The organism is Neorhizobium galegae, assembly GCF_017877055.1.
GTDB lineage: Bacteria > Pseudomonadota > Alphaproteobacteria > Rhizobiales > Rhizobiaceae > Neorhizobium > Neorhizobium galegae_D.
This window is the reverse complement of sequence record NZ_JAGIPG010000001.1, coordinates 1-57,671: the sequence shown is the minus strand read 5'-3', so window position 1 is coordinate 57,671 and position 57,671 is coordinate 1. Positions and strand designations below refer to the sequence as shown.

Below are 57,671 nucleotides of genomic sequence, written 5' to 3'. Positions count from 1 at the left end.
GGCACGGTCATCGTCGATTCGAAACGAAAGACCATCAGCCATTTCGAAGGCGGCGTGATGAGCCGACTGCTCGTTCAGGAGGGCGACAAGGTTGCCGCCGGCCAGCCCCTGATCGAGTTGGAGGATACACGGGCCCGTTCCGGCCTGCAGTCGCTCCAAATCCGGCGCATTGGCCTGATCGCAAAATTGGCCAGATTAAAAGCCGAGCAGGCTGACCTGCCTCAAATCAGCTTTCCACGCGATTTCGGCGACGACCAGGACGCTACAATCGACGATGCCGTCAGAGCGGAGACAATATTTTTCGAAAAGCGGCGCGAGACCAAGGTTGGACGCGTCGAGGTCCAGCAAAAGACCATCGAGGAGCATCTCGAACATGCATCGTCACTCGGCATCCAGATCCAGGCAGCCGACCAGCAAATCGGTTTCATCAAGGAACACCGCGCGGCAACGGAAACGTTGGTGAAAAAGGGCGCGATACCCCGCACGCAACTCATCGAGATCGATTCCAGGCTAAGCGAGCTTGCGCGGGAACGGGGGGAACTCGTCGGCAACAAGGCTCAGGCCGAAAAAGCCGCAGCGGGCGCGCAGCTTGGGTTGACCGGGATCGAAAGCGATTTTCAATCGACGATTGCCGGCGAAATCACCACGGCACGCGTCGATCTCGCGGATGTCGAAGAGCAGATCACCGCGTCGAAGGACGTGCTGCGGCGCCTTGAGATTCGCTCACCGCAGGATGGCATCATCAGCAACATCTTGCTGCGCACCCCTGGCAGCGCGGTCACCCCTGGCCAGCCGCTGCTGGAGATCATTCCGGAAAATGAGCCCCTGCTGGTCGAGATGCGCGTCAATCCTCGCGACATCGACAGCATCGCCGTGGGCTCGCATACGCAAGTCCGGTTGACGGCCTATAATCAACGCTCCCGCCTGCCGATGGAAGGCGCCATTACATACGTCGCCGCGGACCAGTCGGTAGATGAAAAGTCAAACAGTGCGTTTTTTGTCGCGCGTGCCAAACTCGACCCGTCGTCCCTCAAGGCAAACCCCGATGTCCGCCTCTATCCCGGCATGCCCGCCGAAGTGCTGATCATCCACGAGTCACGCCGTGCGATCGACTACCTTACTGCCCCTGCCCTCGAGAGCTTCAATCGCGCGTTCAGGGAAGACTAGTTTCCAGATGAAATAATGCTGCACAGCAGAAATTGTTTCAAATTTTGAAGTTATTTCCAAGTAAAATGCATGAATATTACTTTATGATCCCGGAAAATATCGAAACAACGTGCCAATAAGACTCAATTTGGGAAATATATTTCTCAATAAATGACGTTTTAGCTTCTCGACATGCTTGCACTTGGTTTTTTTGCAGTGCACAGTCCACGTGCGAAATCGTCGCACCCTGCGCCGAGACGCATGAATATCAATCCGAAGAGGAGAGGCAGATGGCCACATTGGAAGGCGGAGCATATGACGATGCCCTGTTCGGCTCCCGCTTTAACGACTTCATTCGCGCCCATGCGGGCGATGATTTCGTGAGCGGCGGCAACGGGCACGACGTCGTGTTCGGTGGTGAGGGCGACGACCTGCTGTTCGGCGGAAAGGGACATGATTCCCTGTTCGGCGGCGAGGGCAGCGACTTGCTGGACGGCGAAGACGGGAATGACAACCTCGTCGGCGGCTGGGGTGATGACCTTATGTACGGCGGCAAGGGCAGCGACACACTGCTCGGCGGACACGGAAGCGATCTTCTGTCCGGCGGCAAGGGCGCCGACATCCTTTATGGCGGCGATGGTGCCGACATCATCGATGGCGGTGCTGGCAACGACGTCCTGGTAGGCGGCGCCGGCCATGACGTCTTCGTCTTCGACGGCGGCGGCGGGAACGACGTCATCCTCGACTTCAACGCGGGCGAGGATCTGCTGCAGATCTCCAAGGGCATCAATGGCCTCGACGTGTCTTCGCCCGAAGACCTGGCCTCGCGTGTCACGCAGGTCGGCAGCAATGTCATCGTGGATCTCGGCCACGGCGATACGCTCACATTGGTCAATGTCGACGCCGACGACATCCATGCCAATCCCGAGAACTACTTCACTGTTCACTGAACATGAACTCTGCGCGCCCTGCCTCCTCCCGTGGGGCGCGCAACTCCGATCCAGAGGGGTAGCGCGTGACGTTCGACGAATCGACAGACGCCACTGGCGTTTTCAGAAACGCAAAGATCTTTCGGCTCGGCGCGGACCTGGCCGTCCTTATCTGGGACCTTCCCCCGTCCCTTCCCGCCACCACGAAGTGCCTGTTGTCCATGGACCGGTCGCCGGTACCGCTTGTCAGCATGATGCTGCCGCTTGGCGATGGAAGACACCGTATGTTCTGGGCGATGAGACCGGAAAAACAGCCGGTGAGTGTGGGCATTTGCACGGAACACGGCAGCACCGCCGAGACCATCGTGATGCAGCCGGCGCGCATGCTCGCGCCCCTCGATGTGGAGGCACTGTTCGCGGATCTCGCGCCGGATGCCCGCATCAAGTTCGTCAACAACCTGCTGACCGTGTGGCGAAGCGCCTTCCGCATCGCCAGCGACCATCTTTTCAACATGGTGGTCGAAGACGCCCTTCACGCGCTCGTGCCCGAACCGCAGTCCGCCAGCATCGTCTGCCAGATTGCGCAAGGACGCCATCTGATCGAGACGGCTATCAATCCGGATCTCGGCGACATCACAGCGATCTATGCGATCGGAACAGCCTCGATTACACGCATGGCCGTAAGGCTTGTGCTCGGACGCAACGCGAAAAACAGCCTGCAATCCTGCCATTTCATCGCGGAGGCGCCTTCCCCTTCCCCTCCGTTTCTGATCGTCCTGCTGAGCAAAAACGGCGTCGCCATTCGTCAGCTTGCTGAGGGTGGGCCTCGCTATCCCAGCCTTCAGAGCTGGTGGGGCAAAAACCCCGAGGCGGTGGAACTGCGCGAAATGATCGTCCGGCAGCTCGCCGCACTGCCGGAAAGCGGCGCCGCCACGGCGATCGACCTTCAAGTTCGCGCACCGCTGGCGACAAGCCGGATCGCCAAGTCGTCGATGCATCCATCCGGCGAGGTCGATCTCGCGCTCGCGCTCGACGGCGGCCTGCTGGCGGGCGGCTGGTTCCATGCGCCGTCATCCGCGTTCGCCGGTATCGACTACGTCAAGGAGGACGGCACGGCCGTGCCGCTCGACGGCAACAGCTACGAATTTCCGGCATGGGCGCAGGGCAAGGATGAGAAGAGCAAGACCGATGTGACCGGTTTCGTTGCCTGGGTGCCGCTGTCGGAGTCCCCCGGGCCGCTTCTACAGCCGCGATTTCAGATGCGCCTTGCCTCGGGAGCGGTCAGGCCGCTGATACCCTCGCCGCAGCCTTTCGATCCCGCGACACAACGAAACCATCTTTTGCGCGCCGTGCCGCCACAGCATGCGGTCGATGGTGCCTTCCGCACGATCCTCGCCCCTGCCCTGCAGGACATAGAACGACGATTGGGCAGGACCATAGAGGTGGACAGCACGAAGGATTACAGCCTCCCCAAAAGCGCACCCCTCGTCTCCATCGTCGTGCCTCTCTACAAGGTTCTCGATTTCCTGCGCTTCCAACTGTCGGGGATGGCCACCGATCCGTGGCTCGCAGCCAACGCGGAGGTCATCTATGTCCTCGATTCACCGGAAATCCAGGACGAGACGGAACACATGCTGGGCGGCCTGCACCTTCTGCACGGGCTGCCGATGAAACTGGTCGTCATGAACCGCAACGGCGGTTATGCGCGTGCCTGCAATGCCGGCGCACGTTTTGCACGCGGCGCCATACTGGTCATGCTCAATTCGGATGTCGTGCCTTGCGCGCCGGGCTGGCTGCAGGTGTTGTCGCGGGAGCTGCTGGAAAACGGCAAGCTGGGTGCCGTCGGCCCGAAACTGATCTTCGAAGACGGATCGCTGCAGCATGCCGGGCTGTATTTCGGCCGCGACCAGCGCGGGATCTGGCTGAACCACCATTTTCACAAGGGCATGCCCGGCGACTATGCGCCTGCGCAACATGCCCGCGACGTCCCCGGCGTTACCGGCGCTTGTCTCGTGGCTCGCAGGGACACCTACGAGCGCGTTGGCGGCTTCACCGAGGACTACGTGATCGGCGACTACGAGGACAGCGACCTGTGCCTCAAGATCCGTCGCCTCGGTCTCCGGATAGCATACGAGCCGGCAGCGTGCCTCTATCATTTCGAGCGCCGCTCGATCCGCCGCAGCCAGGACTACATGCGCGGCGTTGCAAGCCAATACAATTCATGGCTGCACACCCAGCGCTGGGAGGACGACATCACCGAACTGATGGCGAACCAATTCGGTAAAGATCGCGGCCGCCCCGTCGCCAAAGGTGTGAGAACCCGGGAAAGGAACGCAGCGTGACCCAAGCAGCACTCCTGCAGCCCACCAGGCCGGCCCGGCTGATCGACGAAGACCGTGTTCGCTGGCTCGTCGAATCCGTTCGGGAAAATCGTTTCCTGCCGCAACCGGAATCTACCAACGTCTTCGTGGGAGACGGCGATTTCCGCGCGATAGGAGCGGAATTTCTCGGTTACTTCATTCGCATCGGCGGCCTGCGCGAAGACAGCCGCGTGCTCGACATCGGCTGCGGTATCGGCCGGATGGCGGTGCCGCTCACTCAATATCTCGATCCGCAGACGAGCCGCTACGATGGCATCGATCCGGTCGAGGGCGGTATCGGCTGGTGCCAGAGAACGATTACGCCCGCCTACCCCAATTTCGCCTTCCAGCGGCTGGACATCGCGCACGAACTCTACAATCCGGACGGCAAGGTCAGCGGGAAGACCTTGAGGCTCCCCTTCCCGGATCGTCATTTCGACTTCGTCATCATGACGTCCGTGGTCACTCATCTGCCGCCCGCGGAGATTCTTGTCTACCTCGCCGAGGTCCGCAGGGTCCTGTCGCCGGGCGGGCGCTTGTTCATGACCGCCTTCGTGGTCGACCGGATCGCGGCGGCAAACGAACACGGGCGGCGCGACCCGCGTCTCGCCTTCCGCCGCTACGGCGAAAGCCCATGCTGGTTCGTACCCAACCAGCCGCCGCTTGCCGCGGTCGGTTTCGAAGACGGCTTTCTGGACAAGGCGCTCGAACGGGCCGGCCTCTCCGTCGCTCTGAGATCGCTGGGCCATTGGCGCGGCACCAATGCTGGTCACCATCAGGACTTCATCGTGGCGAAGCGCCGGGGAAATGGTTGATGAGCAAGCGCATCCTGGTGGCAGCCCACAACCATCCGTCCCTTCACCCGGGCGGGACGGAGATATTCGCTCACGACTTGTTTCGCGCCTACCAGCGCGAGGGGCACGAAGCCCTGTTTCTCGGCGCCACCAACCAGATCCATCGCGAGGCAAGGCCAGGCACGAGCTTCCAGAGCATCGGTTCGGCGGGAGATGAGATCCTGTTATGGTCCGGACATTTCGACCGCTTCTTCATGAGCCAGATCGATCTTTACGGTGTCGTGCCGGATATAACGGAGTTGCTGCGCGATTTCCGGCCGGATGTGGTTCACCTCCATCACCTGCTGCTGCTTGGGGCCGAGTTCCCTCACATCGTCCGCCGCACCTTGCCCGACTGCCAGATCGTCATGACGCTGCATGACTACTACCCCATCTGCCACCATGACGGCCTGATGGTGCGCACCGGCAGCAAGGAGCTTTGCCACCAGGCCAGCCCCGACCGCTGCCATGCCTGTTTCAAGGACATCCCGCTCGACCGCTTTACCCTGCGCGAACGCCACCTGAAGGCCCTCTTGAGTACGGTTGACCACTTCGTCTCGCCGAGCGCTTTTTTACGCGATCGCTTCGTGCGGTGGGGACTGGACGAAGATACGATCAGCGTCATTCCCAATGGCATTCCCACCCGAAATGCCGGCGCGCGACGGGAGCTGCTGCAGGGCGGGAAGCCGGTCTTCGGATATTTCGGAAATCTCAACCCCTGGAAGGGGGTGACCGTGTTGCTCGACGCCGCGCGCCAGCTTCTGGCCGATGGCCTTGATTTCGAACTCCGCGTCCATGGCGGAGCGCCCTTCCAGAGCGAGGCCTTCGTCGACGAGATCAATCGGCGCTTTGCCGAGACGTCAGACTGCGTGCAGGCCCGAGGACCCTATCGACGCGAAGATATTGCCGATCTCGTGGCCGCGGTCGATTGCACCATCGTTCCTTCCGTCTGGTGGGAGAACGCGCCGCTTGTCATTCAGGAAGCCCAGGCTCAAGGCCGTCCGGTCATCGCCAGCAATATCGGGGGAATGGCGGAAATGGTCGAGCATGGCGTCAACGGCCTCACCGTTCCACCCAACGATGCCAGAGCGCTCGCTGCAGTGATGCGGACCATAGTGGAAGAACCGAACCTGCTGCGCCGGCTTTCCGAAAACGCCCGCAAACCCGACGACATCGACACGACCGCCCGCCGCTACCTCAAGTGGATGGAGACGGCACAGGTTCAGGCATTGGAGAGCGTATGACCAGTCCCGCTGAACGACCGGATGCCGCATCCGAACAGGACAACGCCAAGCCGATGAATGGCCGGGTGGATGCCGTCGACATGGGCAGGATCTTCGGCTGGGCATTCGACCCGATGGCGCCGGATCAACGGCTGACCATTCGTGTCCTCCTCGATGGCAAGGTGATCGCCGAGGCTGTGGCCGACCGCAATCGTCCCGACCTGCGGCGCAACGGTATCGGCGACGGCAAACATGCATTTGAAATCGCACTGCCCGATCCCCTCCACTCTCGGGCGAACGATGTTGTCGTCATGGCGCGAAACGGAGCCGGTTCCGAGCAGGCCCTGCGCGTTCCCCAGCCGAACGAGCAGGCGGCCGAGGCTCTTATCGCTGCGCCGCTGGCGAAAGTGCTCGACAAGCTCGATGTGTTGATGGCGGCGCAGCGGCAATTGCAGGTCTCGCAGCGCTCGTTGCAGCGCGCCCCGGAAATCGATGCCGACAAGGCCGAGACCGCCGGCCTGACCGATATCAGCAATGCCGTCGAAAGCCTCAAGGTGGATATCAGCCAACGGCTGAATGATCTCGATGTCCACCTGATGCGGATGGATGGGGTTGTGGCAGGAATGGAGAAGAACCTGAACACGTTGCGCAAGCGTGCGAACGGCGAAATAAAGCCCCTGCTGCTGCTGCTGTTCGTTCTCGTGGGATTTGCCGCGGGCGCCAGCCTTGTGCTGGTTGCCAGAATCTGAGCCAGGAGGGCAAGGCGTGCTGGTTACGGAACAATCCCCCGCTGTCACTGGCCCCTCGGCGGGCAGGCATGCCGTGAGCAGGGCAATACGCTCCGGAAGGGTTATCGGCTGCCGGATCGACGAGGCAACCTTGCTGATCATCGGCCTGGGCCGTGTCACGGCCGGTGACGTGGTGGTCGGCGTCGGCGAGGATCAGGCCGTCACGCGAAGCTCGTTTGTCTCGGAATGGCGATTGGCCGCACCCTCACCGCGAGCCAGGCACGGCTTCGCAGCGCTCCTTCCGGCCGTGGACACGGATCCGGCGATGACCACGATCCGCTTCGGAGAGGAGGAGACGGGCGCACACTACATCTTTGCGCCCCGGCTTGCCACCACGGAGGAAGCAGTCGCGCTTGTGGTCGAGTCCGCGGGACCTCAGTCAGCCGCCGTCCTCAACCGGCTCGTGGACGCTCTGATGGCCGGCAATGTAAGCCGCCGCCGACTTTTGACGATAACCACGCTTTTGCAGTCAGCCCACGCCAGCGACGGTTTCATCGAGTTGATTGGTGAGAGCCATGATGGTGCGACGCTCCTGCAGGGGTGGAGCCGCGGCATGGCGCCAGGTCCGTGCCGGGTCTCCCCGGTCGGCAATCTGACACCGGCGGTCGCGGAGTGCGGTATCGCCATCTTTCCCCGCCCGGACGCTCCCGACGGCGCCTCCGGTTTTGTCGGCCTTATCGAGGCCAGCCAGGCTGCCCGCGCTCTCGACATCGAGGGGCTGGTCTTTCGGGGACGCGCCGGTTGGCGGTATATTGCGGTTCACCCCCGAAAGCGCATAGCCGGCCCGCTGGAAACGCCGGAACACATCCGGTCGATTTTGCTGCGGACCCAAAGCACCCCGGACGTGTTCCTGTCCCTGCGAACAGCCGCCAACAGCTTCGAGGGCAAGGAAACCGTCTCCAGCCTGCCCTATCCCGTCCGAATGGGAATAGACAGCGCATTTGAGGCGGGTGGAGGAAACCTCCTCGTCTGCGGCTGGCTTTATGATCCCGACGGCCACGTCGCAACGGTAAGACTACGCCGACGCGATGCTGCGGCTCGCCTCGACGAGTGCTGGACGCGCTTCGATCGCCCCGATGTCACCGACAGTTTCAACGACCAGCAGCACTTCACGCCGAGCCTTCGGAGCGAACAGCGCGCGCACGGCTTCATCGCCCACGCCCGGTTGCCGAATGGCGATCCCGATGCGCCCCTCTACTTCGAACTCACGCTGCGCGATGAGCGCCGGGCGTTCCTGCCGTTGAAACCAACGCGGGTTTCGGCGCGCTCGGCGGTATTGCGCCAGATCGGCTCCATCGATCCCGCGAACTATGCGCTGCCGGCGATCGTCGATTCACAGATTGTCCCGTTCCTCGGACAATCCGGAAGGTCGACACCGGTCATGGAGACAATCCTGGATGCCGGCTCCTTCGATGAGGAAAGCAGCCCGCCGATCGTCATCGGCGCCGGAGAGAGCGAGGAGGACATTTCCCCGCTGCTGGCCTTGCTTGCGCTCGATCCCGAAACCCGGCGCGTGCCGATCGTGATCGCCATGCCGGCGGAGCGCTTTCGCAGGCAGGGTGCCCGCCTAAGGGAGCTCGTGCGGTTCTATGGCCTTTCGGCCAGACTGGTGTCGGCGAAGGGAACAGGCGACGTCTACGACATGCTGGAAGCCGGCACGCAAGCACTCTCCTGCGAAACGGTCGTGTCGCTCTCCGCCTCGCTGATCCCGCGCGGGGCAGGCTGGTACGGCAAGCTCCTGGCCACGGCCGCGACGCTCAAAGGATGCGTCGTCTCGCCCGTCCTGGCTTACGAGGACCATTCCATTCGCTGGGCGGGAAGCTGGATCGATGACGGCAACGGCGACGAACCCATCGTTGGCCGCTATGCCGGATATCCGCTCAAGGCGGTTACCGACATGAAGCTGACGCGTATCGCCGCGGCCTCGCTCGAGTGCTGCGTCATGCCTCGCCACGCCCTGTTGCGTGCGGGCGGCTTTTCCGGCGCCTATCTGGGCGGGCAGGAAAAGGGTCTGGATCTCGGCCTCCGTCTCAGCCGCTCCGGGTTTGACTGCTACGTGCTGCCGTCGGTGCAGATGTGGGGCTGCGACGACGCACGCAGCGGTGATAGTCCGGCGATGGCGGCCCTGGTGGAAGAGATCGATCGAAAGATCTTCAAGAGTCAATGGTTGCCTATCCTCACCGTTGAAAAGCACCTGGAAAAGAGGCCCGCATGAACGAGCAGCTTCGCGTCCTTGTCGTCTCGCATGCGCACCCGACGGTTTCGCTCGGTGGGGCGGAGATCGCATCTCACAACCTGCATCGCGGCCTGAACGCATTGCCGAACGTGCAATCGGTTTATCTCGCCCGGGTCGGTCATCCGGTCCCGCGGCATGCCTCGTCCGCGCTGATGAGCCTCCGCCTTGCCGAGGATGAACTGCTGTTCCACGCGGACGATTACGACCACTTCTTTCTATCCAACGGCGATACCCAGGCGATCAGCCGGGACCTCTTGCGTTTCGCGCGCGACCTGAGGCCGCATGTCATCCATTTCCATCATGTTCTCGGGATTGGCCTTGAAGCCCTCTACGCCCTGAGAGAAGCATTTCCGCACGCGGCCATTCTCGTCACGTTCCACGAATACCTGTCGATCTGCCACAATCACGGGCAGATGGTGAAACGGCCTTCCGGTCAGCTCTGCGAAACGGCATCCCCCGTCGCCTGCCACGGCTGCTTTCCCGACATACCCGTCTCACGCTTCCTGAAGCGGGAATTGTTTGCGCGCGGAATGCTTGGCCTTGCCGATGCCTTCGTCTCCCCCAGCCGGTTTCTGGCGGAACGCTATGCCGCATGGGGCATCGAAAAGGACAAGCTCAGCGTCATCGAAAATGGCATCTCCGTCGAAACGGCCGCGCCCGCGCGAGAAACGCAGGGTCCCAACCCGCGCCGCAACCGCTTCGCCTATTTCGGACAAATGACGCCGTTCAAGGGAGCCGACCTCCTGATCGATGCCGTTTCGCGCATCCCGAAGGAGATATGGGGCGAAGATTCCTGCCTGATGATCTTCGGCGGCAATCTCGAGCGACAGCCGATCGAATTCCAGGAACGGATGAAGGAGCTCATCGCAGACGCCGGCCAACGTGTCCGCTTCTACGGCGCTTACCAGAACGCGGACGTGCCGCGTCTCATGCGTTCGGTCGACTGGGTGGTTCTGCCGTCCGTCTGGTGGGAAAACTCGCCCGTCGTGATCCAGGAGGCCCTGCTCCATCGCAGGCCGATGATCGCGTCCGACATCGGCGGGATGGCCGAGAAGGTGCGTGACGGAAAGGACGGCCTGCACTTTCGCGCCGGCAGCAGCCAGGACCTCGCAGACCGCCTCGTCGAGGTCTTGGGTGATAGCCAAATCTGGAAGCGGCTGCGAGGCTCCATGCGACAACCCGCCGACCGCCTCGCCTGCGCGCAAGAACACGTCAAACTCTATCGCACCCTGCTACGGCGCAAGCTCGATGCCGCGGTGACCGAGAGCCCCACGCTTCTGGCGCACTCGCTTTGACGACGTTCGCCTTGTTAAGCGCTGAAAGCGTTTCGACCGGGAGAGGATAATCAGGCAAGCCCTTGAGAAGCCGGTCGCAAGGTCGCCTGAAGGCCGCCTGCATGCGGGCGAAAGTCCGCAAGGCCATCCTCCGCCGCCGGTTTGGAACAAGGATACTACCGGCAATCAGGAGCGCTGGGCCTGAGATGGGCTGTCACTCTTCAGCAAGACCGTCTTGCCGAACAGGCTCGGCGACATTCGGATCACGAATGCGCGGCGCCATCCGCCCCTGGACGGCGCGCGATACGGCTGTCCAGTTCCGCCATCCGGCGGGCGAAGCCAGCATTTTCCGGCTGGCATGTCATGGCGTCCACAAGCATGGTCCGCGCCGCCGCAAGCTCGCCGTCGCGGATGTGGCGGTTGGCCCGATGATAGAGGAAGTTTGCTCGCTCGACCGGAGAGAAAGCCGAGCCGAAATGTGCATGAAACCGGTCGGCCCAGGCCCGATGCCGGGCGATTGCCGTCATCGCGATCTGATAAGGCCGCATCGGCGCCCTGACCCGGGCCGCGCGGGCCAGAGCCCGAAGAGCCGGAAGATCGTCCTCGCGGCAGGCCTCGATCAGCGACAGAGCGCGTGCCGTTCCGGTGAACGCGCGAACGGTGCCATGACCCGTCATATGGACCGGCACGAGACGCGTCCCCTCCTGCAGCGCCGCGATCCGAACCGCGTGCTGGCGATCGACGGCGTGGAACGGATCGAAGAAGAGATAGGCCCGGCCAGCTGCGTGATCAGGCGCGATCCCCATATTGGCGTGGAAATCGGGCGAGAAATGGCGTGCAAACCTGCCGTCGAAAGGAACGGCTTTCGGATCGATCGAGACCTGGGGGCAAAAGGCGATGGCAACGGCCGCGTTGAAGCGCCTTCGGTACCGCAAGGCCGCGTAGCCGCCCTGCGAATGCCCGTAAAGGATCCGCTCCGGTGCTGCGGCAAGGATGGGCGCGGCAGCCTCGACAGCCTTCACGACGCTCGCCGCGGGAAACCAGTTGGGCCGTCGGCTGATGAAACCAAGCGCCGAAATGTCGGCTTTCTCGCAGAACCGCTGCCCCCAGAAGCGACTGCCGTTGGCCTTCATTTCCATCTCGTTGAAGGTAACGAGAAGATAGGAAGATGATCCCGGACGATGTATCACCTCCAAATTTTCATCTGAAAATACCAGCATGCAGCGCCTTACCGGGAAATCATGGGGAACATACTTCAAAATTTGAAATATACCTTATATACTGATAATATATGGAAAAACATACTTGAGTTCAACTTCGAATCCATACTTGCGCCTTGACGATATATTTTTTCGTCGCTTACCCCGGTTTTGGTGTGCGGAATATTTGCCCAATTCAGGCAATCCAGAAATTTTGCATGGCGGTCCACGTCGTCCAAGGCGCTTCGATCGCGCCTTTGACATGAAGACGGTCAATACTCAGTTGCCTCCCATCGCAGGTAGTTAAGATGACGACATGTGGCAATCTTTCGATGCCCCGTTCTTCATCCGGCGTATAAGCTGGGCAGTATCCGGCGGCCGATTACACGGATTCACGCTCGACGAGGGCGCATTCGACCTTCAGCTGGTCATGGCTGCTTTTCAGGCCGCCGGCGATGTCGTGGATCATTTCCACGGCCATGGCGCCCATCTCGAACAGCGGCAGGTGCAGGGTTGTCAGCGGCGGACGGATGAACTGGGCGATGTCGCGATTGTCGAACCCGATCACGGAGACGTCCTTCGGGATGGACTTTCCCCGCTCCTTGAGCGCCTCGACGCACCCCAGCGCCATCAGATCGTTGGCGCAGAAGATGGCGTCGGGGGGATTGGGCAGGTCCATCAGGAAATGGGTTTCGCTATAGCCTGATGACGGCTCCCAATTTCCGTAGCGCACCAGTTGCGGGTCGAAGGTGAAGTCGTTGCTGGCCAGCGCCTGCTTGTAGCCGCGCAAACGGTCACGCGGATTGTCGAGACCCTCCTGGCCGTTGATCAAGGCGACCCGGCTGCGGCCAGCGCGGATCAGCCGCTCCGTGGCGGCGCGGCCACCGGCGACGTCTCCAGGCACGATGGAGGGCAGTCGTCTGTCCTGGTCGTAGCAATTGACCAGCACTGAAGGCACGGTGAACAGGGCCGCCGGCGGGTCAATCTTGCGGGTCAGGATGGTGCCGAAGATATAGCCCAGCAGGGGTTGTTGCTGGCACAGCGAAAACACGTCCTCCTCGGGGTCCTCGCCCGCGCGAAAAATGCCGAGCGTGACGATAATGCCGAATTCGAGCGCCTTTTCCCGCGCTCCCTCGAAGGCGAGCGCCATCCAGGGATCGGTTGTCAGCTCGTCCGTGATAAAGCAGATGACCCTGCTGTCCGATAGGTCTCCAGACGGCGACCTGTTCGGGAGCCTGTATCCAAGCTCCTGAACCGCATCCATTACCTTTTTGCGCGTGGCTTCGCTGAAGCGGGCGCCGGAACTGCCGTTGAGGATCAGGGAAACGGTTGCCTGTGACACACTTGCTCGGGCCGCGACATCCATCATGGTTGGTTTCAAGGAGTTCTCCATGTCGCTTGCCACAACACCGCGAGGTTTTCCACCTATCTCCGCATATTCCGGAATCGGTCGAATGCCACAGCAACGATTATGAACGTACCTATGAACATTCCTTGCCAGAAAGTCGAGATGCCCAACAGGATCAGGGAGTTGCGAATCACCTCTATCAACAATGCGCCAACCACCGCGCCAAGCGCATTGCCCTCCCCGCCCGCCAGGTTGGCGCCGCCGATCACGGCGGCGGCAATCACGGTCAGTTCCATTCCCTGTCCGAGATTGGTTGTGACGCTTCCCAGCCAGCCGGCCATCAGGATGCCGGCCAGCCCGGCGGTCATGGCCGAGAACATATAGATGCTGACTTTCAGGCGCCGCACCGGAATGCCAGCCAGCACAGCCGCATTCTCGTTGCCGCCGATGGCGAAAAGATGCTGGCCCCACCTCGTCCAGCGAAACACCAGCGACATGACCACGGCCAGCACGCACAGCACATATAATGGGTGGGGAAGCCCGAGTGTCGAACCGCCGCCGATCCACAGCAGCAGGCCGTGATCGGGACCGAACTCCCATATCATCTTGTTGTCCGAAAGCACCATCGCCAGGGACCGGGCGGCCGACAGGCTCCCGAGCGTCACGACAAAGGCCGGCATGCCGGCATAGGCGATCAGGATGCCGTTGAGCAGGCCGACCAGCAGGGCGGCCCCCAACGCAAGACCGGCAGACAGCCAGAAACCCATGCCGCCGGCCATGGCCACACTGATCACCATGGCGCTCAGCACCACGCTCGAGCCAACGGACAGGTCGATGCCGCCAGATGCAATCACGGCCGTCATGCCGATGGCAATGACCGCCACGAAGGCGAAATTTCGGGCGACGTTGAAGAGATTGCGGTCGCTGGTGAACGCATCAGTCATCAGCGACAGGGCCAGGCATGCCAGCACGGCCGCTATGAAGACCCAGAAGACCTGCAGGTTCTTCAGCCGGGCAAACCAGCTATCGTGCTGGGAATTGTTGATGATGTCGTCGAGTGTCGTCATGGCGATTTTTCTCCTAAGCGGCATCGATGGCGCCGGTGATCAGCCCGGTCACTTCCTCGGGCGATGAGGCGCCCACCGGCTTGCGGCAGACCAAGCGCCCGCGGCGCAGGACGGCGATCTTGTCGGACACGCTGAAGATGTCCGGCATCCGGTGGCTGATCAGGATCACGCTGATGCCGCGGTCGCGCAGGCGGCGGATCAGGTCGAGCACTTCAGCCACCTGGCGTACCGAAATGGCCGCGGTCGGTTCGTCCATCATCACGATCTTCGGTTCCGACAGCAGCGTGCGGGCAATCGCGACCGCCTGGCGCTGCCCCCCGGACATGCGCCGCACGAGCTGTCGCGGGCGCGTTTCGGACTTGAGCTGCTTGAACAGGTCGGCTGAGACTGTGTTCATCCGCTTGTAATCGATATATCGGATCGGCCCGAACCGGCGCAGCGGCTCCCTGCCCAAGAAGACATTTGAGGCTGCCGAAAGATTGTCGGCAAGCGCGAGGTCCTGGTAGACCATCTCCACCCCCTCGCGCTGCGCATCGATCGGCTTGTGAAAGACGACAGATTTTCCATCGATGCTGATATCGCCGGTAGACGGGCGGAAATTACCGGCGATGATTTTGGCCAGCGTGGACTTGCCCGCGCCGTTGTCGCCCATCAGCCCCAGCACTTCTCCCGGCTCGATGGACAGCGACACGTCGCTGAGTGCCTGGATGGCTCCGAAGTTTTTCGAAATTCCTGAAAAGACAAGTCGCGACACGTGGTTCTCCTCCCCCGCAATGGTCTCCTGGCGCGCCCGCAGGCCTCTCTCCTTCCCGCCGGCGCCCCCGTTCTGCGCATTTAATAACTAATTACTTGACTTAATATTATTAGTAAACAAAATCCATCACACAAGAATGTTGCAGGGGGAGTGCGACATGAAACTGCTGGTTACAGGCGCCACAGGGAAGGTAGGGCAGGCTTTCCTGCCGGCGTTCCGGTCTGATCTCCGTTTCACGAATTGGGAGGTGGCAGCGCTTTGCAACAACAGGACCATCGAGCCTGCAGAGCGCCTGTCCGTCGTCGCCGGTTCCATATCGGATCCCGCTGTGGTCGCCGGGGCGTTGCAGGGGGTGAGCCATGTGATCCACATGGCCGCCGTCAAGGAAACGCCGGAACAGATTTTCGATGTCGCGCTTAAGGGCCTTTTCCTGCTGCTCGACGCGTTCCGCAAATCCGATACCGCCCGGCAGTTCATCCTTCTCAGCGGCGATTGCACCGTGGGCCATATCTTCCAGCGCTACGACGAGCCGATCACGGAAGCCGCGCCGCGCCGCGCCTACAAAGGCTGCTATGCCCTGACCAAGACCCTGGAGGAGGTGATGCTGGAGCAGTTCGGCATCCAGTATGGGGTGAATTGGACGACCCTGCGGTCACCCTGGATCATGGAAAAGGATGACTTCCGCTTCGCTCTTGCCCTGGGCGACGACCAGTTCGGTGGCCCGAACTGGTCGGAACTGATCGACGCAGATGCGCTCGAACAGTTCCGCACGGGCGGCTATGCCCCCGTCATGCGCGACGCCGGGGGCGGCTACCTGAGGCGCAATTTCGTCCATGTCGACGATCTGGTCGACGCGATCCTGGCTGCTATCGACAACCCGCGCGCCAGCGGCCAGCTCTTCAACATTTCAATGGACCAACCAGTGGATTACGGCGATCTCGGAGCACGTCTGGCGGCGCGGCATGGATTACGGCCGATCGAGATCGACACCCCGTTTCACAGCAACTGGCTCGATAATTCCAAAGCAAGAATGCTGCTTGGCTGGGCACCGCAGGTCGATCTTGAGCAGATGATCGATCGCGCATGGCGCTACGAGCGCGCGGACAACGACCCGCGCATTGTCTGGTATCCCGGCTGAGGCATGAGGCCTCGATCGGTGTAGGAGGAGGAAAGAAAATGAAAATCACTATATTGGCAATGGCGGCCATGTCAGTTGCGGCGCTTGCTGCCGCGCCGGCCGCGGCACAGGGCAAGAAGACATTGGCGATCGTCGTCAAGGGTCTCGACAATCCTTTCTTCGAGCAGATCAATCTCGGCTGCAAGAAGTGGAAGTCGGAGAATGCGAGCAGCGAATATGAATGCCTCTATACCGGTCCGGCCTCATCAGCGGATGAAGCCGGCGAGGTCCAGATCGTCGACGACCTGCTGACGAAAGGCGTTGCGGCCATCGCCATTTCGCCCTCGAACGCGCCGGCCATGGCGACCCGCATCAAGGCCATCGCCCCGTCGGTTCCGGTCATGACTGTCGATGCGGACTTTCTCGAGAAGGACCACGGCCTGCGAAAGACCTATCTGGGCACCGACAACTACCTGATGGGCGTGAAGATGGCCGAGCAGGCCATGAAGCTGAAGCCCAAGGGCGGATCGGTCTGCCTGCAACTCGGCAACGTGGCGGCCGCCAATATCAATGCCCGCGCCCAGGGCTTTCGCGACACTATCGGCGGCGCCAAGAACATCGATCGCCTGACCGGACAGGGCGGTTGGAAGGAAATCGGAGGGTGCCCGGTTTACACCAATGACCAGGCGGACCTTGCTAACCAGCAGATGTCCGATGTGTTCACTGCAAATCCCACGCTGGACGCCTTTATCCTTGTCGGCGGCTGGGCGCAGTTTGCCCCGCAGGCCTATGCGCAGGTCACGGACCAGGTGATGCCCAAGCTCAAGAGCAAGGATCTGATCATCATCGCCGGCGATACGCTGCCGCCGCAGACCAAGGCCTTCCGCGAAGGTCGCAGCCATTCGCAGGTCGGCCAGCGCCCCTTCGAGATGGGCTACAAGGCGCCTGACGTCATGATCAAGCTGATCAAGGGCGAGAAAGTGGCCGATCCGCTGTTTACGGGCCTTGACGTCTGCAACCTCGACGATCCGGGTTTCTGTGCCAAGAACTAGTGCGGATCCATGCCAGGGACCGAGGCGCCGGTTCGTCTCAAGGCCCCTGGCAGGATGCGAATTATTAGTAATAGCATTAATTTCGCCACCAGATGTGAAACCGTGTTTAGCGCGACCTTTGAGGGCCGCGGGGAGGAGCAACATGAAACGTCTCAATTCGCTGATACTTGCCGCAGGCCTGGTGCTTGCCGCCAGTCCGTCACTTGCCGAGGACAAGCCGGCGCTCGCCTTTGTCGTCAACGCCGCGTCCGATTTCTGGAAACTGGCTGAGGCTGGCGTGAAGGCGGCCCAGGCCGAATTGCCGGGTTACGACCTGCAGTTCCGTTACCCGGCTCAAGGGACCGCCGCCCTGCAGAATGCCCTGATGGACGACCTGGTCGCCGCCGGGGCGGATGCGATCATGATCTCGTCGGCGGATCCGAAAAACTCGATCGGCGCCTTCAACAGGATCGCGGCCCAAGTGCCGCTATTCACCACCGACAGCGATGCGCCCGCCAGCAAGCGCATCGCCTATCTGGGTTCGTCCAATACGGATGCTGGGGTCCAGGCCGGCGAAATCGCGCGGGTGGCCATGCCCAAGGGCGGAAAATGCATGGGCTTCGTCGGCTTCCTGGGGGCCGACAATGCCGTCGAACGGATCGCAGGCTTCCGAAAGGCGGTCAAAGGATCCGGCATAGAGCTGGTCGATGTGCGCGGCGACGACGTCGATTTCGCCCGCGCCCGGTCGAATGTCGATGACGTGCTGGCCGCCAACCCCGACATCACCTGCATGGTCGGCTTCTATTCCTACAATCCGCCCAAGATCTACGAAGCCCTGCAGGCAGCCGGCAAGTTGGGAAAAATCCAGGTCATCGCCTTCGACGAAGATCCCGTCACGCTCGGCGCGGTGAGGGAAGGCAAATTCGCCGGAACGGTGGTCCAGGATCCCTATCAATGGGGATACCAGGGCATGAAGCTGATGGCCGCCTACCTGAAGGGCGACAAGTCACAGATACCGGCAAACGGCCTGATCATCGTGCCGACCAAGAAGATCGACAAAGGCAATGTCGATGCCTTCGCCGCCGAATTGAAGGCGCGCGTGGGGAAATAGGAGTCGTCTCCAAAACGGTCCTGCTGCACGAACTCGCTTGGTTCGTGCAGCACCTATCCGTCCCTGCCATCCGGGAGTTTCGATGACGGCCCATCGGCAAAAAGACATATCGCTCGACCTTCTGGGGATTACTAAGGTTTATCCGGGAGCAATCGCCCTCAACAATGTCTCGCTGAGCATTCGCGGCGGCGAGGTGGTCGGCCTGGTTGGAGAAAACGGTGCGGGAAAATCCACGCTGATGAAAGTGCTAAGCGGCGCAATCGCACCTGACGAGGGCCGCATCGTCATCGATGGCGAGGAAGTGACATCGCTGACATCGGCGCGCGTGCATGAGCGCGGCATCGCCCTTGTCCACCAGGAGCTCAATCCGTTTCCCAATCTCGATGTGACGGCAAACGTGCTTCTGGGGCGGGAGATCAGGCGCGGGATGTTCGGCTTTCTCGACCAGGCCGCCATGGAGCGCAAGGTCGCGCCGATCCTCGCCAGGCTGGATACTCGTTTCGGTCCGAATGACGCTGTCTCCGGCCTGTCCCTGGCCGATCAGCAATTGCTTGAAATCGCCCGCGCGCTTTCGATCGATCCGCGCCTGCTCATTCTCGACGAACCCACGTCCAGCCTGACCCTGTCCGAGACCAAGCGTCTCCTTGACGTCATCAGGCAGCTGAGCGCCGACGGCGTGGCGGTGCTGTTCATCACCCACCGCCTGGCTGAAATCGAGGAGGTGGCGAGCCGCGTCGTGGCGCTGCGTGACGGCCGCAATGCCGGAACCCTCGGTTGCGGCGAAATCACCAAGGACGCCATGATCCGGTTGATGATCGGCCGCGATGTTGGCCAGTTCTATGAAAAGGCAGAGCATGACCCCGGCAGGCCGGTCCTGGAATTGAAGGGCCTGCGCACAAAGGCCTATCCGCAGCATCCGCTCGACCTTTGCCTGCGCGCGGGCGAGATCCTGTGCCTGACGGGCCTGGTCGGCGCGGGGCGTACGGAGCTTGCCCGCGCGCTTTTTGGCATAGACCGCATCGAAGGGGGCGTGCTGGAGATCGAGGGCCAGCGGCTCGTCGGCCATTCCGTTCCAGCCGCCATCGCCGCCGGCCTCTGCCTGGTGCCGGAGGATCGCAAGACGGAAGGCCTTTTTCTCGATTTCTCGATCACCGAGAACATCGCCATGCCGAGCCACGCCGCGCTGTCGCGAATAGGATTTATCGATATAGGCGCCGAGACCGCCCTGGCTGAGGCATCGCGAAACAAGCTGAGCATCAAGACGGCAGGCCTCGGTCGCGCGGCGGCAGAAATGTCAGGTGGCAATCAGCAGAAGGTGGTCTTGGCCAAATGGCTGGCAATGAAGCCCAGGATCATCATTCTGGACGAGCCCACACGCGGTATCGATGTCGGCGCTAAGGCAGAAGTCTACCGCCTGATGCAGGCGCTCGCCGCCGATGGCGTCGCGCTGCTGATGATCTCGTCGGACATGGAAGAGGTGATCGGGATATCCGATCGGGTCGCCGTCATGTGCCGCGGCCGCATCGCCGGTATGCTCGCGCGCGATCAACTGACCGAGGAGACCATTCTCCAACTGGCCGTGGAATAGGGACCCCGTAGCATGCAGAAAAAAGATATCGGATTGGCTACGCTTGTGATGACCGTCGGCGCAATCGTCGCCGTGATAAATCCACGGTTCCTGTCGCCGATCAACCTGGCCAACACGGCAAACCTGATCGGCCTGTTCGGGCTGTTCTCCATTGCCGAGGCCTTCGTCATCGTCACGGCTGGCATCGAACTGTCGATCGGCTCGGTGATCGCGTTGATAGGCGTCATTTTTGTCGATCTAATCGCCAGCTTCGGCGTTCCCTGGCCAGTCGCACTTGCAATCGTGATGGTGCTGTCAGTCGCCATCGGCCTTCTGCACGGCTGGCTGATAACCCGCCTCAGGCTTCAGCCTTTCGTCGTCACCCTCTGCGGGCTTCTGATCTATCGCGGCATTGCCCGCTTCTACACCAGGGATGGCACGGCCGGCTTCAGCTTCGGGTCCGACTTTCCGATGCTGGAATATCTGGTCGCGGGCCGCACAGCCGGCGTGCCGCATTCCGTCATCGCGTTCCTGCTGGTAGCTGTCGCTGCTTGGTTTCTCCTGCACCGGACGGTGCTCGGCCGGCATCTTTTTGCCGTCGGCAAAAATCCCGAGGCGGCGGGTTTTTCAGGCATCGACACCACCAGGGTCATCATCCAGGCCTATGTGCTTTGCGCTTTTCTGACAGGCATTTCGGCGGTGTTTTTCGCCATGTATACCCGCTCTGTCCAGCCTTCATCCCATGGCAATTTTTACGAGCTGTACGGCATAGCCGCCGCGGTCCTGGGCGGCTTCTCCCTGCGGGGTGGCGAGGGGTCGATCATCGGCGTGGTGCTGGGCGTGATCCTGCTTCAGGTCCTGCAAAACCTCGTCAATCTCTTGGGCATCCCCTCTTCATTGAATTTCGCCGTCATGGGCAGCGTCATTCTTGCCGGCGTGATCGCGGACACGCAGTTTTCCCGCTACCGGGACGCCCGCAGGCAGGCCATTGCCATGGCCGCCTTGGACTCAGAGTGAGGTAAATTCCATCAAGTCAATGCACCCGAGATATGACGGCGGTACGCTTCGTTTTCATTCAGGCGCTCAACGTAGGTTTCAAGATTGGGTAACGAGACCTTGTCCTGCAACAAGCAATATCGGTATGCAGAGGGTGCGAAGGTCATATCTGCCAAGGTCAGGTGCTCGCCAGCGAGATACCTATTGTTGCCAAGCCAGGCGTTGACCTGAGCAAAGGGAGCCATGACCGACTGTCTGGCCGCATCGTTGGCAGTACCAGCTTTCATGGCCTTTCGCAGGCGGGTCAAGGGCGGCGTTACAGAAATTGAGGACCAATCCATCCATCGATCGATTTTTGCCGCTTCTCCTGCCGCCTGTGGCCAGAGAGGACCGCTATCCTGAAGATTGGCCAGATAACGAAGAACGGCGTTGGATTCCCAGACGATAACGTCACCATGACGAATGACGGGAACCTTGCCGAACGGGTTCATCTGGAGAAATTCATTGTTGTCGTTCCCTCCAAATTTGCCGCCCGTCAGAACGAAATCAAAGGGTAGTGCCAGCTCGTCCAGTAACCACAGAACCTTGGCGGTATTCGAGGAATCTCGTCTTCCGTATAATGTCAACATCACAATACTCCCATTTTAGCTTTGCACGGCGCAACGGGCGATCACCGGCCCAATCCGGTCGGTGGGGGCGAGCGCCATGATTTCGCGAAATATGCCGGACGCCATTTCGGCGCTCACAAGTGCCCCGGTGCAATCCATGAACTTTCTCTTTAGCTCATCATCCGACATTGGGTTGGTTGGGCCTCGCCCGAACTGGGTTGACGCGACACTTTCCAGTACGCGACCATCGGTCAGCGTGACGCGCACCGTACCGCGATAGGCATCGGCCTGCTGGTGCCCCGTCGCCTGCGTCTTTGCCAAGAGCGCCGAAATCTGCGGGGTCAGGAATTTCCCATCCTCAAAATCTGCTAGACGGATCTGGCCGCTGACAAGTGCCTTGGCCGTCAGGAACTGAGTGCTGAACTTGGCGTCCAGGCCGGACTTGGGAATTGGGCGGTTGGTGTGCGCCAGACGCCGCTCGTGGGTTTCGATCTCGATCTTCTGGATCGATTGCTCATCGAAAATACCATGCTCTTTCACGATTTTGAGGGATGCGTCGATTGCGGAATGCGCGCTTCCGCAGCAAGGATGCTGCTTGATGGCAATTCCCGGCGCCAAGGTTTCCAGCGGACCGTCCCAGCCATCGAGAATCGCTTGTTGGTCATAGGTACCTTCACCGTTGAAGAGGCGGAAGAAGCCGTAGTTATGCTCGAAAGCTTCCGGGTTCGAGTTGAGACCACGCTCCGTCAGAAGCGCTGCGAGCACGCCGTGGTAAGCGGCCTGGCCGACATGCAGAGGCTTCACCGGTGTACCGAAATTCGATTTCAGCCCCGACGCCATGGAAACCGCCATGGCGAGGCAATTTGCCATCCGGGCGGTATCGAAGTTGAGAAGCCGTGCTGCTGCCGCCGCTGCGCCAAAAACTCCAAGCGTCGCGGTTGGATGCCAACCCTTGTCGTAATGATGAGGAAGTAGACCGCGCGCGAGGCGTGTCTCGACCTCGACGCCTGCGACATATGCCTCGGCCACCTGCCCGAAACTCGCGTTCTTCTGTTCAGCAAGCGCGAGTATCGCCGGAAGGACGGGAGCAGACGGGTGCCCGCCCATCGTGGTGCTGCAATCGTCATAATCCAGGGCGTGCGCGGAAATCCCGTTGAGAAGTGCTGCCTGAAGGATCGATGCCCTCTCCCCTCGTCCCCAAAGCGTTGCCACGCCCTGAGCCGAGCCGACTTCGCAGACATCCTCCACCGCGTCGATGAAATCGCTGCGGCATCCGGCAAATGCCACGCCGATCGTATCCGCAATAGCGCGGCGCGTTACCGGCAACGCTTCGGCTGGCAGCGAATCGAGTGTCAATGCACAGGCGCGCTCCGCCAGCATATTGGAAAAACTCATGAAATGTCTCCTTGACCTTGGAGCGGAGCACGCCTTTCAGGGCGCGCACGAACACTCCATCGTGTTGAATCTGCGCATGTTTCGTACGAACGGACTGCGATTTCCGAAGCCATGCGTTAGCGCGTGCTGTGTTCGATGGCGGCAGTCAGCATCCCCACACGCGGGAGCGTGTCGAGCGTCATCAGCAGCTCGAAAACTTCGTTGACGCCTTCGTCGGTCAGTGTGCGGCTGGCGCAATCCGTAAACTTCGCTCGCAACATTCCAGGCGGCAGCGGTGTTTCAGGACCGCGTCCCACCGGTGCATCGACGGAATGGGAGAAGACCTGGCCATTCGACAGGGTGATATGGACCTCACCACCGTAATCACTGGCGTCGTCGGGCAGATTTTCCATGCGGATCAAGCTCATGATATGCAGCACTTGCGGATCATGCAGAGCCGCGTCCTCGAAATGATCGAGCAGAACCGCACCGTTCACGAGACCCCGAGCGACCGCATAAGGCAGTGAGAATTTGGCATTGAGGGCCGTGGTTGCGGGATTGCGGACATGCGGCAACATTCTGCGCGGATGCATGCGCACGAGAACATTGCTGATTTCGGCAGGATCGTTCAAAGGTCCCTGATGCAGCGCAATCGCTGCATCGATGGCGGCGTGGACACTGTAAACGCAAGGGTATTTCTTGATGGAAATCCCCGGCTTGAGCAGATCGAGAGGTCTCCCCCAGTCGCTCAGCATGCGCGTAGTGTCAAAATTACCGGCACCGTTGAAAACATTCAAGAAACCCTGCGGATGCTCCAGCGCGACGCCCGAACCGTTGACGCCCTTGGCAGCGAGAAGCGCTGCCAAAAGGCCGTTGCGAGCCTGAAAGCCGGCATGCAGCGGCTTGGTATCCGTACCAAAATTGGCCTTGATGCCCGCGGAAGACGACGCCGCAATCGAAATCGCATTTGCCATTTGACCGGCGTCGAGATTCAGCAGGTGGCTGGCAGCGACAGCGGCACCGAAAATCCCGAGCGTGGCCGTAGGATGCCAACCCTTTTCATAATGGTAAAAGTTGACGCCGCGGGCAAAGCGCGTCGCAGCCTCCACACCGACGATATAGGCATCAACGAATTCGCGACCGGTGGAGTTCAGCGTTTCTGCAAGCGCAAGCAGTCCCGGAACGATGATGACAGTGGGATGGCCCGACAGCGACTTGCTGGTATCATCGTAATCAATGGCATGGCCCGAGGTACCGTTGACGAAGGCTGCATCGAGTTTTCCGAGGCGCATCCTGCGACCGAGCACGAGGCATTGGCCCTCCGTCAGCATGCCCGGCAACATCGACTTTTCCGCCGTCTCGGTCACCGCGCCAATCAAGGCGCAGCCGATCATGTCCGCTATTGCATCCCGAGCCCATCCGATGGCTTCGGGATCGAAATCCTGGGGCACAAGCGCAACCGCGCGTTCGGCAAGCTGTAAGGACAAAGACATCGCGGTTACACCTTCTCAATATATGAATGACGGTTGACTGCTGAACCCAGCATCAGCTTTCCGATTGAAGCGGCGGAGGGTTGTTCAGACAGAGCGAGCAGCGCGGATAAGAGCCGTTCGCTCTCCTCGCGCGTCAGCACCTCCGCAGTGCAGCTGTGAAATTTATCCGCGAATTGCGCTTCACTCATGGAGTTGGAGGGACCTCTCCCCATGGCGACGCTGTCTTCAGCACTCAGCCGCCGGCCATCGGTCAGTACCACCTCCACGCGGCCGAAAGACAGATCTTCGTCCTCGTGCGGCTCCAGTCGAACCTTCGCGGAGAGGGTTGCGACCTTCTCATCGGCTATTGCTTCTGGGGAGAAATCCGAGAAGCCGATGGTATTTTGCAGTAAGGAACGGGCCGCGAGATATTGCGTGCTGAACTTCGCATCGAACCCATCTTTCGGCGACGGCCGATCGATATTGCGCAGACGGCGGCTGTGAAGCCGCACCGTTACCGAGGCTACATCTTCCTGCTTAGCGACATGTGCGCGCAGCTGGGCCGCAGCATCGATCGCTGAATGAATGAAGGCGCAGCATGGATACTGCTTGATCGCAATACCGGGCTCAAGAAGGAGGAAGGTACCTTCCAACCCCGCCAACACCTCTTGCCACTCCTGCGCGGGGCCACCGCCGAACGCGGCGATGAAGCCAAAACGATGCTCGAGAGCAGTGAGGTTGGCCGAAAATCCGCGTTCTGCCAGCAATGCGGCCTGAAGGCCGTTTCGCGCCGCCTGCCCGGCATGCAACGGTTTAGTCATGGTGCCGGAGTTGGCACGCAACCCCGATGAGCAGGAAGCTGCAATAGCGATTCCCGCCGCCACCCCGTTCTCATAGAGCCGCAGCAACCGGCTACATGCGACGGCAGCGCCGATCACGCCAAAGGTCACCGTGGGGTGCCATCCGCGATCGGCATGGGCAGGATTGCAGATTTTCGCGAGACGCAGTTCCGTTTCCAGGCCCGCAATATAGGCCGTCAGCAGCTCGATGCCGGAGGAGTTCCGTTCTTCTGCCAAAGCGAATAGCCCAGGCACAATCGACACGGACGGATGGCCATCCATGACCAGATGGCAATCATCGAAATCCAGCGCATGTGCGGCCACGCCGTTGATCTGCGCCACATTCAGGACATGTCCGGTCTCGCTGCTGCCCCACAATCGAGCCTTGCCATTGCCAGCTGGCAATATTGCGCGAAGAGCTTGCACCGCCTCGTCCGAAGCGCCCGCCAGACCGCAGGCAATCGTGTCGGTGAAAGTACGGGAGGCCCACCCCACCACCTCTTTAGGCAAAGTCCGGCCATCAAGCTCCGCCGCAAGGCGGGCCAGCGCCATAGTCAAGGATGACATTTTATTCTCCGATCTGAGGGCGGAAAGCGCTAATGCTTCAGAATCTGGTCAAGGAACGTTCGGGTGCGCTCATGCTTGGGATGGGAGAAGAACTCCCCCGGCTCCGCTCGCTCCACGATATTTCCGTCAGCCATGAGGATGACATTATCGGCGACGGTGCGAGCAAAGCCCATTTCGTGCGTCACGACGATCATCGTCATGCCGCTCTCGGCCAGTTCGATCATCGTATCCAGCACTTCCTTGATCATCTCCGGGTCGAGTGCCGATGTCGGCTCGTCAAACAGCATGATTTCCGGTTCCATGCAGAGTGAGCGAGCAATGGCGACGCGCTGTTGTTGGCCCCCGGAAAGTTGCAGCGGATATTTGTGGGCCTGCTCCGGAATGCGCACCTTGCGCAGGAAGTGCATGGCCCGCTCCTCCGCATCCTTACGCTTCATGTGGCGGACAAGAGTGGGACCTATGGTCAGGTTTTCCAGCACCGTCAGATGCGGGAAGAGGTTGAAGGACTGAAACACCATGCCAAGGCTGCTGCGGATGGCAGCGATGTTCTTGACGCTATCATTCAGTTCAATCCCCTTGACGTAGATGTCGCCTTTCTGGTGCTCCTCGAGCCGGTTGATGCACCGGATGAGCGTGGACTTGCCGGACCCCGAGGGGCCGCAGACCACGACGCGTTCGCCTCGTTGAATCTCCAGCGAAACCTCGTTGAGAACCTTGAATGTGCCGTACCATTTGGAAACGCCGCTCATCTGAATGACGGCTGGTGCAGTAGAATTTATCGTCACGGTATGCCCTTTCATGATCTCAGATACGACCAACCGCAACCCAGCTCTCGACACGGCGCGCGTACATGGAAAGCGCCAGCCCGAAGACGAGATAGATGAGTGCGACGAAGAGATAGGCCTCGATGTAGAACTGACGCCACAACGGGTCCTGCATGACGGCAGTCGTGGCGGTCAGGATATCAAAGAGGCCGATGATGATGACAAAGGAAGTATTCTTCATGGCTGCAATGATGTGGTTGGTCATGGCCGGCAAGCAGATGCGCAGTGCCTGTGGCAGGATGATCCGCAGCGTGGTTTGCCAGTATGTCATGTTCAAAGAAGCTGCCGCCTCGTACTGACCACGCGGTATCGCCTGAAGACCACCACGAATGACCTCTGCCTGGTAGCAGGCGAAGAAGACTGCGATGGACAGCGTGATACGCAGAAGCTTGTTCACCTCCATGCCTGCGGGCAGGAACAGCGGGAAAATATTGACCGCCACGAACAGGATGGTGATCAGCGGCACGCCGCGCAGGCTTTCGATGAAGACCACGGAAAGTCCGCGAGCAACCGGCAGCGGCGAGCGACGCCCCAGTGCAAGCAAAACAGCAATCGGCATGCCGAAGAGCACTGAGCCGGTGAAGAGGATGATGGTCAGTGGTAAGCCACCCCATTCGCTTGTCGGCACATAAGGCAGACCAAACACGCCGCCGAACATCAAAACGGTGATTGCCGTGACGGCAGCGATCCACATTGGAATGAGTATCGAGCGCTTCCAGCAGGCCGGGGTTAGTGACGCGATGACGGTGGTAAGATAGATGACGATCATCAACACCAGCCGCCAATGTTGATCATAAGGATACATGCCGAAGAGGATCGGGCGATGTTTCTCCACGATCACCGCCCAGCAAGCACCTGCCGCATCGCGGCACGCTTGCGGGCCGGACGCCACCCAGACCGCATCCAGAACGGCCCATTGCAGGAGAAACCACAGAGTGCGGATCGTAATTGCTGCGACCACGATCGTCAGAAATGTCTGTCCGACGCTGCTGAAGAAATGACGGTGCATCCAACGCCACGGGCCTGACGCCAAAACTGGAGGTAGTTCAGCGTGGTGTTCCAAAATCTCGGATCTGGCCATGTCAGCGCTCCTTGATCGCAACAAGGCGATTGTAGAAATTCATCACCAGCGAAGTGACGACGCTTATCGAGAGATAGACGACGATCATGATTGCGACGGCCTCGACCGCCTGCCCCGTCTGGTTCATGACAGTGTTGCCGATATTCACCAGATCCGGATAGCCGACGACGACGGCAATGGAACTGTTCTTGCTGAGGCTGACATATTGGCTGGTCAGCGGCGGCACGATGACGCGCAGAGCCTGAGGCAAAACGATGTAGCGCGTAATGTACCAGGGCTTCAGACCAATCGTCTTGGCAGCCTCGATCTGTCCACGCGGCGTTGCCTGAATACCGCTTCGAACGATTTCAGCAATGAAGCCGGACGCGTACATGGAGATGCCGAGGAGCAGTGCCACGAATTCCGGAGACAAGGTAGATCCGCCCGAGAAGCTGAAACCTTTGCGTTCCGGAATGCTCATGCCCAGAGGTGCGCCCGAAAACAGCCAGACGAGCAGCGGAAGACCTGCGATCAGCAGTAGCGACACCCAGAGGCTATCGACATGCTTGCCCGTTGCGTCATTCCTGCGCCGGATAAATCCGGCGGTTATGATGGAGAGAATTATTCCTGCAACGAGCGCGACCAGCATCCATCCGTGTGACGGATGGGTATTCGGCATCGCCACCGTGAGGCCTCGGTTACTCAGGAAGCCAGCTCCCCACAGTTCGACTGCACCTCGGGGCGGCGGCAGGTTGCGGATCACCACGGACCAGAAAATGACCTGAAGAATGACCGGAATATTTCTTACGATCTCGACATAACAGCCCGCCAGCTTCTTGAGAAGCAGGTTGCTGGAACTGCGCGCGATACCAACGGTAAATCCGAGGATCGTCGCGACAATGATGCCGACACCACTGACCGCCAGCGTGTTCAACAGGCCGACGACAAGCGCGCGGAAGTAGCTGTCGCGTGCGGAATAGTTGATCAGCCTCTCGCCGATCTCGAACTGCGAAACTTCTGACAGGAAGCGAAAGCCTGTGGCGATATTTTGCGCACACAGATTTTCGACGACGTTTGAATAGAGGTAATAGCCTGCAAGCAGGACGAATATGGCAAGGACCACCTGATAGAAGGCGGAGCGAAATGCCTGACTATAGACTACACCCGCCATCTGGCTCCGACGGGACGACCCCCTGTCGGATGAACTGGAAAGAGACATTGTCGTTCCTTGAGGAAGGGCGACGGCAAAACCGTCGCTCAAGGGAATAGACCGCGCCGAAAGCAGCGGCGCGGCGGCGCCGTCAGTTCATGGGTTGACCGTACAGGATGCCCCCGTCATTCCATTGACGGTTCAGATCCCGGTCGAGAGCAATGGAAGTTGAAGGGCCGAAGTGCCGGTCGTAAATATCGGCATAGTTTCCGACCTGCCTCACGATGTTGTAGCTCCACTTTTGATCGAGTCCCAGCTTTGCGCCGTTATCGCCGATAGTACCGACAAGAGTTTGAATATCTGGATCGTCAGACTTGAGCATCGCATCGACGTTCGCCTGAGATACCTTCATCTCTTCCGCATTGAATGTCGCATAGACCACCCATTTGACGATGTCGTACCATTGATCGTCGCCCTGGCGCACGGCCATTGCCAATGGCTCCTTGGAATAGATGCCTTCGAGCAGAACGTGATCGGCAGGTTTGGGCGTATCGACGGCGCGCACGCCTGGAAGAGCGGCTTTGTCTTTCGTCAGCGCGTCACAGCGCCCGGTTACGTAAGCATCCACCAGCTGCTTGTTGTTTTCGATCACCACCGGCGTATATTTCAAGCCGCGCGCGGCGAAAATCTGGGCGATATTACGCTCCGTCGTGCTTCCAGGCGCCATGCAGATCACAGCCCCATCGAGATCCTTGACTTCCTTAACGCCGGAGTCGGCACGAACGAGAAAGCCTGTGCCGGTGTAAAAGATCGGCGGCGCAAAGTTGAGGCCGAGTGCCGTATCGCGCGATAGGTTGGCTGTCACGTTGCGAGCGAGAACATCAACCTCGCCGGACTGAATGGCCGGGAACCGTTGCTGCGACGACAGCGGCACATAACGAACCTTGTTGGCGTCTCCCAGCACGGCTGCAGCAACCGCCTTGCAATAATCGACCTCGAAACCCTCCCATACACCTTTACTGTCAGGTGCCGCGAAGCCGTGACGTGCCGGGTGAACGCCGCATAGAACGAGGCCACGTTCCTTGACCTGTTTGAGCGTGTCGCCATTCGCGGCGAAGGCAGAAAATGAGGGCAAAGTCGCCAGCGCGACAGTTGCGGCGAGTAGGCATGCTTTCAGATTACGCATTTTATCCCCTCTTGTTATACGGCAGCAGTTCAGCCCTTCCCTCAAGGCTTTAACTGGCAGTTGACGTGCCGTTGGCGTTTGTATACAAATGTTTTCAGTTGGATGCAACAACGTTTTTTAACGGCCCTTCAAATCAGCGAGAGCAACCAGAATGCAGAAAAACCTAGGCCAGGAAACAGTTATTGCGCATTGTGGGCGCCAGCCCGAGAAACACCACGGGACTGTCAGCACTCCTGTGTATCGTGCGTCGACCATCCTCTTCTCAACACTTGCAGAGCTCGACGCGAAAGACAGCGCAAAACTGCGATATGGTCGCAGAGGCACTCCCACGACGCATTCTCTGGAAGATGCGATCTGCGCACTGGAAGAGGCGGATGCTGCACTGATCGCCCCGTCCGGGGTCATGGCGCTTTCTGTCGTGTTGATGTCATTTGCCGATCAGGGGGCCCATTTTCTGGTCAGCGACAACAGCTACGGTCCGACCCGAAAGTTCTGTAGCCAGCTGCTCACCCGGTTCGGCATCGAGACGACATATTACGATCCCGCCATCGGTGCGGGAATCGAATCATTGATCCGTCCTGAAACGCGATTGATCTGGATGGAGTCGCCCGGTTCTCAGACTTTCGAAATCCAAGACGTCACTGCGATCACCGAAGTAGCCCGCAGGAAGGGTGTCGTGACTGCCATCGATAACACATGGTCCGGTGGTTATTTTTGCAAGCCGATCACCCAGGGCGTCGACATTTCGTTGCAGGCAGGTACCAAATACATTTCCGGTCATAGCGATATCATGCTCGGAACGATCGCATGTACCTCGGCCGTTTATGAGCAACTGCGCGAAACCTATCTGCGGTTCGGCGTCTGCATCAGCCCGGACGATGCGTTCCTGGCCCTTCGTGGCATCAGAACACTCGGTGTTCGCATGCGCCAGCACGAAGCCAACGCGCTCGAGGTGGCCGATTGGCTGGAAAATCATGATCAGGTCATTCGCATCATGCACCCAGCAATGGCTAGCGATCCGTATCACGACCTTTGGAAGCGGCATTTCACCGGTTCCTCCGGTCTGTTCGGCTTCGTTATGCGCGAGACAGATCGCACGGCATTGGCCCGGATGTTCGATGGCTTTGACCTGTTCGGGATGGGCTCAAGCTGGGGAGGTTTTGAAAGCCTCATGGTTCCGAGCAACCCTTCAGTCTATCGCACCGCCACGCAATGGGCGCCCGGCGGGCAGACAGTCCGTATCCATGTCGGCCTCGAAGACCCCAAGGATCTCATCAACGAAATAGCCTCTGGGTTTGGGCGACTGAAAAACTAGAGCATAAATCTTCGCCAGCCAGCGAAAGTTGGAAAATCCGTTGCATACAATCGTCCAAACGTTAGAACATCTCAACACCGGCAAGGTGGATGCTACCGGAGAATGGATGCTTCAATGGATCTGAAAATCGATGGTGAGCCTGAGAAAAGCTCCCCCTTGGAGCTTCTGCTCAAGGCCATAGAGCGAGGCGATCTTCCTCCGGGCACGCGTTTGCGTGAGACCGATCTTGCGTCACAGCTTGGTATAAGCCGGACGCCGGTCAGAGAGGCTCTCCATCGCCTGCATGCCATGGGACTGGCTGACCATGGCTCGCAACGCGGGCTCGTCGTCGCTCAGATTTCCTACGATCAGACCCGTCAGCTTTTCGCCGTGCGCGAAGGCTTGGAGGGGATGGCGACACGGCTGGCCGCCCAGCACGCGTCTCGGCACGAGATAGACGTGATGAAACAAATGGTGAAAAACGACATCGGCGTTACGGATGCCGCGCGCCTCAGCGAGACGAACAAGCAGCTGCATCGTTACATCGCCAATGCATCGCACAATCAGTATATGATCGATGCGCTCAACAATTTGCGGATTCACCTGAGCTTATTGCCCGCCTCGACCTACGCTTTGCCACAGCGGATCAAAAGCGCGCAGCAGGAACATGAAGAAATAGTTGCCGCCATTGCGAAGGGGGATGGCGATGCCGCAGAGGCGGCGGCCCGTCGTCATGTCGCCAACGGTTATCGAATTAGACTTGAGATGATGAGGGTCTGATAGCTGCGCGGGCGGCTGTGGGTCCAATGAAGTTCATGCGCCGAACGCAACAATAGGTCCGTTATTCGCATAGAACGCCTGCACTCTCCCTTCTTTGCTAAAAGGGAGAGCGCTTGTGAACAGGCTTCTCGGTTGCCGCTAAAGATCGTCACGCAGGCCGTTCGGAAGCGCTCGGTCGCCACTTGATGAGATGCTTCTCGGCGATGTCCAGGATGCTGTCGATAACCAGGACAAAGATCGCGAGGATCAGGATGCCTGCGAAGACGCCGACCGCGTCAAAATTGCCTTCCGCCTGAGCGATCAGATAGCCAAGCCCGGCGGAGGAGCCGAGATACTCGCCGATAATCGCCCCGACGACGGCAAAGCCGACCGAAGTGCGCAACGAAGACAGAATCCAGCTTGCCGCTGCGGGGAAGTAGACGTGGCGAAGCAGGTCCGACCGCTTGGCTCCCAGAATGCGTGCGTTCGACAGCACCACCGGGTTCACTTCACGGACGCCCTGCATGGCGTTGAAGAAGGTGACGAAGAACACCAGCGTCACGGCGAGCGCCACCTTGGACCAGAGACCGAGGCCGAGCCAGAGTACGAAGATAGGCGCAAGCACGACACGGGGGATTGCGTTCAGACCCTTGATGAAAGGGTCCAGAATGCGCGCGGCCGAACTGCTGAGGCCGAGCCAGACGCCTGCCGCCACGCCAAGCGCCGTTCCGACCAGATAACCGAGCACGGTTTCCGTCAGGGTGATGACCACATGGTTATAAAAGCCGGCGTCCACAACCCAGGATAACACCTGGTTGAAGATGTCGACCGGAGCCGGGAAAAAGAAGACGTCGATCACACCTGCCGTGACACCGAGCTGCCAGCCGCCGACAATTGCCACCAGCAGCACGACTTGAATGAGGCGTTCAGTCCTGGCGTTCATAGCTTTTCTCCACTTCGCCGCGCAGCGATGACCAGATGTTGCGATAAAGATCCATGAAGCGTGGATCGAGTTTGATTTCAGCGACATCGCGTGGGCGTTCGAGATCGACGGGGAAGCTGTCGATCACGCGCGAGCGCGGTCCGGCGGCAAGCACCACGACGCGATCCCCGAGAGCAATTGCCTCTTCAAGGTCGTGCGTAATCATCACCACGGCGCGCCGTTCCTCTTGCCAAAGCCGCAACAGCTCATTCTGCATCAGGTGGCGGGTATGAATATCCAGCGCCGAGAAGGGCTCGTCCATCAGGATGACCTTGGGGCCGGTAATCAGCGCCTGTGCCATCTGCACGCGCTTGCGCTGACCGCCTGAAAGCTGATGCGGATAGCGATGCTCGAAACCCTTCAGGCCTACCTTCGCCAACCACGTCATCGACCGCTCACGGCGCTCGGCAGCGCCGACACCCTTGAACATGGGACCGAGTTCCACGTTCTCTAGCGCAGTCTTCCAAGGAAGCAGTGCATCCTGCTGGAACAGATAACCGATGTCGTTCTGGACCCCGCGCACCGGCTGACCATCGATTGATACAGTGCCACTCGCAGGCTTCAGAAGACCGGCGATCGCATTGAGTACTGTGCTCTTGCCGCAGCCGGTAGGACCAACGATGGCGAGGAACTCGCCATCGGAGACTTTTAGATTCACATCTTGCACCGCCACGTAGGCGCCGAAGGCCATGGTGACCGAGTCGAGGGAAACCATCGACTTTGCTTGATGAGGGTTGTCCGTCGGGGATGCGGTTTTTACTACGGCCAATGCCATGACCTCCTCCTGTCAGTTGGCGGCGACGTTCGGGACCTTGCCGACGAACTCGTTCGTGTAGGTTTTCGTAAGGTCGATTTCAGCCGCGGCGACTTTTTCGTTGAAGCTCTTCAGGACGGCGAGCGGAGTCTTGATATCTGCCTCGTTGATACGGCCGTCCTTTGAGAAGATCGCCCTCGCGTTCTCGACCGCCTTGATGTAGGTGTCACGATCGCCGGAGATGAACTCCTTCGGGAGCTTGTCGACGATCTCTTCCGCGGAGTGGCTATTCATCCACTCGAGCGCTTTGACCGTCGCATTCGTGACCTTCTGGATGGTCTTCGGATTTTCCTCGATATAGCTCTGTGTGGCATAGAGGACGGAGGTTGGGTAAATCCCGCCATAGATCGCCTTGGCACCGTCGTCGTTGCGCCCGTCGATCAGTATCTTGCCGACGCCCTTGGCCTCGATGAAGGTCGCTGCCGGGTCATAGTTGACAAGGAGGTCGACCTTGCCCTGTTCAAGGGCAGCAACGGCGGCAGACCCGGAGCCAACGCCGATCAGCGAGACGTCGCCCGCAGACAAGCCGTTGCGCTGCAGGTAATAGCGGACGAAGAAATCGGAAGACGAGCCTGGCGAGGTGATGCCGACTTTTGCACCTTTGATCGTTTCCGGTTTTGCCGGGTCGAAGGTGCTGTTCTTGCCGCCAGCCAGCACGAGTCCGGAATTGCGGGCGAGCTGTACAAACGCCACGACAGCCTTCTTCTGCGATTGCATCTGGATCGTATGGTCGTAAAAGCCGACGGCGATATCCGTCGAACCGGCAACAAGCGCCTGAAGCGTCTTCGACCCGCCCGATGCGAAGTTTTCGACGGTCACCTCCAGGCCTTCTTTTTCATAAAGGCCGAGGCCCTGGGCGACCGGAAAGGGGAGATTGTTGAGGTTGTAAGAGCCGACGCTGATGTGGACCGGCTCCGCGAATGCGGAACCGGCAAAAGCGGCGGTTGCCGCGAGGGCGAGCATGAATTTGCGCATGGTATTCTCCTCCTGTTAGTGGCGCCCTCCCGGCAGCCACGATGATTATGCCGCACAACCCAGTTGCGCGACAGGTTTTGCGAAGACATGTCCTTCGAATAGCCGTCTGGCCGTCCGAAGAATCCCGGCAACGATTTTGCCGTCCCTTTCATAAAGCTTGACGTCCAGGTGGCCGCTCGGATGCTCAATCGAGAGCAGTAGTGGCGGCTTCTGCGTGCCGACGAGAAGCGAGGCAACGGTGCCTTCCTTGATGCAGGCGGTAGCGATCCCCACGGCCCCCGTGGTCGCAAGCGACGGATGACATTGATGCGGCATGAAATACCGCACGTTGATGTCCCCTCCGGAACGCGGCCTCGAGATGAGGACGGGCTTCGGCGTTACCTGATTGCGCACGTCGCCAAGGCCCATCCGTTCGCCGGCAGAGATGCGCAGCTTCTCCAACCGTCCAAGCAATTCCTTATCGGCATTGAGTTCAGCCGCTGACTCGAAACCGCTTGCGCCGATCGAGTCTGCCTCGATCAACATCATCGGCATTGCACAGTCGATGCAGGTAACACGCACGCCATCGATCAGGTCGACTGGCTTGCCAGTGGGAAAGAGCTGTCCGGTACGAGCCCCGGCCGCGTCCATGAAGGTCAATGCGATCGGCGCTGCACGGCCGGGCACGCCGTCGATTGCAGCTTCACCGAGATAGGAGACGCTGCCGTTTGGAGTGGGAACTTCGGCGTCGATCAGCTTGCTGGTGTTGACGTTATGAATCCGGACGAGCGTCGTTTCTCCACGAACCGGGACAAGTCCAGCTTCGATGGCAAACGGGCCGACCGCAGCCAGCATGTTGCCGCAGTTCGGGGAGGTGTCGACGATCTGTTGATCGACCCGCACCTGCGCAAAAAGATAGTCGACATCGGCGCCGGGAATACTCGACGGCCCGACGATGGCCACCTTGCTCGTGACCGGATTGCCGCCGCCGATGCCGTCTATCTGCAGCGGATGACCGGAGCCCATGACGGAAAGCAGGATTTTGTCACGCTCGCGAGTATCGGTGGGAAGATCGCTCGCCAGGAAGAACGGACCTTTTGAGGTGCCGCCTCTCATCAGTACGCAAGGGATCGCCAACAGATCGTTCATCGCTTGTACTTCCACCGGAATTATGTCATCGCCGTATCAATCGGCGCGCTTTGATCCAATTATCGGAAGAGGCGTTGATTTGTGAAATGCTAAGAATCGGTGGATTGATGCAAAATGAGCATTAATTGCGAGATCCTTGACCTTCGAGCCTTCCTGAGCGTGGTCGAGTTGGAGAGCTTTCATCGCGCGGCCGACGCCCTGCATCTCTCACAGCCCGCGTTGAGCCGCCGCATTCAAAAACTGGAGCAGGTCATCGGCGCGCCCCTCTTGGAACGGACAACCAGGCATGTATCCGCGACGGCTCTCGGTACAGAACTCGTGCCGCTCGTCCGACGCATGCTGGAGGAGTTCGATGGCTCTTTGTTTGCTGTCCGTGACGTTGGACCCAATCGAGGCGGATTGGTAACGATCGCATGTCTCCCCACCGCGGCCTTCTACTTCCTGCCTACCGTCATCCGGCAGTTCAATGAGGAGTATCCGAACATCCGCTTTCGTATACTCGACCTGCCAGCGACCGACGGTCTTCAAGCCGTGGCACGCGGGGAGGTGGAGTTCGGCATAAACATCATGGGCACGTCGGATCCGGACCTTACCTTCGAGCGACTCGCGGAAGACCCATTCGTGCTTGCAGCGCGCAAGGATCACGTCCTTGCAGCCAAGCCATGGGTGGGGTGGGCGGAACTAGAGCCCTACCATCTGATCACGGTTCATCGATCAAGCGGCAACAGAACGCTGCTCGACGCGGCACTGGCAAAATCGAACATCAAGCTTCGCTGGTTCTACGAGGTAACCCATCTGTCCACCTCCCTCGGGTTGGTGGAGGCAGGCCTTGGGATTTCGGTGCTGCCACAAATGGCAACCCCGCGAGAAGACCATCCGTTTCTGATCACCCGCCCCATCCGCAATCCCGAGATATCACGCACGATCGGCGTGGTTCGCCGTCGCGGCGGCACGTTGTCGCCGGCGGCAGAGCGATTTTTTAAGATGCTGATAAGTGTATGGGGAAGTTGAGAGTGTCACTACAGAGATCATGCTCATGTTATTTCGACCGGCGCGAGAGAACTTTGCTGCACAGATGAAGAAGCCGGGGCCATGCCGCTCTCGGTAAGGAGCCATGTCCAATAAAGGTCGTGATCTAAGCCCGCTATTCCTCCGACAATCAGCGCGACGCCTCGATCGCCGGCCAACTTCGCATGTGCCAGCTTCATGCCGAGAAGCAGGCTGGCAGCTCGTGGAGGAATATACCGACCATGCAATCTCGGGCGCTTCCCTGCTGCGTCCCGGCATTCAGGCCTTGATGTCGGACGCCACGCACGGCCGTTTCAACCTGATCCTCCCCGAGCGATGGACCGGCTTTCGCGCGATCAGGAGGATATCGCCGGGCTGTTCAAGCGCATGTCCTATTCGGACGTGAAGATCCTCACCTTGTCCGAGGGAGAGGTCACGCATCTGCATGCCGGCCTCAAGGGAACGATGAACGCGCTGTTCCTCAAAGATCTCGCCGACAAGACGCGCCGCGGCCAGCGAGGCCGCGTCGAGGCGCGTGCAGCGGGGCCGCAAGGTAAACTTGAACCGAATACCATGCTTCCTCCCGTCCCCCTCAAAGGAACATCGTATCTATCGTGAGACTAATATGAGTGACGCCGCCAAAGCCTGCCAGACGGACTCAGGTCCCGTTGGGCTGTTGAATGCGTGGAAGGCTCGTCACTGCGAATGGACCGTGCGCACAGCAGTGGACCGCCCAAGCTCCCCGTACTGGCGACATGTTGTGCCGAATGATCGAGCGACCAGCCATGGTTCGTCATCGATCCGCTGCAGATCGCAATCGCCCGTCGCTCTCAGTCCCATCCCCGACCAGATCGCAATTCCACTTTAAAGTGATGGAAAGGCTCGCCTGCCCCAAATAATACGCTATGCGTATCATATGGCGAAGGAATGCATTGATGTGGAAGCTCAGCCTCTCTTGCGCGCTATACTCGCACTTGGCCGGCGCTTGCGTTCCGAACGTCCAAACGGAGCGGTCACACTCGCTGCGATTAGCCTGCTTGGCACGCTTAATCGGCTTGGACCAATGCCCGCAGTGCAGCTTGCAGCCGAAGAGCGGCTTCAGCCCCAATCATTGACGCGGATCGTGGCAAACCTGGAGCATGCGGGTCTAATCGAACGCCGGAGAGACCCGATGGATCAACGGGCTCTGATCATCGCGCTGACAGCAAAGGGGAAGTCGGAACTGGTAGAAGATCTAAGAGCACGCCAGAAGTGGTTGCAGGATGCCATGGCCGAGATACTCTCGGAACAGGAACATGCCATGTTGAGCACAGCAGCAAACATCATGCTTGCTCGCTCTTCACGGAGATCGAAAACCGGAATGGCGAGGAGACCATGAGCAGCTGGATTAATCATGCCATCTTCTGGCACGTTTACCCCCTAGGCTTCCTCGGCGCTGAGCCCCAGGCACTACCGCAGGGTAGCGTATTCCATCGTCTCGCCCACCTCGTCGAGTGGCTCGAATACGCCGTCGAACTGGGGGCGTCCGGTCTGCTGCTCGGTCCGATTTTCGCCTCGTCGACGCACGGCTATGACACGATTGATCATTTCCAAATCGACCCCCGGTTGGGTGACGAAGCCGATTTCGATAGGCTTGTCACAGAAGCGCGGCGACGTGGTCTACATATTGTCTTAGACGGAGTTTTCAATCACGTCGGACGGGATTTCCGGCTATTTTCGGCTGCCCGTAGAAAGGGAACGGGATCTGCCGAAGCTAGCTGGTTCCGCTGGCTAGGCCATGAAGAACATACGGGTGAACCAGCATATGCCACTTTTGAGGGACACCACCAGCTGGTAGCGCTCAATCACGAATCCCCGCATGTTGCAGCACATGTGTCCAGTGTCATGAACCATTGGCTCCGCCGAGGAGCTTCCGGTTGGCGGCTCGATGCCGCATATGCGGTTCCCCGGCAGTTCTGGGCGAGGGTCCTTCCCCAGGTACGCAAATGTCACCCCGACGCGTATATCTTTGGCGAAGTCATTCACGGCGATTATTGCGGTTTCGTGGCCGACACTGGCGTCGACGCAGTGACGCAGTACGAGCTTTGGAAGGCGATTTGGAGCGCCCTCAATGATCGTAACCTGTTCGAACTCAACTGGGCTCTTGAGCGGCACAACGGCTTCCTCGACAGCTTCGTGCCGCTCACCTTCATCGGCAACCACGACGTAACTCGGTTAGCAAGCAAGCTCGACGACGAACGGCATGTCGCCCACGCTTTGGTGATTCTGATGACCGTCGGCGGCACGCTTTCGATCTATGCAGGGGACGAACAGGCGTTCCGGGGTATCAAGGAGAACCGCGCTGGCGGTGACGACGCGGTAAGGCCAGCTTTTCCATCGACGCCAGGCAAACTCGCGGCCAACGGATGGTCGACGTATCGGCTCCATCAGCAACTCATCGGCCTTCGTCGGCGGCACCCCTGGCTCGTCCAAGCCAGAAGCCGACGGATTCATCTTAAGAACCGCGAGATGGTGATGGCCCTGGAATCAGAAGGCAACAGCCTTCTCGTGGCATTCAATCTAGACGATCGGGAGGCAATTCTTCCAGCGCCCCAAGCGTGCGGAGTGTTAGCCGGTGCGGCAAGTCTAAGCCATGCAGCTGGGAGCGATGCCACGACCTTGCGACTCGCCGGAAACGGCTGGGCTGTGCTCTCAAGCTTGACCACGCAAGGCGGCGGCATATGAGATCGAAGGCTCATCGCCTTCAATCGGAACGGGCAGCCTCGTGGAGGTCTTGCAAGGTTGCACCAGGTTGAAGAGTTGGGCCATGGCGTCGGTAGTGCAGACCTGTTTCCCGTCGCGTTCGCGGCGGGGATCGATGCCGCCGTTGCCGGAATCGTTCGAGCAAGCCAAGCGGCATGAGCGTCGGTGCCGAGCCTTCCGATCAATCGGAAAAGTTCATTTTCTGAAGTGCCTCCACCATGGTCAGAGGCATGCGCCGCGCGTCATGATCACAGATAAACTCCGATCCTACGGCGCGGCAAAACGCAGCATCATGCCCGGCGTAGAACATCGTTCGCACAAGGGATTGAACAATCGGGCGGAACGAAATCGCACGCCTGAAGGCCGCGTGAACGAAAGCGGTGAGCGAGATTTTTCACCCTAGCGCTTTAACGTTACGTTGCCGATACGTTGCATCGTAGCCGCCGCGCCCAAGCGGCCGAGCGCTACTACGCCCTGATCGTTGCGTGAGGACGCAGACTCGCGAAGGGGCCAAAGCTGCGGCAGGAATTCCGAGACATCGAGCTCGCGCAGGTTGGGTCTAGGCGCGCAACAGACAACGATAGCTGATGTGATCTGCGGTCTCTCCGAAGCCGGTTGCCTCTACTTGATGATGCCAATCTTCTTGCGATCGATTGTGCCGAACTCGGTCGGCGCCATCGCCTGCCCTTCTAGCGATTAAGTTTACGATGCCGCAGGAGCCTCTGCGCTATCTATCGTGGCTCGGTGCGCTGCAGCGAACTCCGACAGCGAACGAAAGTGACCCCCAACTTTCGGAGGACTATCAGGCTGCTTAGTCGCTCCTTGGCCTTCCATCCCAAATCGCCGATCGATCCACACGCTGGTCAGGCCCATTTGCGTGGCCGGTACATGGTCGTGGTATAAACTCTGCGCTACATGCAGGAGCTCGGCTTTTTCAACACCTAGATCTTGCTGCAGCCGCGAGAAAAGAAAACGGAAGTTCTTCGGATCCGGCTTGTAACTGCCAATGTCTTCGGCCGTGTAGACGGCGTCAAAGGAAACACCGAGCTTACGTCTCGAGGCATTGAAGCTTTGGAGATCCACATTGGAAAGCACAATTAGATAGTAGTGTTGTTTTAGATAGGCGAGTGCCTTCGCTGAATCCGAGAATGCCGGCCAATCTGGCACCGAGGCGCCGAATCGTTCGTGCAGATCGGAGTGTGCAGTTAAACCCCAGTGCCGAGCGAGCCTTGCATGAACCACCGCCAAAAGCGTGGCGTAGTTTAGGGATGGTGTCTCAGCTTCCTGTGCCGTTTCGATCTCCCCATAAGTTTCCAGTGCCTCCTTGCGCCCGATTTCACGGCCTCCAGTGCTCAACAGTGGCTGCAAGGCGTTCCAGATGCCTGTCTCCCAGTCAATCAGCGTTCCGTAGACATCGAAGGACAGGGTCTTGAAACGGGTCAAATCCATATTGTTCATCCTCTCGCGCGGGTCTTCGTAGCGCTATGATAACCAAGGATGCCGGAGAAGAGATGTGCCAGGATTCTGGAAGATCACGCCAAAACTCTGATTTTCACATCAGGAACGTTCCGCACTGCTCGCGACGCGGAATTCGCCTGGCGACATACCAAAACGTCCCTTGAATAGACGGCTGAACGCTGAGACATTCTCATAACCGGCGGCATAGGCAATTTCAGAGATGGGATCGCGTGTGAAGATCAGGCGCTCCACCGCTGCATTAAGCCGTTGGTCTATTTCATACTGTCTGGGAGAACGACCGGTCGTCGCCTTGAACAACGCATGAAAATGGCTCTGGCTAAGGCCTGCCTCGCGCGCCATGGCACCGACACCTGCCTTGCCCTTGTGAGTACCGAGGTTGGCTGCAATGCACTCGATCCTGCTCGACGCCTTCGATTGCGGTTTCGGAACCGGGGTCGGACGGATAAGACGCAAGCCGCTTAAAGCCAACATTGCGGCATCGTTTGCGCAACGCCCATCCGCATCGACTTCAGCGCCGATCTGACGGAAGATGCGCCAAAGCCAAGGCTCCACACGTGAGACGAAGGGGCCATCTCCTCTCAGCAGGGGTGGTGCGTCTTGCCCATCGTCTTCCCGGAGTTCGATATCAGCGACTAGGAGGTTGCAATCACCGCTTGGTACGAAGTCGTGGGAATGTCCCCTGGGGATGACGGCGACCGTCCGCCCTGTGACGATGCCCGATGCCCCCTCTATTGCGACCTTCATCACCCCATGCAGAGGGACGAGGACTTGCACGTGGTCGTGATAATGGCAGCCGCGACCATGATAACGCCTCACCTCTAGGTTAATGTTCAAGACTCTCTCCATGACTCTGCCGTTTCCACAGAGGAAATAGTCAAAGTGGCGGCAAGGCAGACGAATAGACCCAGCGTTCTTTCTCCACCTCCGGAGACGCATTAGCCGTCGCTGCCATGCCATGAGACCTATATTGTTACCATAAAAAGCAACCGTATCGATGAATCGGTATCCAATTCCGCGCTACTGACAGCGTCGATGCAGATTTGATCTCGAAGAGACCACGTCCTCAGGCCAATTTTCGGCAAGAAATTGATAGTTTTCATCACCCCTCACCATCGTGTGGCATATCGCCGGATGCTCCCCATGTTCCCACGACGTCGGTGCCACGGGTTACGAGACAGCAGCAGTACGGGCGCGGCCGGAATTGCGACGGCATCGTTGCATGAAGGGACTGTCGTGTCGGGTCTCCGGGGCGTTAAAAACCCTCCAGCGACCGTAAGTATTGAGCATCCTAGCGGGAAGATTGATGTACGATTTAGCTTCCGCAACGGGATCGCGGTAGCAGGCATCTTGGGGACGGTGCGGCGCCTGTTCGAAGGACGGATTCTGGTGCCAGAATCCCGACCCCACCTCCTTGGCCTTGAAGCTACAACTGCAAGCGGATTATGCGCGGATCGCAATAATCAGTCTATTATTTGCATTTCACCCGGCAGCGGTTTTCCAGCTAATTTTAACAAAGAAGAATAGCGCCGGCTTGGGGAGTGGCTGTGCAGCTGGGAGGAAATCATGACATCTCTGTTTAGAGCGGCATCACCTCAGGTGATGGCGATCCCGCTTGCCTACATTCTCGTTTCACCGGCCATGGCCGCACCGCATGATGCTTCGGCATTATGCTCTGCGATTGCGACCTTGAAAATTGCGGCCACCAAGATAACCCTGCCGACAACAGGGGCGCGGGTTATCTCCGCGAAATTGGTAGGTGCATCCGACGCAGCCAATCACAACGGCGAATATTGCAAAGTCATCGGTGAAACCCACCCAGTCGATCCGAAAGCGCCGAACATCGTCTGGCAGGTCAATCTGCCCAGCGCGTGGAACGGCAAGCTGCTCCAATATGGTGGGGGTGGCTACAATGGCAGCGTGCCCCCGACAACGGACAAGACGACACTCGGGCTCGATGTGGCGCCCACCCCGTTGGCGCAAGGCTATGTGACATTCGGGAGCGATTCAGGACATCAAGCCCCCAATGCTGACGACGCTTCTTTCGCCAAAAATGATGAAGCAATGCAGAATTACGGATACATGCACATCAAGAAAACCCTTGATGTGGCAAAGGTCCTTGTCGCAGAAAGATATGATCGACCGATTTCGCGGGTCTATTTTCAGGGTGGTTCGACCGGTGGTCGCGAGGGATTGACCGCTGCGTCCCGCTGGCCGGGAGCCTATGATGGCATCCTCACGAACTATCCTACTGCCAATTTCGTCGGCCTGAGGCTCTGGGGCGCCGGCCTTGCCCGTGCGGTCTACGATGACAATTCTGCCGGCTGGATCCCGCCCAAGCTCGTCGAGAAGATTGCAAAAGAAGCGATCAAATCGTGTGATGGGCTGGACGCTGCCGAAGACGGCCTGATCAGCAACATGGAAGGTTGCCGCGCCCAGTCGAAAGCTTTGGTAGACGGCCTTTCGTGCAAGGCAGATATGAGCGGAAATCCTGAGGACTGCCTGACGAAAGTCCAGATCGAACGGACGCTCAAGATCTACCATGAAGGTTATTCGCTGCCTTACAAGCTGGCGAACGGCATCGACACCTATCCCGGCTACAACAGCCTGGAAGGGATCATGATGCAATTGGGGTCGGAACCACAAATCCGCAATCCGCCGGTTTCCGGGCCAAATGCCCATCATTCCAGTCGCTCGTTCGAATTTCTGCAGAATTTCGTTTCCCGGGACAAGCCACTCGACTTTCTGGCGTTCAATATCCAGAAACCTGGTCAACTCCAGGACAGGATTGTCCAGCTTTCCGAGGTCATCGATGCCACCCGTACCGACTGGTCGGCATTTAATGCCCGCGGCGGTAAAATCATATGGCTCCAAGGCGCCGATGACCCCAGCGTCAGCCCTCTGGGAAATACCAAGCTTTATCAATCTATCATTGCCGAGATGGGCCAGGACAAGGTCAGCGAATTCATGCGCTTCTATCTGGTTCCCGGCCTGGCGCATGGCGGTGGCCGCTTCTCGCCGACCTGGGACAACCTGACGGCCCTGGACAACTGGGTCAATAACGGCGTGCCGCCAACCAACCCGATCGTCCTGGATGCGACGAAGTCGCCCACAAAGGGGCGAACCCGGCCGCTTTGCCAATACCCGTCTTGGCCAAAATACAATGGCGAAGGCGACATGGCACTCGCTTCGAATTTCACCTGCGCGACGAACTGAAACAGCAATTGTCCGTCACGCAGAACCAATCACTATTGACCGGGAGGATTTTAATGGTCGTGGGTCCACATCTATCGAGACGATCCGTTCTCGCGGCATCAGCAGCGTCAACCTTAGCAGCAGTCGGTTTAGCCGGGCAAACGGCGTCGGCAGCAGACGCCCCCTCCTGCGACAACGCCAAATCCGGCAGGCCATGGAATACCGTCAAGGACGTCACATCGGCCGGATGGTCTTCAGCCAAGCTTGCGGAGATGGAGATGCAACTCTATCCGCTGGCAACCACATCGATGATGGTTGTCCAGGGCGGTGAGATCGTCTACCGCTACGGCAATCTCTCCGACGTCAGTTATCTCGCCTCGGCCAGAAAAAGTATCTTGTCGATGCTGTTCGGTCGGTATGTGGCGGAGGGCAGGATCGATCTGAACATGACCATCGGCGGTATCGGCATCGAAGAGGATGACGGACTTCTGCCGGCGGAAAAGACTGCAAAGGTCAAGGACCTTCTAACCTCCAGTTCCGGAGTCTACCATGCGGCCGGCAGCCCCGGCGGCAACAGCAATACGCCGGAACGCGGCAGGACACCGGCCGGTTCGGTCTTTTTGTATAATAACTGGGACTTCAATGTCCTTGGGGCAATTTTCGAAAAGCAAACCGGGAAAACGGTTTTTGCGGCGCTGAAGGAGGATCTGGCTGAGCCGCTGGGCTTCCAGGACTTCGATATCGGCAGACAGCGGATGATGGGCTACGAAAATCAGTCGCGTTATCTCGCCTATCATCTTTTCCTCTCGGCCCGCGATATGGCACGCCTTGGACAGCTTATGCTTCAGGGCGGAAAATGGGACGGAAAGACGATACTTCCCGAATCCTGGGTCAGTGAAAGCACCAAAATGCGCTTCACGCCCGAGCAGACGAAAAGCAAGGAAGGCCTTGGTTACGGTTATCTGTGGTGGATTCCGACGTCCAGCGACCCGGCATTCAAAGGCTCGTACCTGATGAATGGCAACTTTGGGCAGTTTGTTCTCTGCCTGCCGGCCATCGATGCGGTGATCGTCCACCGCAGGGCAGTCACAGACGAATTTGCCCTTGCCCGAAATCTGGGAAAGACCACCTACGAACCGGCAAAAGTCAGCGTTGGCGAATTCCTGAAAATCGCCGAGGCGGTTGTGGCGGCCAGAACCTAACCGCGCTCTGCGTCAGTGGCCTTTCCCGAATCCAATGCGATCCTTAGAGACCGTGGGTTGGCAGGAATGAATACTGGCGCAGAGATCGCCTTTGCTTTGTTGCCGGCGTGATCACACACATTTGCCTGACGCGTTGCGAAGTCATCGCCATGCGTCAGCTGAATTCCTGTTCATCACCGTTGGGATCCATGGCATGGTGACTGCCACCAATGCCATGGGAGCCGAGAGAGTTTTGACATGCAACGATTTCCGTTGGGATCGATCGATCTCAACCTTCTGAAGGTGATCTACGCACTTGTTGTGAAAGGCAACATGACCGCCGCTGGCGCTTACATTGGTCTTTCCCAACCCGCCATGAGCCACGCGTTGAAACGTGTACGTGCCATTACCGGCGATGAACTGTTCAAGAAAACGTCGGGCGGTTTTGTCATGACGCGATTTTGCACCGAGATATTTCCGGCGGTGCGGCGGATCATCGAGGATACGGAATCGGTGATGTTGTCACGGCTCCACTTTGAGCCGACGACCTCTCATCGCGCATTCAGAATTGGCATGAACGACTATTTTTCCGTCGTCCTGATGCCGCTCCTCGTCGAACGTGTTCGCTCCAAGGCCGAGCACTGTGTTCTGGAGGTCATCCACATGCCTCGCACCGGTGCCGCGAACAATCGAAACTATTTGCCGGTGGTGCAGGAGCATCTCGATGACGGCACCATCGACGTCGCCGTGATGACCGCTGACAGTTTCCCCGCCAGGTATCGCTGTAGCTCACTGTTTACCGAAAGAAGGGTCTGCATCATGTCGGCCCATAACCCGGTGGCGAAGGAACCGCTTTCCCTCGAATCCCTGTTATCCATGGGGCACGTCAAGGTCACATCGGCGCCTAGCCGAAGAGGGTGGATCGACGAGCGGCTCGACAGCATGGGGCTCGAACGCCGAGTGGTTGCCGTGGTGCCGCATTTTTCCGCCGCGGTTGCCATCGTCGCCCGCAGCGATCTCGTCGCCATCATGCCTGAAAGCGTTGCGAAACTCTTCGAACGCTCACATGAACTGCTGCTGCTGGAATCCCCGTTTGCCGAGGAAAAGCAGTCCACCAGCATGATTTGGCTTGCCGAAAAGGAACGCGATCCGGCAAGCTACTGGTTACGTGAGCAGATATCCGCATGTTTCGCCGAGGACCTCAGCTGAAACATGCATATATGCGATTAAAGTGATCGCTCAGGCAGCGCGCAGCTTTGCCTTGATGAAATGATCGGTGACGGCCAGGAAATTTTCCATGGTGACGGCAGGCAGCTCCTCTTTAAAGCTACCGTCATTGCGCGCGATGGCCAAATCGTCGGGGATTGCTCTCCTGTTGACGAACACCATGTCGAGTGCCGGCAGGCACAGCATGAATTGTCCGAAATGGCCAGCCGCGACACATGCGCCCTGCCATTCAGGCGTATCATTTGTCACCACCGGGATCCACCACAGATAACTGTAACCGGCAATCCTGGATTTTTCGCTCTCGTTCATGCGATCTGCAGGAACATGGATGCGCGTGCTTTCGGCAACCCAATCGGCGGGCACCAACTGCTCCTCACGCCAACAACCATTTCGCACCATCGTCAAACCCAACCGGGCCATATCCCGCGCAGACAGGAAGAAGTGATAAGCGAGATAACGGGATGCGCCTTCATAGCCCATCATGCGCTGGCGGGACGGATCGAAATCCTGCATCTCCGTGGGACCGGCAAAATCCTCCTCGAATGCCTTAAAGACACTGCGGCCGGTCAACTGCTCGAAGGCAGCACCAAGGACGTTGAAGTCCCAGTTGTTGTAATGGAAGTACTCCCCCGGCCTCTTTGATCCGCGTTCGGGAATATTCTTGGTATTGCTGCCGGGGCTGCCCGGCTGATGGTAGACACCTGAACTGCTGATTAAAAGATCGCGCAAAGCGGCGGTTTTCTCGATCGGAAGAAGGCCATGATCTTCCTCAATGTTCAGATCGGCCATGGTGAGATCAAGGTTGATCTTTCCGTCCGCGACGGCCTTGCCCATCAGCATCGAGAGGATGCTTTTGCGTGTCGACGCAAGATAGCTAACTTCACTGACATCGCCGTAGCTATACAGAACTTCTCCGCCTGCGACCGCCATAAACGACGTTGTCGGCAAGGCCTTAAGCGCTGCTTCAACGGCCGAGCGGACATCGGCAGTCAGACCGTGCCGCTCCGGGGCCTCTACGGATTTCCAGGTTTGCGCGGGAAATGTATGGCTGGAGGCTTTGGGCATATGTTCCAGAGGCGCTGAAACAGACATATTTCATCCTTCTAAGGTTTATGTTTTTGAGTGCCGGGTCTCAATCGTTGAGGTGGCACGCGCTTTTGTGACGGGTGCCGACAGAACGAAGCTCCGGCCGCTCAACTCGGCACCGTTCCATCGCCAGAGGACAACGAGGGTGGAAATGGCATCCTGACGGCGGCGAAAGTGGACTTGGTATCTCACCCTCGATGGCGGAAAAGCTGCGCTGCACAGGGTCGAGACTGGGTCTCTCCAGAAGAAGAGCCCGGGTGTAAGGATGGTTAGGATGAGAAAACAGCTCCGCAACCGGGGCCTCTTCCACGACACGTCCCAGATACATAACAACCACCCTGTCGGAGATGTGCTCGACAACAGACAGGTCGTGACTGATAAATATGTAGGTCAGGTCGAGCTGCTCTCTGAGGTCGAGAAACAGGTTCAGGATCTGCGCCTGTATCGATACGTCGAGAGCCGCAACGGACTCGTCGCAGATTAACATGTCCGGCTGGACGGCAAGTGCACGGGCAATGCCGATGCGCTGGCGTTGGCCACCACTGAACTGGTGCGGGAAACGGCGCGCCATCGAAGGGTCCAGACCGGACCGTTCCATCTGCCGGCTGACATAGTCATCGAGTTCCCGCGCTGTCGTCAGCCCATGGTGCAACGGAGCTGCGCCGATGATTTCGTGCACACGCTGGCGCGGATTGAGAGACGACGAAGGGTCCTGGAAAATCATCTGGACCTGCAGCCGTGCAGCTTCGGCATCCCTGGCCGACATATCCTCGAGCCGCTTGCCCCGGAACAACACCGCGCCTTCGGAGGCTTTCAAAAGACCTGCCACGACGCGGCCCAAGGTCGATTTCCCGCAGCCGGATTCGCCAACGATGCCAACCACCTCGCCTTGAGCGACGGTGAGGCTCACATCGTCCAATGCGCGAACCACAGGGTTGGGCGCCTTCAGGCCGATATATTCGGCACCGCGTTCAACAATACCGGACTTGCGGGTGAAGCGCTTGCTGACATTGCGAATTTCCAATCGATCGTTCACGATAGCGCTCCTTCCGTGACAGGATGAAAACAGCGCAGAAGGCGCCCTTCGACTGGTTCCAGCGGCGGAGGGCTCAGACAGAGCTGAGTTGCTGATGCGCACCGGGGATGAAACGCACATCCTCTCGGCATATTCGCGACGGATGGGGTCGTGCCCGATATTTGCTTGAGCCGTGATCCGCGCTTGTTATGGGCGGGAAGGCTCGCAATCAACCCGTTGGTATAGGGATGCATGGGGCGGCGAAGCAGATCGGCAGTCAAGCCCTGCTCGGCAATACGCCCGGCATACATCACTGAAAGTTTTTCGGCCAGCCCGGCAACGACTGACAGATCGTGGGTGATCCAGATCAGGGCCGTTCCCCTGTCCCGGGCAAGTTTCTGGACAATGGACAGGATCTGCGCCTGGATCGTTACATCGAGGGCCGTTGTCGGTTCGTCCGCGATGATCAGCTCCGGCGACATGAGAAGCGCGATTGCGATTGCCACTCTTTGGCGCATTCCACCGGAGAACTGGTGAGGATAGGCGCGCAACCTTTCCTCCGGGCTCGGGATGCCGACCATTCCCAAGGCATCACGCGCCCGCTCCCATGCAGCCTGTTTGCTGATGGCTTCATGAGCATGGACCACTTCCATCATCTGCGTGTCTATGCGCAGAACAGGATTAAGCGTCGACATTGGATCTTGAAAAATCATGGCAATGCGATTGCCGCGAATGGATCGGATCTCTCTTTCCGAGAGTTTGCGCAGGTCCTGGCCCTTGAAGAGGATCTGCCCACCGGTGACCTGCGCAGGTTTGTCGACCAAACCCATGATGGACAAGCCGGTAATGGATTTTCCAGACCCGGATTCCCCGACGAGCCCCATGACTTCGCCAGCGGCAAGATTGAGATTGATGTCGGCGATGAGGGTAACGTTGCCGTCTGCGGAAACGACCTCGGTCTTCAAACCCTTGATTTCAAGCAAAGCGGTCATCTCTGTGCGGCCTTCGGATCGAGCAATTGACGCAAACGGTCCCCGACGAGATTGATGGCAAAGATGGTCACAAGCAGCGCTATCCCCGGAAAAAGAGCGATCCAGTAGGTGCCAGATAGTATGAACTCGTATCCGCTTGAAATCAGAAGCCCCAGCGAGGGTTCGGTGACCGGGACGCCGAGGCCAAGAAAGCTCAGCGTGGCCTCAAGCGTAATCGCACGCGCTACCTGCATGGTCAGAAGCACGACGAGAGGGGACAGACAGTTCGGCAGGAGCTGGCGAAACAGAATATTTCTATGCGGCAGACGCAAGGATCTCGCTGCTTCCACGTATTCGCGGCGAAGTTCCGTCAAAGCGGCCCCGCGTGCCGTGCGAGCATATGTCGCCCATTCCACGAGCACGATTGCGAAAACGACGTTGCCGACGCTTTTGCCAAGCAGCGCGAGAATAAGAAGCGCCGAAAGAATGGTCGGGAAGGACAGCTGGAGATCGACGATCCGCATCATGGCGGTTTCGATTTTGCCTCCGACATAAGCAGCGGTCAGTCCGAACGCCGTGCCGATGATGAAGGCCAGCGCTGCCGAGCCCAGCCCCACGATCAAGCTAATTCTCAAACCATAGAGAATGGCCGAAAGCATGTCGCGTCCCTGATCGTCGGACCCGAACACGAAGGTAAAGCCGCCGGATGCTTCCGACCCCGGTGCCATGCGCCCGTCCATGATGTCCAGTTGCATCAGGTCATAGGGATCTTGTGGCGACAGCAACGGCGCAAAGATTGCCATCAGGACGATCAGGATGATGAGGAAGAGACCGACGAGCGCGAGCGGCGAACGTGAGAACTGCCGCATGAACTGCATGCCGGATCGAAATTTCGTTTGGCTCTGAACAGCTTGCACGTCACTCTCCCTGAAGGCGGATACGTGGATCGAGCAACCTGTAAGTGACATCCACAATGAGATTGATGACGACGAACATGATGACCACGAGCATGAGGTAGGCAACGATCACCGGGCGATCGAGGGCTGCGATACTGTCGATGATGATCTTACCGACACCGGGCCAGGCAAAGATGGTTTCGGTCACCACTGAAAACGCGATCGTCTGTCCGATATCGAGCCCGACGACGGTCACGACGGGGATCATGACGTTCTTGAGCACATGAACGCTGAGGATACGCCGCGGAGACAGACCCTTGGCTTTGGCAAATCGCACATACTCGCTGGACATTGCTTCGCGAACACCCGCCTCCGTCAGGCGCGTCACCATGGAGATGTTGAAAAGCGAAAGACTGATGGCAGGCAGAAACATGTGCCGGAGACCGTCGAGCGTCACGAACGACCAGGGTATGCCGAATATCGTCTCGGTCGCGCCGCGGCCTGAACTGGGAAGCCAGCCAAGCTGGACGCTGAAGATCATGATCAGCAGAATGGCGATCCAGAAGACGGGCAGGCTGAAGCCGAAAATCGATCCGATCATGACCATTCGCGAGAAGGAACTCTCAGGTTTCCAGCCGACCGCGAGGCCAAGCGGAACGCCGAATACGAGCGACAGCAAAACGGCAGCAAAGGCCAGTTCCAGCGTTGCAGGCAGGCGCGACAGGATCAGCGCAACGGCGGGTTCCTTGTAGACATAACTGATCCCGAGATTGCCCTGCAGAACACCTTTCAGGAACAGAAAGAACTGCTCGTAGAGAGGGCGATCAAGACCGAGGTCCGATATCAGTCGAAGCCGGTCCTCATGAGTCGCCTCCGGCGGCAGCAGCGTTTCTATCGGACTGCCTATCAGATGAAGGCCGATGAAAACGATCACGGCCATTGCCAGGGCGACCAGCATCGCTTGCAACAGCCGCTGGGTAATCCACAGGGTCATGATACCCTCTTGTTATTGATGATGTGACTGCCGCCCAAGCGTTCCTGCGCGCGGGAGATGTCCGATAGGCCGTAACGGGAGTAAACTGGCCGGCGGTGTATTCGCCGGCCAGTTTCTACAGATCTTACTCCGAAACGTCCTTGGCCAGCGTACGCTCGTCAATACGGGGAGCGTAGGACAGTCCCTTGCGGGTAACCCAGGCATTGCTTTGCTGATAAAGCGGGATGATGGCAGCATCATTCACCGCTACCTTGACCGCTTCGATCAGAGCTGCTTCGCGGGCCTTATCATCATAGATCGTCATTGCCTTTGCGACGCGCTCATCAAGGACCGGATTGGAATATCCGCTATCATTGGAGGCACCCAGTCCGCGCTTCGGATCGACCGTGCCGAGGACATTAACCAGCATCGAACTTGCATCATAGGTCGCATTTCCAAGACCGAGCAATTTCATGGCAAATTCCGATTTGCGAGAAGAAAACGTGGTCCACGGCAGGGCTTCCACATTCGTCTTCACGCCGATCCTCGTCCACATCTGCGCCACTGCCTGCACGACAGCCGGAGCATTGGGATAACGATCGTTGGGAACGTGAACGGTCAGTTGAAAGCCATTCGGGAACCCGGCTTCGGCAAGCATTTTCTTGGCAACGGCAAGCTCAGGTTTGGGCGGCTGGATGTCGGCAGAATAGGAAAAGGCACCCTTTGGCAGCCATTGCCCGGAGGCAGTCGCGGTGCCTTCCATGATCTTGTCGACGATGCCTTCGCGGTTGATCGCCACGGAAAGAGCATTGCGCACGCGAGGGTCGGCAAGAGGATTCACCTCGAGCGCTTCTCCGTTTGCACCTTTCACATTGCCCTTCCAGGCGTCGCCAGAGGTGGTGGGCGCCAGATAAATCACCCGCAGACCGGGGGTGCTGACGAATGCCAGTTTCTCGGTAGACTTGAAGCGTGCGATATCTGTGGCCGCCGGCGCATCGATAATGTCGACGTCGCCAGCGAGAATTGCTGTCGTGCGGGCACTTGCGCTGGAAATCATGCGATAGGTTGCGTGATCCCAGACGACCTTCTTGCCCCACCAATTGGGATTGCGCTCAAGCGCTACTTCGATGCCCTGCTTGAATGTCGAGAAACGAAAGGCGCCGGTGCCGATGGCCGCCTTGCCAGAATTGTAGTCCGCCGTGTCGGCACCCTCGCCTGCGTGTCGAGACACGATCGCAATATTTGCGAGCTCCCCCGGAAGAGTAGGCGCAGGCGCTTTCGTGGTGATGACAACCGCCAGATCACCATCCGCCTTGATCGCGGCGATATTTCTCATGAAACCGCCGAAGCCGCCGGGACTATTGGGAACGCTGCCCGCACGCCCGAGTGTGAACACGACATCATCGGCAGTGAAGGGCACGCCATCGTGCCATTTTACGCCCTCGCGAAGCGTAAAGCGCCATGTAGTTTCTTCAACGGCTTCCCACTTGGTCGCCAGTCCTTCGACCAGTTGGCCTTCGGCCGTGCGCTCGGTAAGCCTGTCAAATACCTGCATTGCAATACTGTTATTAGGCGAGGCATTGTAAAAATGCGGGTCGAGCGAAGTAACGGTCCCGCTGAGGCCAATCGTGAGGTCTTTGCCAACCACTGGGTGAGAAATCAGGCTCGCTGCACTTGCTAGCGCAAACAGATAAACTTTCAAAGTCATATTGTTCCCCTTTTTTGTCCTGCATGCGCTCCAAAACACGCGGAATGAAACGGTCCCTGATATTGACCGCCGCTTACGATTTATCAAATGAATGTTTTTTCCCTTCATCATTCGCTATGCGAATAACCCCTGCGCAAACGACTCTAAATGTCGACTTCGGTTGGGGGGCGGCGCCCTTCAAACGGGCCATGACGCCTGCGGATGATGTCAGGTTAACTGGGCTGAAGTGTTTGGCTGCTAGTCGGCAATCATGAGCCGGAGTTGGGCGAAGAAATTCGGGCCAGACTATGTTGGGCGCTTGCGGCGGACGGCACCGAACCTAGCGAATGGATCTCCCCCGCGACGAAATAGGCAGCCGGCATCGTAAACTTAACGCTCAACCTGATTGTGGCTCAAAGGCACGACGCCTCTATCAAGCGAAGATGCGCTTCGATCGCCGGCACGAGTAGGCTCTGTGAAACCTCCGTTGGAAGATCGAGCCTGGTATGGCAGCTCCAGTTGACCCCTAAGCAGGCAAAAGCCTTCTTGTAACCTTTCTGAACAATTGTAGACAATTCGCCCGCTTCCGATAATACGCACTGCGGATCGTCCAGTCCTGGCAAACCTGCAAAAGCTGCCCTTGCCGCTTCGTGCAAAGCCGGCGTCACCATGCAGATGCGGTTGAAATCCGCAACGTCAAGCATTCGACCACCGCGAATTTCTGTTCGAGCGCGAGAAGCTAATCCCGCGCCAAAATGTGCCCAAACATCTGTCTTATCGGGTGCGGGCGCCAGGTCCAAAACCGCGTGAGTCCCCGCAAACCTCAGCTCATGGGCTCCGCTGTTCATCAAGAACAAGGAGTGCGCAGGAAACGCTCTTGGCAGCCACCGGGCGATCTCAAGAAAACCTGCCGTGCCAGTCCCGCGTTCGACCGAGCATGTGAAGAAACCAGATCGAGGAGTGGACAACACAATCCACCGATCGCCACGAGCCATCCGCGCGACCAACGTTGGACTATCGCCTGTTTCCACGTCTCCAGTTAGGTAGAGCCTTACAGGTTGTCCGGCAGAAGCCATCGCCGCGTAGCAAGGCAAATCAAGCGGACGGCCAATGGCCAGGGGCAACGGAACGAACGGCCGATCCGCATAAGAGTTCAGGCCGATAATCTCACCGGTCGGACCGAACGGCAGAATGATGGCAGCCAGAGCGCCGGCTTTCGTAACCGCTTCCAAGAGTGGTCCAACGACTGACGTCCAGATCGCGGCATGACGACCATAAGGCAGCAGAATGACGGCAATGCGGCCTGCCGCCGTTCGTGCGTCAGAAAGCTCATGAACCATCGCCAATCGCCCCTCCACGCCGTGATCCGGGGTTGGGAAAACAACGGGCTGAGGGTAGACCTCGACCGAGGAACCTGGGCCTACCAGCTCACATCGACGCGACCGAAATGTCGGCACAGGAACGGCTATCGTCTCCGTCTGATATCCGACCTTGGAAAGCTCGCCAGCGATCCAGCTTGCTGTCGCGTGATCCCCGGCACTGCCGGCCGCCTTGTCCCCAAAGCCGGCGTGGATGAGTAGATCGTCCCACAAGCGATTGCCATCCAGCATCACTCGCATTGCCTCATTTGTACACTTCTGTCGCACGCTTGAGCATTTCGGCTCGAACCGTTGCGTCCTCCTGCGTGCCGAGCAACGGAGCTTGCAGAAAGTCTTTGACGTTAGCAGGATATCGATCCTCAAGACCGGTAACCGTCGGGCGCCGTGCGGAGCCCGCGTAAATGAGCTGGGCTTTGTCGGAGAGGAAGAAATTCAAGAGCACCCGGGCCGCATTGGGATGTGGCGCGTTCTTGACAACGGCTCCATCAAAGTTTCCATAAACAAGCCCCTCGGACGGAAGAATGACCTCAAGCGGCAAACCCTTGTTCAGCAGCGTATCGGGAAGAATGAAGGGAATGTAGATCGGGTACTCGCCGCGAGCGACACGACGAGGACTGTCACGAATTTCACGGGTGAAGGCGGGCTTGTTTTCAGCAAGGCGCTTTTGATAATCCTCGCCGAGTTTGTCGTACGTTACCGCAAAAAACAGGCCGCCGCCTCCAACGGAGCGAAAATCGTCGGATAGGATCTTGCCCTTCCAAGCAGGATCCGCGAGATCCGCCCAGCTTTTCGGGCGTTTCTCCTTTGGCACTGAAGCATTGACAACGATACCCATGCTTTGCGAAAAGATCGGCAGCCTCAGCTCGTTCCCGGCAAAGTCGGGTGCTAGCCGAGTTGCATTGGGTATGGCACCGTGTTTGTCGAGCACGCCCATCGCCTCAAGCGACACGGAGCCTCCGCTGAAGGACATGTCCGCGGCACCTCGGTTGGTCGCCAGTTCAAGACGCAGTTTCTCAAATAACTCGCTCCCTCGAAGTTCGAGCTTCAGCGCCTTGATCCCGTACTCGTCCGTGAATGCAGACAAGATCTCGTCAAGCTGAGGAACACCGACCTGCGACGTGTAGAGCGTAACAGTTCCTTCCTTCTTCGCCGCGTTGACAACATCCTCCCAGGGTTGTTGAGCATGGGCAACAGCCGCCAAACCTATGGCCAGGCTGGCCAGGGCAAAGCTTTTCAACATTTTCGAAATCATCACGTCCTCCTCAAGATGATGCGTCTGCACGATTGAACAACAGGACAGACAGCCAGGTTGTTTATCTGGATGGTGCTTCCAGCCGGTTTCTTCCAGCTCGGCTTCTGGATTGTCGGCATAACCATCGGTCTTCTGCGGAGATCCATTTTGCGAACGAAGCGTCGCTCGCAGATCTCCAAGTTCCGGGTGTTTCTGTCACCGACAGGTTCCGCTCGTTCTTGGCATCCTCCCGAGCCTGCGTCGTCTACGGCACCTCAATCTTACGAACGCCAGTCAGCTTCGAGAAGGCAGCAATATGCCGAGAGTGCTTTCGCAAAGACAGAAAGATCCGGATGCGAGTCCAGCTAGGTCGTCGATGAGGTAGCTCTCAGCTTTGCCGATTTGAGAAAGATGTATCACTCACTAAGGCTGTTTACTCCGAACGGCGAGCCGGTAACCTGACCGCGAGACTGGGAGGCAAGACGTGGAGAACAATGAACTCATTGCGGTGCGGCTTCTGGACCGACCCATCATCGTGCCAGCCATGTCGCCGCGGATCGGGACTAACATCAATGGACCGAGCCTGATCAGGGTCCCTTCTTGGGTAGAGCGCCCCCTGGGACGTTACTATCTCTATTTTGCCCATCATCGAGGAGATCATATCCGCCTTGCATATGCAGATCGTCTGACAGGCCCGTGGATCATCTACGAGGACGGAACACTTCCGCTTTCGAAATCCGGTTTCACCCACCATTTGGCGTCCCCGGAGATCGTCATCGATCATGAAAAAAAGCAATTCCGCATGTTTTTTCACGGCGGCGACGAGATCAAGAACCAGTTTACACGCTTGGCGGTATCGCCTGATGGCATTCACTTCACAGCTCAACCTGACAATCTGATGAACCCGTACGCCCGGTTATTCACTTACGGTCCTTGGGTGTACGCAATTACGATGCCAGGCCAGATTTACCGGTCATCTGACGGGATCTCTGGATTTAGCGCTGGGCCTATGCTGTTTACGCGTCATATGCGCCATTCGGCAGTATGGGTTGAAGACAATGTCCTTCACGTTGTCTATAGTGATCGAGGCGCTGCTCCTGAGTGCCTGCTGTATGCTCAAGTGCGGCTCAACGGTGAATGGTTGACATGGCGGGAAGGCCCCTCAAGGGTCCTGCTTAGGCCAGAGCGGGATTGGGAAGGCGGACGACTTCCAATCAAACCATCGGTGATTGGTCCTGCAGATGAGCCTGTCAGGCAGCTTCGTGATCCGGCGGTCTACGAAGAAGATGGAAGGCGGTATCTCATCTATTCGGTCGCCGGGGAAGCTGGGCTTGCTCTGGCGGAAATCCATAGCCGTAGGCACCAACCAGAATGAAGGGAGGCGTCGCCTTAACCGGCTGGTGCGGATCGCGGCAATAGTCTATCGGCATGACTAAAGATGCGTCAGCCCAATACAAACGCCACCGCTTTCCCGCCGAGATCATCGCGCTCGCGGTATGGCTCTATTATCGGTTTCCGCTGAGCCTGCGCGACGTTGAAGACCGGCTTGCCGAGCGTGGGATCGACGTGTCGTTTCAGACCGTCGCAGAATGG

General features: G+C 58.8%; 48 protein-coding genes and 3 pseudogenes (1 of these 51 running past the window's edge). 25 read left to right on the top strand and 26 right to left on the bottom strand.

Annotated elements, in window-relative coordinates; all coding sequences use genetic code 11:
- From J2857_RS00260 to J2857_RS00225, 8 genes are all read left to right on the top strand, one after another.
- Positions 1-1,167, top strand: partial view of an HlyD family type I secretion periplasmic adaptor subunit gene (locus J2857_RS00260; RefSeq protein ID WP_210008011.1) — the 3' portion only. Its footprint begins 234 nt before the window's first position; the window shows 1,167 of its 1,401 coding nt (coding positions 235-1,401); its start codon lies beyond the left edge, outside the window; it ends in the stop codon at positions 1,165-1,167.
- 269 nt (positions 1,168-1,436) lie between these two features.
- Positions 1,437-2,096: a calcium-binding protein gene (locus J2857_RS00255; RefSeq protein WP_210008010.1), complete on the top strand. Its 660-nt coding sequence runs from the start codon at positions 1,437-1,439 to the stop codon at positions 2,094-2,096.
- Between the two features lie 65 nt (positions 2,097-2,161).
- Positions 2,162-4,417, top strand: a complete 2,256-nt coding sequence (locus J2857_RS00250) for a glycosyltransferase family 2 protein (RefSeq protein WP_210008009.1) — start codon at positions 2,162-2,164, stop codon at positions 4,415-4,417.
- Positions 4,414-5,250 carry a class I SAM-dependent methyltransferase gene (locus tag J2857_RS00245; RefSeq protein WP_210008008.1) on the top strand — a complete coding sequence of 279 codons (837 nt, stop codon included), beginning with the start codon at positions 4,414-4,416 and terminating at the stop codon, positions 5,248-5,250. The genes J2857_RS00250 and J2857_RS00245 overlap by 4 nt, the downstream gene beginning before the upstream one ends.
- Entirely contained in the window at positions 5,250-6,512 is a 1,263-nt protein-coding gene (locus J2857_RS00240) for a glycosyltransferase family 4 protein (RefSeq protein ID WP_210008007.1), read from the top strand. The genes J2857_RS00245 and J2857_RS00240 overlap by 1 nt, the downstream gene beginning before the upstream one ends.
- A complete protein-coding gene (locus J2857_RS00235; RefSeq protein ID WP_210008006.1) occupies positions 6,509-7,240 on the top strand; it encodes a hypothetical protein in 732 nt (243 codons plus the stop codon). Before J2857_RS00240 ends, J2857_RS00235 begins: the two co-directional genes overlap by 4 nt.
- Before the next feature lie 16 nt (positions 7,241-7,256).
- Positions 7,257-9,494 (top strand): glycosyltransferase family 2 protein, encoded by a 2,238-nt coding sequence (locus tag J2857_RS00230; protein WP_210008005.1) that lies wholly within the window; start codon positions 7,257-7,259, stop codon positions 9,492-9,494.
- Positions 9,491-10,810 (top strand): glycosyltransferase family 4 protein, encoded by a 1,320-nt coding sequence (locus tag J2857_RS00225; RefSeq protein ID WP_210008004.1) that lies wholly within the window; start codon positions 9,491-9,493, stop codon positions 10,808-10,810. Before J2857_RS00230 ends, J2857_RS00225 begins: the two co-directional genes overlap by 4 nt.
- 242 nt (positions 10,811-11,052) lie before the next feature.
- Here J2857_RS00225 and J2857_RS00220 read toward each other — a convergent pair whose 3' ends face one another.
- The 4 genes from J2857_RS00220 to J2857_RS00205 all read right to left on the bottom strand — a co-directional run bounded on the left by J2857_RS00220 (position 11,053) and on the right by J2857_RS00205 (position 15,157).
- Positions 11,053-12,009, bottom strand: coding sequence for a hypothetical protein (locus J2857_RS00220; protein ID WP_210008003.1), 957 nt, complete (start codon positions 12,007-12,009; stop codon positions 11,053-11,055).
- Positions 12,010-12,370: 361 nt separating this feature from the next.
- A complete protein-coding gene (locus tag J2857_RS00215) occupies positions 12,371-13,369 on the bottom strand; it encodes a LacI family DNA-binding transcriptional regulator (protein WP_245362944.1) in 999 nt (332 codons plus the stop codon).
- 44 nt (positions 13,370-13,413) lie between these two features.
- A complete protein-coding gene (locus J2857_RS00210) occupies positions 13,414-14,403 on the bottom strand; it encodes an ABC transporter permease (protein ID WP_210008002.1) in 990 nt (329 codons plus the stop codon).
- 13 nt (positions 14,404-14,416) lie between these two features.
- Positions 14,417-15,157 carry an ATP-binding cassette domain-containing protein gene (locus tag J2857_RS00205; RefSeq protein WP_348635643.1) on the bottom strand — a complete coding sequence of 247 codons (741 nt, stop codon included), beginning with the start codon at positions 15,155-15,157 and terminating at the stop codon, positions 14,417-14,419.
- A gap of 157 nt (positions 15,158-15,314) precedes the next feature.
- On the opposite strand from J2857_RS00205, the gene J2857_RS00200 reads away from it, so the two are divergent.
- The 5 genes from J2857_RS00200 (at position 15,315) to J2857_RS00180 (ending at position 21,000) form a co-directional block, all read left to right on the top strand.
- Positions 15,315-16,295: an NAD-dependent epimerase/dehydratase family protein gene (locus J2857_RS00200; RefSeq protein WP_210008001.1), complete on the top strand. Its 981-nt coding sequence runs from the start codon at positions 15,315-15,317 to the stop codon at positions 16,293-16,295.
- A 38-nt stretch (positions 16,296-16,333) separates the two neighbouring features.
- A complete protein-coding gene (locus J2857_RS00195) occupies positions 16,334-17,326 on the top strand; it encodes a substrate-binding domain-containing protein (RefSeq protein ID WP_210008000.1) in 993 nt (330 codons plus the stop codon).
- A 142-nt stretch (positions 17,327-17,468) separates the two neighbouring features.
- The gene (locus J2857_RS00190; protein WP_210007999.1) at positions 17,469-18,416 is read left to right on the top strand and encodes a sugar-binding protein; all 948 of its coding nucleotides are present in this window, start codon (positions 17,469-17,471) and stop codon (positions 18,414-18,416) included.
- Positions 18,417-18,498: 82 nt separating this feature from the next.
- Positions 18,499-20,004, top strand: coding sequence for a sugar ABC transporter ATP-binding protein (locus J2857_RS00185; RefSeq protein ID WP_210007998.1), 1,506 nt, complete (start codon positions 18,499-18,501; stop codon positions 20,002-20,004).
- 12 nt (positions 20,005-20,016) lie between these two features.
- Positions 20,017-21,000: an ABC transporter permease gene (locus J2857_RS00180; RefSeq protein WP_210007997.1), complete on the top strand. Its 984-nt coding sequence runs from the start codon at positions 20,017-20,019 to the stop codon at positions 20,998-21,000.
- Positions 21,001-21,011: 11 nt separating this feature from the next.
- On the opposite strand, the gene J2857_RS00175 is transcribed toward J2857_RS00180, so the two are convergent.
- From J2857_RS00175 to J2857_RS00140, 8 genes are all read right to left on the bottom strand, one after another.
- Entirely contained in the window at positions 21,012-21,608 is a 597-nt protein-coding gene (locus tag J2857_RS00175; protein ID WP_210007996.1) for a glutathione S-transferase family protein, read from the bottom strand.
- A gap of 15 nt (positions 21,609-21,623) precedes the next feature.
- The gene (locus tag J2857_RS00170; protein ID WP_210007995.1) at positions 21,624-22,967 is read right to left on the bottom strand and encodes an MmgE/PrpD family protein; all 1,344 of its coding nucleotides are present in this window, start codon (positions 22,965-22,967) and stop codon (positions 21,624-21,626) included.
- Between the two features lie 131 nt (positions 22,968-23,098).
- Positions 23,099-24,454, bottom strand: coding sequence for an MmgE/PrpD family protein (locus J2857_RS00165; RefSeq protein ID WP_210007994.1), 1,356 nt, complete (start codon positions 24,452-24,454; stop codon positions 23,099-23,101).
- 5 nt (positions 24,455-24,459) lie between these two features.
- On the bottom strand, positions 24,460-25,839 hold the full coding sequence (locus tag J2857_RS00160) for an MmgE/PrpD family protein (protein ID WP_210007993.1): 1,380 nt from the start codon (positions 25,837-25,839) through the stop codon (positions 24,460-24,462).
- A 29-nt stretch (positions 25,840-25,868) separates the two neighbouring features.
- Positions 25,869-26,639: an amino acid ABC transporter ATP-binding protein gene (locus J2857_RS00155; protein ID WP_210007992.1), complete on the bottom strand. Its 771-nt coding sequence runs from the start codon at positions 26,637-26,639 to the stop codon at positions 25,869-25,871.
- 4 nt (positions 26,640-26,643) lie between these two features.
- A complete protein-coding gene (locus J2857_RS00150) occupies positions 26,644-27,744 on the bottom strand; it encodes an amino acid ABC transporter permease (protein ID WP_210007991.1) in 1,101 nt (366 codons plus the stop codon).
- A 1-nt stretch (position 27,745) separates the two neighbouring features.
- On the bottom strand, positions 27,746-28,894 hold the full coding sequence (locus J2857_RS00145; RefSeq protein WP_210007990.1) for an amino acid ABC transporter permease: 1,149 nt from the start codon (positions 28,892-28,894) through the stop codon (positions 27,746-27,748).
- A gap of 130 nt (positions 28,895-29,024) precedes the next feature.
- Positions 29,025-30,059: an amino acid ABC transporter substrate-binding protein gene (locus J2857_RS00140; RefSeq protein ID WP_210007989.1), complete on the bottom strand. Its 1,035-nt coding sequence runs from the start codon at positions 30,057-30,059 to the stop codon at positions 29,025-29,027.
- 151 nt (positions 30,060-30,210) lie between these two features.
- Here J2857_RS00140 and metC point away from each other — a divergent pair, with 151 nt between their 5' ends.
- Both metC and J2857_RS00130 read left to right on the top strand, forming a co-directional pair.
- Positions 30,211-31,374, top strand: coding sequence for a cystathionine beta-lyase (metC, locus tag J2857_RS00135; RefSeq protein ID WP_210007988.1), 1,164 nt, complete (start codon positions 30,211-30,213; stop codon positions 31,372-31,374).
- Positions 31,375-31,488: 114 nt separating this feature from the next.
- A complete protein-coding gene (locus tag J2857_RS00130; RefSeq protein WP_210007987.1) occupies positions 31,489-32,133 on the top strand; it encodes a GntR family transcriptional regulator in 645 nt (214 codons plus the stop codon).
- A gap of 148 nt (positions 32,134-32,281) precedes the next feature.
- On the opposite strand, the gene J2857_RS00125 is transcribed toward J2857_RS00130, so the two are convergent.
- The 4 genes from J2857_RS00125 to J2857_RS00110 are packed head-to-tail and all read right to left on the bottom strand — an operon-like array spanning position 32,282 to position 36,011.
- Positions 32,282-33,055, bottom strand: a complete 774-nt coding sequence (locus J2857_RS00125; protein ID WP_210007986.1) for an ABC transporter permease — start codon at positions 33,053-33,055, stop codon at positions 32,282-32,284.
- On the bottom strand, positions 33,039-33,869 hold the full coding sequence (locus J2857_RS00120; protein ID WP_210007985.1) for an ABC transporter ATP-binding protein: 831 nt from the start codon (positions 33,867-33,869) through the stop codon (positions 33,039-33,041). Before J2857_RS00120 ends, J2857_RS00125 begins: the two co-directional genes overlap by 17 nt.
- 12 nt (positions 33,870-33,881) lie before the next feature.
- Positions 33,882-34,883 carry an ABC transporter substrate-binding protein gene (locus tag J2857_RS00115; RefSeq protein ID WP_210007984.1) on the bottom strand — a complete coding sequence of 334 codons (1,002 nt, stop codon included), beginning with the start codon at positions 34,881-34,883 and terminating at the stop codon, positions 33,882-33,884.
- A 45-nt stretch (positions 34,884-34,928) separates the two neighbouring features.
- Positions 34,929-36,011 (bottom strand): 4-oxalomesaconate tautomerase, encoded by a 1,083-nt coding sequence (locus tag J2857_RS00110; protein ID WP_210007983.1) that lies wholly within the window; start codon positions 36,009-36,011, stop codon positions 34,929-34,931.
- 114 nt (positions 36,012-36,125) lie between these two features.
- On the opposite strand from J2857_RS00110, the gene J2857_RS00105 reads away from it, so the two are divergent.
- From J2857_RS00105 to J2857_RS00085, 5 genes and pseudogenes are all read left to right on the top strand, one after another.
- Positions 36,126-37,022 (top strand): LysR family transcriptional regulator, encoded by an 897-nt coding sequence (locus J2857_RS00105; RefSeq protein ID WP_210007982.1) that lies wholly within the window; start codon positions 36,126-36,128, stop codon positions 37,020-37,022.
- A gap of 164 nt (positions 37,023-37,186) precedes the next feature.
- Positions 37,187-37,565, top strand: a pseudogene (locus tag J2857_RS00100) (recombinase family protein); the annotation flags it as partial.
- A gap of 370 nt (positions 37,566-37,935) precedes the next feature.
- Entirely contained in the window at positions 37,936-38,397 is a 462-nt protein-coding gene (locus tag J2857_RS31210; protein WP_210007981.1) for a MarR family winged helix-turn-helix transcriptional regulator, read from the top strand.
- Positions 38,394-39,743, top strand: coding sequence for an alpha-amylase family protein (locus tag J2857_RS00090; protein WP_210007980.1), 1,350 nt, complete (start codon positions 38,394-38,396; stop codon positions 39,741-39,743). Before J2857_RS31210 ends, J2857_RS00090 begins: the two co-directional genes overlap by 4 nt.
- A 253-nt stretch (positions 39,744-39,996) precedes the next feature.
- Positions 39,997-40,128, top strand: a pseudogene (locus J2857_RS00085) (IS6 family transposase); the annotation flags it as partial.
- 335 nt (positions 40,129-40,463) lie between these two features.
- Here the strand turns inward: J2857_RS00085 and J2857_RS00080 are convergent.
- Together J2857_RS00080 and J2857_RS00075 are read right to left on the bottom strand one after the other, a co-directional pair.
- Entirely contained in the window at positions 40,464-41,210 is a 747-nt protein-coding gene (locus tag J2857_RS00080; protein WP_210007979.1) for a haloacid dehalogenase type II, read from the bottom strand.
- A 108-nt stretch (positions 41,211-41,318) separates the two neighbouring features.
- Positions 41,319-42,074: a helix-turn-helix domain-containing protein gene (locus J2857_RS00075; RefSeq protein ID WP_210007978.1), complete on the bottom strand. Its 756-nt coding sequence runs from the start codon at positions 42,072-42,074 to the stop codon at positions 41,319-41,321.
- 729 nt (positions 42,075-42,803) lie between these two features.
- Here J2857_RS00075 and J2857_RS00065 point away from each other — a divergent pair.
- From J2857_RS00065 to J2857_RS00055, 3 genes are all read left to right on the top strand, one after another.
- On the top strand, positions 42,804-44,453 hold the full coding sequence (locus J2857_RS00065; protein WP_210007976.1) for a tannase/feruloyl esterase family alpha/beta hydrolase: 1,650 nt from the start codon (positions 42,804-42,806) through the stop codon (positions 44,451-44,453).
- 53 nt (positions 44,454-44,506) lie between these two features.
- Positions 44,507-45,634: a serine hydrolase domain-containing protein gene (locus J2857_RS00060; protein WP_210007975.1), complete on the top strand. Its 1,128-nt coding sequence runs from the start codon at positions 44,507-44,509 to the stop codon at positions 45,632-45,634.
- Positions 45,635-45,871: 237 nt separating this feature from the next.
- Positions 45,872-46,822: a LysR family transcriptional regulator gene (locus tag J2857_RS00055; RefSeq protein WP_210007974.1), complete on the top strand. Its 951-nt coding sequence runs from the start codon at positions 45,872-45,874 to the stop codon at positions 46,820-46,822.
- A gap of 30 nt (positions 46,823-46,852) precedes the next feature.
- Here the strand turns inward: J2857_RS00055 and J2857_RS00050 are convergent, their stop codons facing one another.
- From J2857_RS00050 to J2857_RS00015, 8 genes are all read right to left on the bottom strand, one after another.
- Positions 46,853-47,932 carry a serine hydrolase domain-containing protein gene (locus tag J2857_RS00050; protein ID WP_210007973.1) on the bottom strand — a complete coding sequence of 360 codons (1,080 nt, stop codon included), beginning with the start codon at positions 47,930-47,932 and terminating at the stop codon, positions 46,853-46,855.
- A 40-nt stretch (positions 47,933-47,972) separates the two neighbouring features.
- On the bottom strand, positions 47,973-48,962 hold the full coding sequence (locus tag J2857_RS00045) for an ABC transporter ATP-binding protein (protein ID WP_210010108.1): 990 nt from the start codon (positions 48,960-48,962) through the stop codon (positions 47,973-47,975).
- Positions 48,959-49,933 (bottom strand): ABC transporter ATP-binding protein, encoded by a 975-nt coding sequence (locus tag J2857_RS00040; RefSeq protein WP_210007972.1) that lies wholly within the window; start codon positions 49,931-49,933, stop codon positions 48,959-48,961. The genes J2857_RS00045 and J2857_RS00040 overlap by 4 nt, the downstream gene beginning before the upstream one ends.
- Positions 49,930-50,790 (bottom strand): ABC transporter permease, encoded by an 861-nt coding sequence (locus tag J2857_RS00035; protein WP_210009961.1) that lies wholly within the window; start codon positions 50,788-50,790, stop codon positions 49,930-49,932. Before J2857_RS00035 ends, J2857_RS00040 begins: the two co-directional genes overlap by 4 nt.
- 40 nt (positions 50,791-50,830) lie before the next feature.
- Positions 50,831-51,802, bottom strand: a complete 972-nt coding sequence (locus tag J2857_RS00030; protein ID WP_210007971.1) for an ABC transporter permease — start codon at positions 51,800-51,802, stop codon at positions 50,831-50,833.
- Positions 51,803-51,926: 124 nt separating this feature from the next.
- Positions 51,927-53,489, bottom strand: a complete 1,563-nt coding sequence (locus J2857_RS00025; protein ID WP_210007970.1) for an ABC transporter substrate-binding protein — start codon at positions 53,487-53,489, stop codon at positions 51,927-51,929.
- Between the two features lie 392 nt (positions 53,490-53,881).
- Positions 53,882-55,078 (bottom strand): hypothetical protein, encoded by a 1,197-nt coding sequence (locus J2857_RS00020; protein ID WP_210007969.1) that lies wholly within the window; start codon positions 55,076-55,078, stop codon positions 53,882-53,884.
- Positions 55,079-55,091: 13 nt separating this feature from the next.
- On the bottom strand, positions 55,092-56,099 hold the full coding sequence (locus tag J2857_RS00015) for an ABC transporter substrate-binding protein (RefSeq protein ID WP_210007968.1): 1,008 nt from the start codon (positions 56,097-56,099) through the stop codon (positions 55,092-55,094).
- Between the two features lie 463 nt (positions 56,100-56,562).
- Here J2857_RS00015 and J2857_RS00010 point away from each other — a divergent pair, with 463 nt between their 5' ends.
- Together J2857_RS00010 and J2857_RS00005 are read left to right on the top strand one after the other, a co-directional pair.
- The gene (locus J2857_RS00010; RefSeq protein WP_210007967.1) at positions 56,563-57,453 is read left to right on the top strand and encodes a hypothetical protein; all 891 of its coding nucleotides are present in this window, start codon (positions 56,563-56,565) and stop codon (positions 57,451-57,453) included.
- Between the two features lie 53 nt (positions 57,454-57,506).
- Positions 57,507-57,671: pseudogene (locus tag J2857_RS00005) on the top strand (IS6 family transposase); the annotation flags it as partial.

Bases quoted from the DNA above. Each gene is read 5' to 3' on its own strand.
- J2857_RS00055 (WP_210007974.1), top strand. From the start codon at position 45,872: ATGCAACGATTTCCGTTGGGATCGATCGATCTCAACCTTCTGAAGGTG.
- J2857_RS00035 (WP_210009961.1), bottom strand. From the start codon at position 50,790: ATGCAGTTCATGCGGCAGTTCTCACGTTCGCCGCTCGCGCTCGTCGGT.
- J2857_RS00105 (WP_210007982.1), top strand. From the start codon at position 36,126: ATGAGCATTAATTGCGAGATCCTTGACCTTCGAGCCTTCCTGAGCGTG.
- J2857_RS00040 (WP_210007972.1), bottom strand. From the start codon at position 49,933: ATGACCGCTTTGCTTGAAATCAAGGGTTTGAAGACCGAGGTCGTTTCC.
- J2857_RS00030 (WP_210007971.1), bottom strand. From the start codon at position 51,802: ATGACCCTGTGGATTACCCAGCGGCTGTTGCAAGCGATGCTGGTCGCC.
- J2857_RS00080 (WP_210007979.1), bottom strand. From the start codon at position 41,210: ATGGATTTGACCCGTTTCAAGACCCTGTCCTTCGATGTCTACGGAACG.
- J2857_RS00165 (WP_210007994.1), bottom strand. From the start codon at position 24,454: ATGTCTTTGTCCTTACAGCTTGCCGAACGCGCGGTTGCGCTTGTGCCC.
- J2857_RS00255 (WP_210008010.1), top strand. From the start codon at position 1,437: ATGGCCACATTGGAAGGCGGAGCATATGACGATGCCCTGTTCGGCTCC.
- J2857_RS31210 (WP_210007981.1), top strand. From the start codon at position 37,936: ATGGCGAAGGAATGCATTGATGTGGAAGCTCAGCCTCTCTTGCGCGCT.
- J2857_RS00115 (WP_210007984.1), bottom strand. From the start codon at position 34,883: ATGCGCAAATTCATGCTCGCCCTCGCGGCAACCGCCGCTTTTGCCGGT.
- J2857_RS00130 (WP_210007987.1), top strand. From the start codon at position 31,489: ATGGATCTGAAAATCGATGGTGAGCCTGAGAAAAGCTCCCCCTTGGAG.
- J2857_RS00175 (WP_210007996.1), bottom strand. From the start codon at position 21,608: ATGTTGACATTATACGGAAGACGAGATTCCTCGAATACCGCCAAGGTT.
- J2857_RS00120 (WP_210007985.1), bottom strand. From the start codon at position 33,869: ATGGCATTGGCCGTAGTAAAAACCGCATCCCCGACGGACAACCCTCAT.
- J2857_RS00225 (WP_210008004.1), top strand. From the start codon at position 9,491: ATGAACGAGCAGCTTCGCGTCCTTGTCGTCTCGCATGCGCACCCGACG.
- J2857_RS00020 (WP_210007969.1), bottom strand. From the start codon at position 55,078: ATGCTGGATGGCAATCGCTTGTGGGACGATCTACTCATCCACGCCGGC.
- J2857_RS00220 (WP_210008003.1), bottom strand. From the start codon at position 12,009: ATGCTGGTATTTTCAGATGAAAATTTGGAGGTGATACATCGTCCGGGA.
- J2857_RS00190 (WP_210007999.1), top strand. From the start codon at position 17,469: ATGAAACGTCTCAATTCGCTGATACTTGCCGCAGGCCTGGTGCTTGCC.
- J2857_RS00145 (WP_210007990.1), bottom strand. From the start codon at position 28,894: ATGGCGGGTGTAGTCTATAGTCAGGCATTTCGCTCCGCCTTCTATCAG.
- J2857_RS00125 (WP_210007986.1), bottom strand. From the start codon at position 33,055: ATGAACGCCAGGACTGAACGCCTCATTCAAGTCGTGCTGCTGGTGGCA.
- J2857_RS00140 (WP_210007989.1), bottom strand. From the start codon at position 30,059: ATGCGTAATCTGAAAGCATGCCTACTCGCCGCAACTGTCGCGCTGGCG.
- metC (WP_210007988.1), top strand. From the start codon at position 30,211: ATGCAGAAAAACCTAGGCCAGGAAACAGTTATTGCGCATTGTGGGCGC.
- J2857_RS00185 (WP_210007998.1), top strand. From the start codon at position 18,499: ATGACGGCCCATCGGCAAAAAGACATATCGCTCGACCTTCTGGGGATT.
- J2857_RS00090 (WP_210007980.1), top strand. From the start codon at position 38,394: ATGAGCAGCTGGATTAATCATGCCATCTTCTGGCACGTTTACCCCCTA.
- J2857_RS00060 (WP_210007975.1), top strand. From the start codon at position 44,507: ATGGTCGTGGGTCCACATCTATCGAGACGATCCGTTCTCGCGGCATCA.
- J2857_RS00200 (WP_210008001.1), top strand. From the start codon at position 15,315: ATGAAACTGCTGGTTACAGGCGCCACAGGGAAGGTAGGGCAGGCTTTC.
- J2857_RS00015 (WP_210007968.1), bottom strand. From the start codon at position 56,099: ATGATTTCGAAAATGTTGAAAAGCTTTGCCCTGGCCAGCCTGGCCATA.
- J2857_RS00025 (WP_210007970.1), bottom strand. From the start codon at position 53,489: ATGACTTTGAAAGTTTATCTGTTTGCGCTAGCAAGTGCAGCGAGCCTG.
- J2857_RS00170 (WP_210007995.1), bottom strand. From the start codon at position 22,967: ATGCTGGCGGAGCGCGCCTGTGCATTGACACTCGATTCGCTGCCAGCC.
- J2857_RS00110 (WP_210007983.1), bottom strand. From the start codon at position 36,011: ATGAACGATCTGTTGGCGATCCCTTGCGTACTGATGAGAGGCGGCACC.
- J2857_RS00195 (WP_210008000.1), top strand. From the start codon at position 16,334: ATGAAAATCACTATATTGGCAATGGCGGCCATGTCAGTTGCGGCGCTT.
- J2857_RS00065 (WP_210007976.1), top strand. From the start codon at position 42,804: ATGACATCTCTGTTTAGAGCGGCATCACCTCAGGTGATGGCGATCCCG.
- J2857_RS00050 (WP_210007973.1), bottom strand. From the start codon at position 47,932: ATGTCTGTTTCAGCGCCTCTGGAACATATGCCCAAAGCCTCCAGCCAT.
- J2857_RS00160 (WP_210007993.1), bottom strand. From the start codon at position 25,839: ATGTCATCCTTGACTATGGCGCTGGCCCGCCTTGCGGCGGAGCTTGAT.
- J2857_RS00155 (WP_210007992.1), bottom strand. From the start codon at position 26,639: ATGAAAGGGCATACCGTGACGATAAATTCTACTGCACCAGCCGTCATT.
- J2857_RS00235 (WP_210008006.1), top strand. From the start codon at position 6,509: ATGACCAGTCCCGCTGAACGACCGGATGCCGCATCCGAACAGGACAAC.
- J2857_RS00150 (WP_210007991.1), bottom strand. From the start codon at position 27,744: ATGGCCAGATCCGAGATTTTGGAACACCACGCTGAACTACCTCCAGTT.
- J2857_RS00240 (WP_210008007.1), top strand. From the start codon at position 5,250: ATGAGCAAGCGCATCCTGGTGGCAGCCCACAACCATCCGTCCCTTCAC.
- J2857_RS00180 (WP_210007997.1), top strand. From the start codon at position 20,017: ATGCAGAAAAAAGATATCGGATTGGCTACGCTTGTGATGACCGTCGGC.
- J2857_RS00210 (WP_210008002.1), bottom strand. From the start codon at position 14,403: ATGACGACACTCGACGACATCATCAACAATTCCCAGCACGATAGCTGG.